This is a genomic window from Spirosoma sp. (assembly GCF_026391055.1).
Lineage (GTDB): Bacteria > Bacteroidota > Bacteroidia > Cytophagales > Spirosomataceae > Spirosoma.
In genome coordinates this window covers 230687-288357 of the sequence record NZ_JAPLET010000020.1, presented here as the reverse complement: position 1 = coordinate 288357, position 57671 = coordinate 230687, and the positions used below count along the sequence as shown (strand labels likewise).

At 48.9% G+C, this 57671-nt stretch carries 47 protein-coding genes and 1 tRNA gene (2 of these 48 running past the window's edge); 21 read left to right on the top strand and 27 right to left on the bottom strand.

Going from position 1 to position 57671, the window contains the following annotated elements:
* Positions 1–1473 carry the 5' portion of a T9SS type A sorting domain-containing protein gene (locus tag NT073_RS14075; RefSeq protein ID WP_297374499.1) on the bottom strand. The gene continues 807 nt to the left of window position 1, outside the view, so the window shows 1473 of its 2280 coding nt (coding positions 1–1473); its start codon is at positions 1471–1473; its stop codon lies off the left edge, out of view.
* A gap of 155 nt (positions 1474–1628) precedes the next feature.
* Entirely contained in the window at positions 1629–2123 is a 495-nt protein-coding gene (locus NT073_RS14070; RefSeq protein WP_041617138.1) for a hypothetical protein, read from the bottom strand.
* A gap of 177 nt (positions 2124–2300) precedes the next feature.
* Between NT073_RS14070 and NT073_RS14065 the strand changes: the two genes are divergently transcribed.
* The 4 genes from NT073_RS14065 (at position 2301) to glmM (ending at position 5730) form a co-directional block, all read left to right on the top strand.
* The gene (locus NT073_RS14065; RefSeq protein ID WP_297374495.1) at positions 2301–2462 is read left to right on the top strand and encodes a hypothetical protein; all 162 of its coding nucleotides are present in this window, start codon (positions 2301–2303) and stop codon (positions 2460–2462) included.
* Between the two features lie 81 nt (positions 2463–2543).
* Positions 2544–3281 carry a peptidase gene (locus NT073_RS14060; RefSeq protein WP_297374492.1) on the top strand — a complete coding sequence of 246 codons (738 nt, stop codon included), beginning with the start codon at positions 2544–2546 and terminating at the stop codon, positions 3279–3281.
* A gap of 100 nt (positions 3282–3381) precedes the next feature.
* A complete protein-coding gene (locus tag NT073_RS14055; protein ID WP_297374489.1) occupies positions 3382–4212 on the top strand; it encodes a transglutaminase family protein in 831 nt (276 codons plus the stop codon).
* 111 nt (positions 4213–4323) lie between these two features.
* Positions 4324–5730, top strand: a complete 1407-nt coding sequence (gene glmM, locus NT073_RS14050; RefSeq protein WP_297374485.1) for a phosphoglucosamine mutase — start codon at positions 4324–4326, stop codon at positions 5728–5730.
* A gap of 77 nt (positions 5731–5807) precedes the next feature.
* Here the strand turns inward: glmM and NT073_RS14045 are convergent, their stop codons facing one another.
* Both NT073_RS14045 and NT073_RS14040 read right to left on the bottom strand, forming a co-directional pair.
* Positions 5808–6746: a YsnF/AvaK domain-containing protein gene (locus tag NT073_RS14045; protein WP_297374482.1), complete on the bottom strand. Its 939-nt coding sequence runs from the start codon at positions 6744–6746 to the stop codon at positions 5808–5810.
* A 65-nt stretch (positions 6747–6811) separates the two neighbouring features.
* Entirely contained in the window at positions 6812–7276 is a 465-nt protein-coding gene (locus NT073_RS14040; protein ID WP_297374480.1) for a YsnF/AvaK domain-containing protein, read from the bottom strand.
* A 352-nt stretch (positions 7277–7628) separates the two neighbouring features.
* Between NT073_RS14040 and NT073_RS14035 the strand changes: the two genes are divergently transcribed.
* Positions 7629–7985 carry a YtxH domain-containing protein gene (locus NT073_RS14035; protein WP_297374478.1) on the top strand — a complete coding sequence of 119 codons (357 nt, stop codon included), beginning with the start codon at positions 7629–7631 and terminating at the stop codon, positions 7983–7985.
* 66 nt (positions 7986–8051) lie between these two features.
* Here NT073_RS14035 and NT073_RS14030 read toward each other — a convergent pair whose 3' ends face one another.
* The 3 genes from NT073_RS14030 to NT073_RS14020 form a co-directional block, all read right to left on the bottom strand.
* Positions 8052–8585 (bottom strand): DUF2911 domain-containing protein, encoded by a 534-nt coding sequence (locus NT073_RS14030; RefSeq protein ID WP_297374475.1) that lies wholly within the window; start codon positions 8583–8585, stop codon positions 8052–8054.
* Between the two features lie 265 nt (positions 8586–8850).
* The gene (guaA, locus tag NT073_RS14025; protein WP_297374472.1) at positions 8851–10383 is read right to left on the bottom strand and encodes a glutamine-hydrolyzing GMP synthase; all 1533 of its coding nucleotides are present in this window, start codon (positions 10381–10383) and stop codon (positions 8851–8853) included.
* 71 nt (positions 10384–10454) lie between these two features.
* Positions 10455–12509 (bottom strand): sialate O-acetylesterase, encoded by a 2055-nt coding sequence (locus NT073_RS14020; protein ID WP_297374470.1) that lies wholly within the window; start codon positions 12507–12509, stop codon positions 10455–10457.
* A 273-nt stretch (positions 12510–12782) separates the two neighbouring features.
* Between NT073_RS14020 and NT073_RS14015 the strand changes: the two genes are divergently transcribed.
* Complete coding sequence (locus tag NT073_RS14015) at positions 12783–14009, top strand: FtsX-like permease family protein (RefSeq protein ID WP_297374467.1); 1227 nt, start codon at positions 12783–12785, stop codon at positions 14007–14009.
* A 90-nt stretch (positions 14010–14099) separates the two neighbouring features.
* Here the strand turns inward: NT073_RS14015 and NT073_RS14010 are convergent, their stop codons facing one another.
* A complete protein-coding gene (locus NT073_RS14010) occupies positions 14100–14939 on the bottom strand; it encodes an SdiA-regulated domain-containing protein (protein WP_297374464.1) in 840 nt (279 codons plus the stop codon).
* A gap of 190 nt (positions 14940–15129) precedes the next feature.
* Here NT073_RS14010 and NT073_RS14005 point away from each other — a divergent pair, with 190 nt between their 5' ends.
* The 3 genes from NT073_RS14005 to NT073_RS13995 all read left to right on the top strand — a co-directional run bounded on the left by NT073_RS14005 (position 15130) and on the right by NT073_RS13995 (position 18239).
* Complete coding sequence (locus NT073_RS14005; protein ID WP_297374460.1) at positions 15130–16329, top strand: histidine kinase; 1200 nt, start codon at positions 15130–15132, stop codon at positions 16327–16329.
* A 63-nt stretch (positions 16330–16392) separates the two neighbouring features.
* On the top strand, positions 16393–17172 hold the full coding sequence (locus NT073_RS14000) for a LytTR family DNA-binding domain-containing protein (RefSeq protein WP_297374458.1): 780 nt from the start codon (positions 16393–16395) through the stop codon (positions 17170–17172).
* A 140-nt stretch (positions 17173–17312) separates the two neighbouring features.
* Positions 17313–18239, top strand: a complete 927-nt coding sequence (locus NT073_RS13995; protein ID WP_297374455.1) for an RluA family pseudouridine synthase — start codon at positions 17313–17315, stop codon at positions 18237–18239.
* Between the two features lie 140 nt (positions 18240–18379).
* Here NT073_RS13995 and NT073_RS13990 read toward each other — a convergent pair whose 3' ends face one another.
* Positions 18380–19063 carry a glycosyltransferase family 2 protein gene (locus NT073_RS13990; RefSeq protein ID WP_297374452.1) on the bottom strand — a complete coding sequence of 228 codons (684 nt, stop codon included), beginning with the start codon at positions 19061–19063 and terminating at the stop codon, positions 18380–18382.
* 40 nt (positions 19064–19103) lie between these two features.
* A complete protein-coding gene (locus tag NT073_RS13985) occupies positions 19104–20567 on the bottom strand; it encodes a glycosyltransferase family 39 protein (RefSeq protein WP_297374449.1) in 1464 nt (487 codons plus the stop codon).
* Between the two features lie 270 nt (positions 20568–20837).
* Between NT073_RS13985 and NT073_RS13980 the strand changes: the two genes are divergently transcribed.
* The 4 genes from NT073_RS13980 to NT073_RS13965 all read left to right on the top strand — a co-directional run bounded on the left by NT073_RS13980 (position 20838) and on the right by NT073_RS13965 (position 27781).
* The gene (locus tag NT073_RS13980; protein WP_297374446.1) at positions 20838–23645 is read left to right on the top strand and encodes a TonB-dependent receptor; all 2808 of its coding nucleotides are present in this window, start codon (positions 20838–20840) and stop codon (positions 23643–23645) included.
* 153 nt (positions 23646–23798) lie between these two features.
* Positions 23799–24515 (top strand): DUF4405 domain-containing protein, encoded by a 717-nt coding sequence (locus NT073_RS13975; protein WP_297374443.1) that lies wholly within the window; start codon positions 23799–23801, stop codon positions 24513–24515.
* A 155-nt stretch (positions 24516–24670) separates the two neighbouring features.
* Positions 24671–25018 (top strand): DUF3024 domain-containing protein, encoded by a 348-nt coding sequence (locus NT073_RS13970; RefSeq protein WP_297374439.1) that lies wholly within the window; start codon positions 24671–24673, stop codon positions 25016–25018.
* 231 nt (positions 25019–25249) lie between these two features.
* Complete coding sequence (locus NT073_RS13965) at positions 25250–27781, top strand: DUF5686 family protein (RefSeq protein WP_297374436.1); 2532 nt, start codon at positions 25250–25252, stop codon at positions 27779–27781.
* Positions 27782–27796: 15 nt separating this feature from the next.
* Here the strand turns inward: NT073_RS13965 and NT073_RS13960 are convergent, their stop codons facing one another.
* The 6 genes from NT073_RS13960 to NT073_RS13935 form a co-directional block, all read right to left on the bottom strand.
* Positions 27797–28438 carry a carbonic anhydrase gene (locus tag NT073_RS13960; protein WP_297374433.1) on the bottom strand — a complete coding sequence of 214 codons (642 nt, stop codon included), beginning with the start codon at positions 28436–28438 and terminating at the stop codon, positions 27797–27799.
* Entirely contained in the window at positions 28425–30017 is a 1593-nt protein-coding gene (locus tag NT073_RS13955) for a SulP family inorganic anion transporter (protein WP_297374430.1), read from the bottom strand. The genes NT073_RS13960 and NT073_RS13955 overlap by 14 nt, the downstream gene beginning before the upstream one ends.
* 187 nt (positions 30018–30204) lie before the next feature.
* Positions 30205–30861 (bottom strand): beta-phosphoglucomutase, encoded by a 657-nt coding sequence (gene pgmB / locus NT073_RS13950; RefSeq protein WP_297374427.1) that lies wholly within the window; start codon positions 30859–30861, stop codon positions 30205–30207.
* A 63-nt stretch (positions 30862–30924) separates the two neighbouring features.
* The gene (locus NT073_RS13945; protein WP_297374424.1) at positions 30925–32538 is read right to left on the bottom strand and encodes a glycoside hydrolase; all 1614 of its coding nucleotides are present in this window, start codon (positions 32536–32538) and stop codon (positions 30925–30927) included.
* 101 nt (positions 32539–32639) lie between these two features.
* Positions 32640–34247: an ATP-binding protein gene (locus tag NT073_RS13940; RefSeq protein ID WP_297374421.1), complete on the bottom strand. Its 1608-nt coding sequence runs from the start codon at positions 34245–34247 to the stop codon at positions 32640–32642.
* Positions 34248–34393: 146 nt separating this feature from the next.
* Positions 34394–36286 carry a glycoside hydrolase family 13 protein gene (locus NT073_RS13935; protein WP_297374418.1) on the bottom strand — a complete coding sequence of 631 codons (1893 nt, stop codon included), beginning with the start codon at positions 36284–36286 and terminating at the stop codon, positions 34394–34396.
* Positions 36287–36422: 136 nt separating this feature from the next.
* Between NT073_RS13935 and NT073_RS13930 the strand changes: the two genes are divergently transcribed.
* The 3 genes from NT073_RS13930 to NT073_RS13920 all read left to right on the top strand — a co-directional run bounded on the left by NT073_RS13930 (position 36423) and on the right by NT073_RS13920 (position 40103).
* On the top strand, positions 36423–38147 hold the full coding sequence (locus NT073_RS13930; protein ID WP_297374414.1) for an alpha-amylase family protein: 1725 nt from the start codon (positions 36423–36425) through the stop codon (positions 38145–38147).
* 63 nt (positions 38148–38210) lie between these two features.
* Positions 38211–39080, top strand: coding sequence for an N-acetylmuramoyl-L-alanine amidase-like domain-containing protein (locus NT073_RS13925; protein WP_297374411.1), 870 nt, complete (start codon positions 38211–38213; stop codon positions 39078–39080).
* Positions 39081–39122: 42 nt separating this feature from the next.
* Positions 39123–40103, top strand: coding sequence for a hypothetical protein (locus NT073_RS13920; RefSeq protein ID WP_297374408.1), 981 nt, complete (start codon positions 39123–39125; stop codon positions 40101–40103).
* Between the two features lie 267 nt (positions 40104–40370).
* Here the strand turns inward: NT073_RS13920 and NT073_RS13915 are convergent, their stop codons facing one another.
* The 7 genes from NT073_RS13915 to NT073_RS13885 form a co-directional block, all read right to left on the bottom strand.
* Positions 40371–40979: a S53 family peptidase gene (locus NT073_RS13915; protein WP_297374405.1), complete on the bottom strand. Its 609-nt coding sequence runs from the start codon at positions 40977–40979 to the stop codon at positions 40371–40373.
* A 2-nt stretch (positions 40980–40981) separates the two neighbouring features.
* The gene (locus NT073_RS13910; protein ID WP_297374403.1) at positions 40982–41965 is read right to left on the bottom strand and encodes a protease pro-enzyme activation domain-containing protein; all 984 of its coding nucleotides are present in this window, start codon (positions 41963–41965) and stop codon (positions 40982–40984) included.
* Positions 41966–42084: 119 nt separating this feature from the next.
* Positions 42085–42498: an EamA family transporter gene (locus NT073_RS13905; protein ID WP_297374400.1), complete on the bottom strand. Its 414-nt coding sequence runs from the start codon at positions 42496–42498 to the stop codon at positions 42085–42087.
* Between the two features lie 361 nt (positions 42499–42859).
* Positions 42860–43075, bottom strand: a complete 216-nt coding sequence (locus tag NT073_RS13900; protein ID WP_297374397.1) for a hypothetical protein — start codon at positions 43073–43075, stop codon at positions 42860–42862.
* Between the two features lie 122 nt (positions 43076–43197).
* Complete coding sequence (locus NT073_RS13895) at positions 43198–43815, bottom strand: hypothetical protein (protein WP_297374395.1); 618 nt, start codon at positions 43813–43815, stop codon at positions 43198–43200.
* Positions 43816–43877: 62 nt separating this feature from the next.
* Positions 43878–43961: transfer RNA gene (locus NT073_RS13890), tRNA-Thr, on the bottom strand.
* A gap of 137 nt (positions 43962–44098) precedes the next feature.
* Positions 44099–46369, bottom strand: a complete 2271-nt coding sequence (locus tag NT073_RS13885; protein WP_297374392.1) for a DUF349 domain-containing protein — start codon at positions 46367–46369, stop codon at positions 44099–44101.
* 93 nt (positions 46370–46462) lie between these two features.
* Here NT073_RS13885 and pdxH point away from each other — a divergent pair, with 93 nt between their 5' ends.
* The 3 genes from pdxH (at position 46463) to NT073_RS13870 (ending at position 50794) form a co-directional block, all read left to right on the top strand.
* A complete protein-coding gene (gene pdxH / locus NT073_RS13880) occupies positions 46463–47104 on the top strand; it encodes a pyridoxamine 5'-phosphate oxidase (protein WP_297374389.1) in 642 nt (213 codons plus the stop codon).
* A gap of 222 nt (positions 47105–47326) precedes the next feature.
* Positions 47327–49222, top strand: a complete 1896-nt coding sequence (gene acs / locus NT073_RS13875; RefSeq protein WP_297374386.1) for an acetate--CoA ligase — start codon at positions 47327–47329, stop codon at positions 49220–49222.
* A 171-nt stretch (positions 49223–49393) separates the two neighbouring features.
* The gene (locus NT073_RS13870; RefSeq protein WP_297374383.1) at positions 49394–50794 is read left to right on the top strand and encodes a PQQ-dependent sugar dehydrogenase; all 1401 of its coding nucleotides are present in this window, start codon (positions 49394–49396) and stop codon (positions 50792–50794) included.
* 350 nt (positions 50795–51144) lie between these two features.
* Here NT073_RS13870 and NT073_RS13865 read toward each other — a convergent pair whose 3' ends face one another.
* The 3 genes from NT073_RS13865 to NT073_RS13855 all read right to left on the bottom strand — a co-directional run bounded on the left by NT073_RS13865 (position 51145) and on the right by NT073_RS13855 (position 54241).
* Positions 51145–52317 (bottom strand): heparan-alpha-glucosaminide N-acetyltransferase domain-containing protein, encoded by a 1173-nt coding sequence (locus NT073_RS13865; protein ID WP_297374380.1) that lies wholly within the window; start codon positions 52315–52317, stop codon positions 51145–51147.
* The gene (locus NT073_RS13860; RefSeq protein ID WP_297374377.1) at positions 52314–53213 is read right to left on the bottom strand and encodes a DUF1080 domain-containing protein; all 900 of its coding nucleotides are present in this window, start codon (positions 53211–53213) and stop codon (positions 52314–52316) included. Before NT073_RS13860 ends, NT073_RS13865 begins: the two co-directional genes overlap by 4 nt.
* A gap of 62 nt (positions 53214–53275) precedes the next feature.
* Positions 53276–54241 carry a kelch-like protein gene (locus NT073_RS13855; protein WP_297374374.1) on the bottom strand — a complete coding sequence of 322 codons (966 nt, stop codon included), beginning with the start codon at positions 54239–54241 and terminating at the stop codon, positions 53276–53278.
* A 138-nt stretch (positions 54242–54379) separates the two neighbouring features.
* Here NT073_RS13855 and NT073_RS13850 point away from each other — a divergent pair, with 138 nt between their 5' ends.
* Positions 54380–56032: a catalase gene (locus NT073_RS13850; protein WP_297374370.1), complete on the top strand. Its 1653-nt coding sequence runs from the start codon at positions 54380–54382 to the stop codon at positions 56030–56032.
* Positions 56033–56181: 149 nt separating this feature from the next.
* Here NT073_RS13850 and NT073_RS13845 read toward each other — a convergent pair whose 3' ends face one another.
* Positions 56182–56646 carry an Lrp/AsnC family transcriptional regulator gene (locus tag NT073_RS13845; RefSeq protein WP_012927444.1) on the bottom strand — a complete coding sequence of 155 codons (465 nt, stop codon included), beginning with the start codon at positions 56644–56646 and terminating at the stop codon, positions 56182–56184.
* A 176-nt stretch (positions 56647–56822) separates the two neighbouring features.
* On the opposite strand from NT073_RS13845, the gene ald reads away from it, so the two are divergent.
* Positions 56823–57671: the 5' portion of an alanine dehydrogenase gene (ald, locus tag NT073_RS13840; protein WP_297374365.1), read on the top strand. 282 nt of this gene lie beyond the right edge of the window; the window shows 849 of its 1131 coding nt (coding positions 1–849); it begins with the start codon at positions 56823–56825; the stop codon falls past the right edge of the window.

Below are 57671 nucleotides of genomic sequence, written 5' to 3'. Positions count from 1 at the left end.
CCGCAGCTGGTACGAGTTGGGGCGTAGTCCAGTAATTGTGTTGCCTGCCTGAGACGGTTGGCCGATAACCTGATATTGCCGGGCCGTACCACTGCCACCTGTTGTACTAAGCCTGAAACCACCCGTTGCGCACACACAACAGGTGGCGGCAATAGACACCGCCTGGATTTTCAACGGGTCGGCTCTGCCAACCGTAACAGACGCAATACCTGAACAGCCGTTTGCATCTACACCAACGACGGTGTACTCACCTACACCAATACCCGTAAACACAGGGTTACTCTGTAGTGCACTTCCCGTACTAAGCTGATACCTTACTGCGCCGGTACCGCCAGTCGGTGTAATTCGAATGCCCCCGCTGTTTGGGCCCTGACAGCTTACGGGAATGGCCGTAAGTGTCAATTGTACCGGTGCGGGCTGCCCGACAACTACCGTTTGCCGACCCTCACAGTTATACCCGTCTACCACCGTAACCTCGTACGAACTGGCGGCCAGCCCTGTAAATTGTGAGCCATTCTGTAACGATCCGGCCCCTATTCGGTACTGAAAATTTCCGCCCCCACCCGAGGCCGAGACCGTCACGATTCCGTCGGCAGAACCGGAGCAACGGGTGGGCGTTGATGTCAGTTTTATTGAGAAAGGAACTGTTGGAGCAATTTTTACATCCCGAAATAGTACGCAGTTATTCTTATCGGCAACGATGAGCGAGTAGGTTGTATCGGCCTTGAGATTAATAAATGTACCACTTATCTGGGGTGCGCTTCCGTTGAGCAGATAGCGGTAATCGCCCACCCCACCCGATGCAAAAGCGATAAAACCACCATCTGCCCGGCCAAGGCAACTTGGCGAAACAGTAGTGATCGTTGCGGCCAATGCAGGTGGCTCCTTTACCTCCACCGTTCCCTGAACCTGGCACCCCAGCGCATCCTTCACACCAACAGTGTAGGTGCCAGCCGGCAAATTTCCGAACGTACTGTTTATCAACTGGAACGGTTGACCATTAAACTGATACTGCAATATACCCGTACCGCCACTGGCATTAATAGCCACCTGACCATCTTTTCCGCCATTACACAATACAGACAGAGAAGCGATTGGACTTATCTTAATGGGTGGGTATACCTGAACGGTAGCCGTGGCCGTTGTTGTCGTTGCTGATGGACTGGTTTCTGCGCAGGTAGCCGTGTAGGAAGTCGTTTGCGCAGGAGCGACAACGATGCTACTCCCTTCCTGTGTCGTTGACCATCGAACAAGTCCGGTTACCGGGCAACCCGCAGCCGTCAGGGTAGTGCTGGTTCCGGCACAGACGGAAGCCGAACTCACCGATATTGTAAGTACCGCTGGTGCCTGGGGAGGTCTAGCTCCGATCGCCCAACCCGATACCGTCAGCCCAATAATCAGACTCAGGCAAATCAGGGTAGTCGTTATGCAGCGAAAAGGGTATTGGCACTGTATCCGTAAACGATCGTCCATAGGGTCTATTTTTAGCGAAACCAATATACTTGTTGAACGTCAAATACTCATTCTACAGGGATGGTCAGATGACGCTTTTATTTTTATACCCAGGGGAGTATATAAAAAGCCGCTCAGATTAAACCGAGCGGCTCTCAAATTCAATTACCTTTTGCTTAGTAAAAAAGGCCCCAGTCGTCGGGGGCGTCGTTATCTTTATCAAATCCATTAACCCATTCAACGAACAGCAACCGAAACTGCTCTATCTCTTCACGCAACACGTTCAGGTAAGCGGTTTGAGCCAGTTTTTCGGCTTTGCAATAAGACGTCTGGGCCAGGAGTTCACGGGCATGCATTTTAATAATTACGGCATTTTCCATCCGCAATGTGTACAAATCGCCCCCCTCTGCACCAACAATTTTTGGCGCCAGCATCATAGCATTAGCCAGCATCTGTTCGTGCATCATCAGTACATCCTCTTCCTTATTGATCGTCTCAACAATGGCTTGCGTCAACTCCATCAATTCGTTCGCCTTCCGGAGGATAGGCAGATTCTTGATACGCCGGTTCTCGGCTTCCATCTCGGCGCGAGTTTCTTCGGGGTCGTAGTCCTCATCGAAGCCATCCCAGTCCATGAAGCTATCGTCGTCGTCTTCGTCGTCAAAGTTCATTGCAAAATGGGCAGAGGGAATAAAAACCATCTGTTTGCCAAAGTAACACAATCGTTTACCAAAATCAAACCTTTCTCAGCCAAACCTATCAGTTGTCAACGATAATAATTTATTGATCAGATTTTGGACTATCAGTTTATACTTCACCTAAAAAGTTACCTCCCGGTGCACAGCCGTATGATTATCAGCAGTCTATTTAACATCCGCAGTATTTCTTCCCAGGCCAGTCGGGGTTGCTCCGTGTCTATTCGCCGGGCGCAGAAGTTGCCCGTTTCCACCAGCACAAATGATACGTTAACGGTATCAGCTGTCAGCATTTTCGATAAATCGACCGGGTAGACCAAACAAAAACGTGGGCATCCTGTATATTTGTTGGGTTTATGTTCGGGAGTAGATGCTCCCGTTTTCCCACTGTATCGAATGACATATTGTTTAGGAATAAAAGTTGCCTCGGGTCTGGTTGCCATTGCTGACAGACGGTTAACCTCGGGTTCTGAAGTATCATCGAACCGGAAGATTTCGGTTCATGAGGTCGAGAACCACTCGCTGTTTATCATGACATCGGGCTTACGTTCTGTACGCGACAAAGCGATTACTTACTTCAAAGAAGTACTTTCTGAACAGGACCGCTCCTTCAATAAACTGTACAAAGCTGTCAATGCATTTGGCGAGCAGGTAAAACGGGTAGCCCTTGAAGATAAAACATCTATCGTCGCCAGCGGGTTAAACTTTAACCTGAATGCGATTGTGGGTGGTCAACTGGAAGACGACGAAGAGCATAAACTGTTTATGCTTTATCCGGAAGGCAACTGGGTAGAAGTTGATCAGGGGTCGCCATTTAAGATAATCGGTAATTCAGGCTATGGCAAACCCCTGCTTTTCAGAAACCTGTCGTACGAATCGTCGATGGCCGACGCGCTGAAAATCGGATTTCTGGCTTTCGACGCCACCCGTGTCAGTGCCAACGACGTTGATTATCCGCTCGATGTGGTGATCTATCCTAAAAACAGCTTTCACATGACCGAATACCGGCTTGAGAAAGAAGACATGGACGAAATTTCGCATCAGTGGAGCGCTCTCCTGGGCAACTCAGTCCGTAAAGTGCCAACCTATTGGATGGACCCTATTTTTGAGAAGGTAAAAGCTGCTCATAAATGATATAGGATGTATGATATAGGATGTATTTAGCCTTGGGGTAATAGCATTGCACGGATGGCATAAACGTATATTTTATAACATACATCATACATTTCAACCTATGCACCTTCACGTTCGGCATACATCCGAATATACGTACGATATCCCCGTTGCACTTGGTCCGCAATATCTTTACCTGTATCCGCGAACGTATCCTTACCAGCGACTGCTGACGTACGAACTGACCATTGATCCTCAGCCATCCCGAATTGTGCGTAACATCGATGTGGAAGGGAACGTGCAGCAGGTGGTTTATTTTAATCATCCGACTTCCCATCTGCACGTAACGGCAGAAATGGAACTTCAGTCCGACGAATTTAACTCATTCGATTTCGTGCTATTTCCTTTCGAAACCCAGCGAGTTCCTTTTCAGTACCCAAAAGCAGTGGAAGACTTGCTGCAACCGTATCTGAGACAGGTGGGTGTATCCGAAAAAGTGGAAAGCTGGGCCAGGCAACTAGCCGCCGATGCCAACGGACAAACAACTGCTTTCCTGATGCTGCTGAATCAAACCATTCGGCAGTTCACTTATGAAATCCGCGAGTTGGGGGCTCCTCTTCCGCCGGAACAAACCCTGACCCTGCGGAAAGGATCGTGCCGGGACTATACAACGCTGTTTATGGCTGCCTGCCGCAGTATGGGGCTGGCCGCACGCTTTGTGAGTGGCTATTTATTTGGCAATCCGCAGCAGGAACATCAGCTTCATGCCTGGGTAGAGGTGTATCTGCCCGGCGCTGGCTGGCGCGGCTTCGACCCTACACAGGGTTCGCTGGTCGTTAACCGACACATATTTCTGACGTCGACTGCTAAACCCGAGTTAGCCGCTCCCATTAGCGGTACTTTTCAGGGACATGCCAACTCTGTACTCCGCTCGGAGCTTCAATTTATCTGAATGAACCAATATTGATAGAACTTCCGGTACGCTTGTTAACTATTTCGTGACAACTATCCGCTATCGACTATCTTTGCATACTTATCCAAAAATTACTTACAAACCCAACACGTGACATTAATTAAGTCTATTTCCGGGATTAGAGGAACGATTGGGGGGCGCAGCGGAAACGGACTGACGCCCCTGGATGTAGTCAAATTTACGGCTGCATTTGGCCAATGGCTTCGGCAACGTAACCCAGACCAACTAACGGTAGTTATTGGCCGGGATGGCCGGTTGTCGGGTGAGATGGTATCAAAACTGGTAGCCGCTACATTGCAAGGGCTTGGGCTGAGCGTTATTGACCTTGGCCTGTCTACCACCCCAACAGTAGAAATGGCCGTACCGGGCGAAAACGCAGCGGGTGGTATTATCCTGACCGCTAGCCATAACCCGATCCAATGGAATGCGCTCAAACTCCTTAACGAAGCCGGCGAATTTATTTCGGCACAGGATGGAGCTGACGTGCTTGCTATTGCCGAAAATGAATCGTTCGATTTTGCCGAAGTTCGCAAGTTAGGCAAGTACCATGCCGATGAAACCTGGCTCCGGAAACACATTGACCAGATCCTGACACTTCCTCTGGTTGACCGGGATGCTGTAGCCTCCCGAAATTTCAAGCTTGTTGTGGATGCCGTTAACTCAACGGGTGGTATTGCGGTACCCATGCTGCTGGAAGCACTGGGCGTTGAACATATTACAAAACTACATTGCGAACCAACCGGAAACTTTGCCCATAATCCCGAGCCTCTACCCGAAAATCTACGCGACATCATCAAGGAAATGGAAAAAGGCAATGCCGACCTAGGCATTGTTGTTGACCCTGATGTTGACCGGCTGGCACTTATCTGTGAAGATGGATCAGCCTTTGGCGAAGAATACACACTGGTAGCGGTTGCCGACTATGTGCTAAAAAACCGGCCGGAAGGAAGTTCGGGGAATACCGTTTCCAATATGTCGAGTACCGTCGCCCTGCGTGATGTAACCCGAAAATATGGAGGAGAACATTTTGCCTCTGCCGTGGGCGAAGTGAATGTAGTGGAAATGATGCGCGAAAAAGGCGCGCTGATTGGCGGTGAAGGTAACGGGGGTATCATCTACCCCGAATTGCACCACGGCCGTGATGCACTGGTGGGTATTGCTCTTTTTCTGACCCATTTAGCTAAGTCCGGCAAATCGGCTTCAATGCTTCGCCGGACATACCCGAACTACTATATCTCCAAAAATAAAATAGAACTGACCCCCGATATTGACGTAGACGCGGTGCTGGAACGCATCCAAACCAAGTACGCCCGGAATCCGATCAACACTATCGACGGCGTCAAAATTGAGTTTGATAAAGAGTGGGTTCATCTGCGTAAGTCGAATACAGAACCCATTATCCGGATTTATTCTGAATCGGATACACTGGCCACCGCCGACCATCTGGCCGGAAAAATCATCAGCGATATCCGGGAAGTGCTGGCGGAGAAGCGTTAAATCCGCTACGGTCCTAATAAAGAAAAGGGGGCTAACGCAAATTGCGTTAGCCCCCTTTGTGTATGCTAATCTGCCACCTATCGGTTGAGCGACGTGGTGTTCAGATCGTCGTCATAATCTATACCCGTGCGGTTTGTCGTAACACCCTGATCGGTTGTTATTGGCGCGTCGATGTTTTCAACTTCGACATCCGTACTGCGAACGGTGTCACGAATGGTTTCTACTCGCTCGTTGACCTCTTTTCCGACTGAAATTTCCTCAACGACGTTGGCCGTTTTGGATACCACCGGAACTTCAGCATGTTCGGTCATTTCAATCTGACCTTCCTGAAATGCATTCAGATCAGCTTCCGTGGCCGGACGGTTGACGGGTGTCCGCTGAACCCGTACACGCTCTTCGCGTAAACGCAGGCTCTCTTCAACCGGCCGTTCGATGATACGGCTCCGTACCCGAACACCACCCCGCTCTACTTCGCGCTTACCTACTTCCAGATTTTCCTGAATAACCTTGATCGTTTGATCGTTGTCGGTTATCAGGTCACGGGTTGTGGTATCGCCATAGTTTACTCCGGTAACATCAGTACCGAGCCCAGTAGTGCCCAGCGTGGTATCCGTTGTACCAAAACTTGTGCCGGTAGTACCCATTGTTGTTTGGGTTCCAGTATTTCCGTATCCGTATGCAGAAGCCCGCTCGTCTACATCTACAGCTCCATTATCGTCAAGAATATCGGCGGCTTGTTCTGCCTCATCGTCCGTTTGAGCATGTACCGTTACTACAGATCCACGGGTGGCAACGCGTGTATGGCGTTTGGCATTGTCATCATCGTTACCAAATAATGAACTAAAAAAGCCGCCCACGCTTGAATCATCATCGTCATCCAGGTCGCTATTGGAGTAGTCGCCCGTTTGCGCTGACAAATCAATACTGCTGCGCGAAAATCCCTTGTCTACTAACTCATCTACTGCCTTTTGGGCCTCTGTGGCGTTGTCGAATACACCAACTACTGTATGTGCCATGCTGTTTTAGGGTTTGTTTATACGTTGAGAATTCTCTTTATTGTTATCTATAACGAAAGCTTTCTTTACAAAGCAGAACGTTCAAGTTCATCGGAAATCCGTTCTACACTGACTTCCTCTTTTCTGACAATCACTCGTTGTGGCTCATTTACCGTTACCAGCTTCCTGGTTACGCGTACTTCCTCAACCAGTACTAGCTTTTTTTCAATAACCAAAACTTCCTTCAGTACTGGATACACCGTTGTGTCACCTTCATACCGAACGGCTGGTGGCGTATCAACGTACTCATTGATGGCAACATGTTCTACATTAAACTCTTCACGAGACAAGGGTAAGTCGATCACTTGCTCCTCTTCATGAATCCGCTTAACAATCCGAAGCTTGCCCGTTTCTACAAGTTGTTTATCAACATGCAGACTCTCTTCAATAACCGGAATCATCACTACCTTACTATCGGCAGGTAATTCCAGCTGCTGAGAAGCCTTCCTGTAGGATGATTGATTGTTACTTTCTGTATCGTTGCTCATCATATTCAAATTGCAGGAGAAACCGAGCATCAGCCTATCGTTCTTACCTAGGATACTAGTATAATATGGTTAAATGTCTATTTGTTCTATATTTTATATATTATTTATTATAAAGTTCACTCACAACATCTTCACAACTACATCATATTTCGCACAGTTTAGTAGCAAAAGACGCAACGATTGCCCATCCTAAACCCCTATCCTGTGGAATTAACTACTCAGGAGCACTTAAGCCCTTACCTCATAATTTTAATTAAGCAACTGATACACAAGCGCCTGCCAGACACATAACGGATATGGCACAATTTTTAGTCCTTGTCAGGTATCCAACAATGATATTCAAACAAACATAATTATGAGCTTTCTGAGAGGAGTACTAACGGGCCTGGCCATCGGTTATTTGACAGCCCCACGCAGCGGGAAAGAAACCCGCGATAAGCTAACAAAGAATGTTAATGACTTACAAAGCCAGTGGGAAGAGGGTGTTGCTCAGGTGAAATCGCAAGTCGATAAGCTGGTAGGTAACGCCGAAGCGCAAGCCAATCAATTTGCCAATAAGGCGGAGAATAAATTCGACCAGTACAAAAAAGATGCCCAATCGACCTACAATAAAGAACAGGCGAAGGCTGATTATAATAACACGATTGATAATGCAGCCGACTCGGCGAAGGCGGGGGTTAACAACGTGGAAGACGCATTAAAACTTTACTAGGCAAGTTGTTAAGTAGAGTTTTAAGTGAGGACAAAGCTGGTTTGAAAATCAGCTTTGTCCTCACTTTTACTTTATAGCAACAGGCAATTCAATATGTTCCCACTTTAATACAATGCCCTTACCAGTCACATCATAAACAAGTCGCTCGTTCATTTGAGCAGATCTAATGGGCTTGGCCATCACCCGGAGTGCATCCTGGGCTTGGTCGTATTTAAACGCTCCCCACTGATTGGCTACTTTATTAAAGATAACGGTCCATTCATTCTCACCGGGGATGGTAAAGAAGGCGTATTTACCAGCGGGCAGCGCTTTCCCTTCTACCATAATATCCTTATCCGTCTCGAATATTGTAGCCTCATTGGCTCCCGATCGCCATACTTTTCCATAAGGGGCCAATGTGCTCCCTGCATCCCAAACAGGACGTCCTTTCACGGAGGGGCTGCCATAACTGATAACAATTGAAGCACCATTTACTTTACCACTCGCCATAGCAGGTGGACTAGGGCGGTTGGCTTTGTCTCCCTGCGCCCAGGTTACTACGCTAAATAATACACCAAGCAGGGTTAAGGCCATCGATCGATTTATGCGTGTCATTTTCATTACTTCGATTAATTAGTTTGTGGTTAATGCTTATTTGTTAGTAGTTAACAGTTGGTGTTTGGACTCCCATTAGCGGCTTCTGATAGTGATTAATAACGAATTACTAATAACCAACGACTAAAGTAGACAAAAGAAGAACAGAATAACCGCCAACCGGTCTGATTATTTATAAAGACTCTCTTCAGCATCTCGATGGTTAGGAAGCATAAAAAATGCCCGATACGAATTACCGTATCGGGCATTTTTTATAAAGTTATACTTGCCATTATTCCCACTCGATGGTTGCAGGGGGCTTGGAGGAGATGTCATACACAACCCGGTTAACCCCTTTCACGCGATTGATGATTTCGTTGGATACATCGGCCAGAAATTCGTAAGGAAGATGCGCCCAGTCGGCGGTCATACCATCAACGCTTGTAACCGCCCGAAGCGCAACGACCCGCTCGTACGTACGCTCATCGCCCATTACGCCGACCGATTGCACCGGCAATAGCATAGCGCCTGCTTGCCATACCTTATCGTATAAGCCTTCACGCTTTAGTCCGTCAATGAACAATGCGTCGACCTGTTGAAGAATATCAACTTTTTCGGGAGTAATATCGCCCAAAATACGAATTGCCAGTCCAGGACCGGGGAAAGGGTGCCTTCCCAAAATTGCGTCGGGTAAGCCCAGCGTACGGCCTACAGCACGTACTTCATCTTTAAACAGGGTATTAAGCGGCTCGACAACTTTCAGTTTCATAAAGTCAGGAAGGCCACCCACATTATGGTGCGACTTGATGGTTGCCGACGGGCCCTTTACCGAAACGGATTCGATGACGTCGGGGTAGATTGTTCCCTGCCCCAGCCAGGATACACCTTCTATCAGATGAGCCTCATGATCGAATACGTCGATGAACGTTTTTCCAATTGCTTTACGCTTTGCTTCCGGATCGGTCAGACCTGCCAGAGCAGTGTAGAACTGTTCTTTCGCATCGACTCCTTTCACATTAAGTCCCAGCGTTTTGTAAGAATCCAGCACGCCCAGGAACTCATCTTTTCGAAGCAGTCCATTATCAACAAAAATACAGTATAGATTTTTACCGATAGCCTGGTGAATAAGCATAGCTGCCACTGACGAATCGACACCACCCGACAGTCCTAGTACGACTTTATCATCGCCCAGTTTCTGTTTTAACTGCGCTATGGTGGTTTCGGCGAATGATTCGGCCGTCCAGTTTTGCGAACAACCACAAATGTCGACCACAAAATTATGCAGCAACATTTTACCCTGGAGTGAGTGTGTTACCTCCGGGTGAAACTGTATACCATATGTAGGCTCATTATCGACCTGGAAGGCCGCTACATGAACGGTGTCCGTTGAGGCAATTATGCTGAAGTTTTCCGGTACGCTCGTGATGGTATCTGCGTGTGACATCCATACCTGAGAGTGCGGGTCTATTCCCTTCAGAAGTGGGCTTTCGCCGTCTACGGTGCCCAGCTTAGCCCGGCCATACTCGCGTATAGCCGATGCTTTTACCTCACCGCCACTGGTATGTGCCAGCAGTTGAGCCCCATAACAAATACCCAGCAGAGGCATTTTATGCCGAAAAGCAGCCAAGTGAACGTCAGGTGCGTCGGCATCGCGAACGGACGATGGACTACCGGAGAGGATGATACCCTTAACGTCGGGCGTAATAGTTGGTAGATGATTGTAAGGATGGATTTCGCAGTAAACATTCAGTTCGCGCACCCGGCGGGCAATGAGTTGAGTATACTGCGAACCGAAATCCAGGATCAGAATCTGTTCGGTGGCCATGAATAGGTCTCTAAAATGCAAAGTTAGGGCATTTTTGTGAAAACGCCCTACTTGCTTTTACAACCAATACCTTAATGGGCCACAACCAGACGACCCTTGACGCCCCCTGTGCCATAACCCAGCGAGAAAATATAAACACCTGAAGGCAGAGCAGCAACTGAAAACGTCAGGGATGTTGCACCCAATGACATCTGGTAACTACGCTGCAAAACGACCTTCCCTGCCTCGTTTGTAAGCGTAAGCCAGATCATATCCCCACTCCACTCCAAAGGAAGTCGGACGGTTACCTGGGTGTCGGCAGGATTAGGATATAATAACGTTCCGGAACCAATGCCAGCCGGTGCACTTTCGACTTCCACCTGAGGCAACAGTCTTATATCCTGCACGCTGGCCTTAACAACAGGCGAATAATCGGATGCAGACCGTAGAGATACCGAGCGGATACGATACTGATATACTTTCCCGGCCTTAATTGAATTCACCAAGTTACGGTCTCTCAGATCCTGATACGTTTGCCTAGAGCCGGGCAATAGCGCTATTTGCGTAAAAATGCTGCTTGTGTCGGCCCGTTCAATAGCCCACGTAGCAAGACTGTCTGTTTTATTGTCCCAACTAAGTTTGATCGCACTTGTATCGACAGCAACAGCCCGCAAATTCATAGCTGCCGGTAAGGGCGCGGCAATGGCCACCTGGTAAAAACTTAGTGCCCGCATACCCAATTTATTACGAATAACCGGACCCACGTAAAAGCCAACCTGACTATCCTGGTACGAAGAGGGTAAGTAGGTCAGGTGTTTGGCATTGACAGGTTTTGTCAATTTTAAGATCAATGTGTTTCCCCGTTCGGTAACTGATTTTATCAAACCGGTTTCGCCCGCTGGATAGTCGGTATAAATAAAATTCGACATGCGCTGTTTGTACTCCTCGCCAGTACGGATGATAGTTGTATCAGCAGGCCAGTACATTTTGTGAATGGGTTCGAACTCAAGGGTTATTTCATCCTGTTCCGGCTTGCTGTAATAAAGCTTTTGCAGGTTTGGCGACCCGATACCAGTGGTATCAACTACGCCATAAAAATCACGTGCGATGAGCCGGTATAATTCCAGGCCGAATTGATAGTGGCCTGCTTCATTGTAATGTAAGCCCTCGTAGCCGGATAAACCAACGGTAGCAATGGGCTCATTGTCGGAGAAAATGTATTTTGAACGGCGTTGAAAATCCCGTAGAACGCCCGCATTGACTACGTTGTCGGTCAATATATTTATCTGCGAATGATAGATTTTTTTCAGGCCGGGGTAGTCCTGCTTCCAATAGGTATACAGTTGCGGAAAGGTGCGGACATAAACGTCAGGATTATTGGCAGCTTCGGCTTCACCTTGCCGCCAGATCATAGCTTTTGCCTGACGGGCCACACCTGCCTTACTTGCTCTGTACAGTAAGCGCCCGTAAAGTGTACTTAACGACGTGGGCTGACTGGCATCCCGATTGGCATGACTGGTAATTGTGGTCCCGCCAACGGCACCGTTTATAACAGCCGTTGGAATGCCCTGATTTTCCTTGATCATCCGTTGCAATTCCATGCCCCACAGGCAGGTAAGCTCCTCTTTTGTGTTTGTCAGACACCAGGCCGTATCAGCCGGATTATAGCTATTGTTGAAGTTGTGTATGCCAAACGTGCGACAGAACGTGCTCCGAAAGGTGTAGTCTCCATATTGTCCAACCGCATTCGACTGCCCCATTATCAGGAAAACATCACCACAAACAATGCTGTCCCGAAAAGCTACCCGTACAGAATCTCCGCCTGAGGCTCTATGCACGAACACCTGAAAGCTGTACTGATTTAGTTCTGCTTTGATAACTGGGCTAAAGGCAAAGCGCCCGGTCAGCGAATCGGGAGTGGTTTTACTATACTGATACGGCTTATTATCTCTGGCGACCACCAGAGAAATGGCCTTCACGTCGTCAGCGGTAGTTCGTCCGGAGATAGCGACGGTACATTGGCTTAATTGATTACGGGGGTACAGCTGTAGTCTGGCGGGCCATTGATCGAGCTTTAACGCTGGCTGCGCCCATGCACCGGCGTACGCCACTACAACATAAGCCAGCGCTATTACTATTATTTTCACGGAGTTACGGTATAAAAATAAGCACAAACATACCACTTAGTAAGCAGATCTTGTCAGTTAAACGACTAAATCAACAGCCAGCCGATGGCAATAATCCGGAACAGCTAAAGCCATTCATGAAACTACATTCTTTAAAAGCCTTACTTTTACGAACGATAATAAAACAGTTGTTGGCCAGTGGTCGTTAGTTTTCCGTCTGTTGCCAGTCATTGACCGGGACTTTCTTTCACACTCCTGCCTAACAGCTACTGACCGATAATCAACGACTTCATTTTGAACGTTCCTGTTTTTCTGGCCCGAAAAGTCCGTCATGCTCCGGAAGGAAGCTTTTCGGCTACCGTTACGCGCGTTGGCATCGCCAGTATTGCGCTTGGATTGACGATTTTGATTGTCGCCTTTGCAGTTTTGTTCGGCTACAAACGCACCATTGAGCAGAAAATCTTTTTGTTCGGAGCCCACTTACAGGTCAGTAAATTCACCAACAATGCATCCTACGAAGAAACAGCCCTCTCACTCAAAACTACACTTTACCAGGATAGCACCAAAATTCCCGGCGTACGCCATATTCAGGCTGTTGCTCTGAAAGCGGGGATTTTAAAAACACCCGAGGAATTAACGGGCGTTATTCTCAAAGGCGTTGGCAAAGACTATGACTGGAATCTGTTTAAAGAGTCACTGGTGGCTGGCACCGTACCCGTGGTGGGAGCTGATACGGGCTCCGGCTCTACACAACTACTGCTCAGCCAGCTCATGGCCAACCAGTTGAAGGTAAAAGTGGGCGATGCCGTACCGCTTTACTTTCTGGGAAACCCACCCCGCGCCCGAAAAATGACCGTAGTAGGCATTTACGAAACCGGCCTCGAAGAAGTCGATAAGACCATTGCCCTGGGCGATATTCGGCTGGTACAGAAGCTTAACCGCTGGGGTCCCGATTCGGTGGGAAGCTACGAGATTTATGTGAACGATTTCAATCAGTTGAATTTGACCGCCAATAATGTATTCCAGGCCATGGCACCCGATATGCGCTTAACGAGGGTGACTGATCAGTACCGCCCCCTGTTTGACTGGATGCTGCTGCTCGACCGGAATATGATTATTCTACTGGCGCTGATTACGTTCGTGGCCTCGTTCAATATGGTTTCTGTGCTGCTCGTCTTAATGATGGAGCGTACTCCCATGATTGGACTACTCAAAGCGCTTGGAAGCAACAATGCCCTTATTCGAAGGATGTTTGTCTTTGTAGGGCTTAACATGGTTAGCTGGGGACTACTTATCGGCAACCTGGCTGGAATTGGTCTATGCTTTGCACAGGAACGCTTCAAACTCATTCCCCTAGACCCCAAGAATTACTTTGTGAGCTACGTCCCCATTGCCTGGGACTGGAAAACGATTCTGGCCCTGAATGGTGCCACAGTTATTATGATTGGCCTTGTCCTTTGGCTATCGACCATTCTCATCAATCGCATTCAGCCCGTGAAAGCGCTGGCGTTTAAAAAATAGGGCCAAGATTTTAGGAAGATCTAAAGGATTAAGCAGGATTGCAGCCGAGGCTGAGACAGTCAGAAATCTTGTTTAATTCTTCAGATCTTCCTAAAATCTCGATTGGTACATAAACTTCAATATGTATCCTTTCTTGCCGTCGCCTTCACTGGCAATGTACAGATCGCCGTTGGGGGCAAAGCAGATGCCTTCGGGCTGACGAAAAGCTTTGGGATCGAGCGGCTCAGAGTAAATGATTTTACCCTTTCGACTTGTGATCAGGAGTCGCTTACCGGCCGAAGTCAGCATGTACCACTCTCCCGTTATCGGATGTACGGCAATACCCGAGGGCTTATAAGTCTTGGGGTCAATGCCCGCCCCTTTGAGTTGGTCGTCATTTAAACTCATATCTTTAAAGACAGCCCGATTCAGCAAATCGAATGAATATACGGCTTTATCACTCGACCCTTCACCACTTTTCACAGCAATGAGCAAGCGCTTTGTTTTAGGATCATAACCAAGCCCTTCGACCTCGGTTTTTTTAGGCAAATCAGTTTTGGTTTTTCCAATCTGGGTTGATTCAGGCGCAAAGCGGGAAAGCGTACCGTTACTCTCAAGTACATAAACCTGCCCATTCACGTATTCGATCCCCTCAAAATCACCGTATCCACCAAAACCAAAATCCTTGACGACCTTTCCTTTTTTTGTGTCGAACACATACACAACGGCCTCTTCGTCCTGCACACATAGAAGCTGGTCATCTTTGTAATAGGTCAAGCCGGATATTTCCTTCAGTTCTTTGGGGAGGCTATAGTTGTGATCAGGGGCATTCAGCCGATACGGAAGTTTAAACGCAGTAGCCAGGGTTCCGGCTTCGGGTTGCTCATTTGTTTTCGGTGAAGTGCCGCAGCCCGACAGTAGGATCACAAAGCCAATAAAAAGACGATTCATAACAGTCCGATTTTGAGCAAATGTATGGATTTCAACCTACCCTGCTCAGGATACAGGAGCATTTACTGAAATATCTACCTTACTTCGAAATCAGAATGGCGTCATTCAGATTCCTGAAACGGGCATTCCGCCGGTTTCTTTTTTGCTATCTACCGTATATACTTAGTTTTGTTTATAAACCGTACGCATTATGTCCAATCGTCTGACGACGTCGCAAAAGTGGCAACTAGCCCTTAGCGTATTCGTTATCTACTTTCCAATTCGGCTGTACGTTAATGTGCCCACGCTGAACTGGTTACTGATGGCACGCAATGTGCCCTTCTGGATAGTAGAAACGATCCTGACGGTTCTGTTTTTTTATGCCTGGCTCACCGTTACGGAATGGCTGCAGCAGGTGCTGTTCAAGCGTTTCGGAGAAGGGTTCCTTATCGAATTTAAAATTCCTGCTCAGCTGGCTACCCTGGTTATTGCCAGTGCGCTGGCGTTGGTCTTTAACTTTGCCTTCTCTATGACCTGGCGTGGCCTCGATACTGCGCTTGAACGAAACTTCGGTGTTTATCACGACCAGGAAATACGTCCACAGCGTCCGGTCCCAACACCGGCACTGCTGGAAGAACGACGAAAGCGGAGTGAACAACGCCGACGCGTCAACAACGGCTTAACGGTTATGGCCATGCTGTCTGCTTTCTATCTGGCCGCCAACCGGCGGGCTTATCGCGAGCTGGAGGTTGTTCAGGTACGCGCCGAACGATTGGAGAAAGAAAATGTACAAGCTCAGTTTGCCGCTCTGAAAAGCCAGGTAAATCCGCACTTTCTGTTCAACAGCCTGAGCATACTATCCTCGCTGGTCCATGCCGATGCCGAACTTTCGGAGAAATTCATCGACCAGCTATCGAGGGCCTACCGCTACATTCTGGAGCAGAAGGATAACGAACGAGTCTTGCTGAGAACCGAACTGGATTTTATTCAGGCCTACCGATTTCTACTGAACATACGCTTTGAGAACAAATTCGATGTTCTCATCAGCGTTCCTGAAGCCGACCAGACCCGGTACAGCATTGCCCCGCTGACACTCCAGTTACTGGTCGAGAACGCCGTTAAACACAACCGCATGTCGGCCAAAGAGCCGTTGAAGGTGCATATTCTGCTGGAAGGCGACTGTCTGGTTGTCAAGAACAATTTGCAACCCCGCCCCCAGTCCGAAACATCGACCGGCATGGGTCTGCAAAATATCATCACCCGCTACGCACTCCTTACCGACCGGCCCGTTCGGGTTAGTGATAGTGAAGGTAGCTTTGTTATAAAAATTCCCTTGTTACTCAATGAACGAATGAATGAATCAGTGAGTGAGCGTACCAGTGTAACAACCGATTTACGCACACATGCTTGAACCATAAAGAAGCTTACTTTTTATAAATAGAGCTTATTATTCGGCCATTCGTTCTATACGCCTATGAACGTCACTATTATTGAAGACGAAAATCTGACAGCTAAACGGCTCGAAAGTTTGCTTCACAAATATGATCCAACCATAAAAGTACTGGCTCGTATTCCTTCGGTAGCCGAAGCCGTAGCGTGGTTCGACGAAACACCTGCGCCCATCGACCTGGTATTTATGGATATACATCTGGAAGACGATCTTGGCTTTCGGATTTTCGAACAAACGCAGCTAACAACGCCCGTCATTTTTACAACCGCTTACGATGAGTATATGATTCAGGCATTTAAAGTCAACAGCATCGACTACTTGCTTAAACCTATTAATTATGACGAACTGGTAGCGGCTATCGAAAAGTATAAAGCCCTGAAGAAACAGTTTGGAGAGCCAGCCTCAACGTCGGCTCATGACATCGAAACGTTGCTGAAACTGATTGGCAAATCAAAACAGACCGATTATAAAGAGCGGTTTATGATAACCATCGGCACGAAGATAAGAAGCATCGAAACCGGCGATATTGCCTATTTTTATCTGGAAGAAAAAGTCGTTTTTCTGGTTACCAAAGATGGGTTGACCCTTCCTGTCGATTACAGTTTAGATAAGTTAACGCAGATATTAAACCCACGCCAGTTTTTTCGGATCAGCCGTCAGTTTCTAGTTTCGCTACCTGCCATTCAGACCATTCATACCTTTTCGGCGGGTAAACTTAAGCTTGATCTGGCCCCTAAATCCCGTCAGGAAGTCTTCGTCAGTGGCGACCGAATGACCGAATTTAAAGAGTGGCTGGGCAAATAAATCAAGATACTCCCCGTCTTCTTGTCTTTACCTGATTACTATCTCTAAACCCTCCCTTTGGCCTGCGTTGACGCAGGCCTTTTTTATGACAGTCGAAATGAATACAAGCAAGATCGGCGCCGAAGCCGTACCTTTGCCGTATGGAGAATACCGACGACAAGCCCCGCAAACAACGCGGCCAGCGTACCGATGTCATACTGCCCGTTTCGGAGCCTGCCGAACTAATGGCATTTTTAATTGCCCAGTTGCCGCACAAGAACCGAAACAACATTAAGTCACTGCTCAGTAACAAGCAGATTTTGGTTGATGGAAAAGTGTATACTCAGTTCAACCACCCACTAAAGCCTGGTCAGTCCGTTACGGTAGCGGCCAATCGGGCGCCACAAACATCGCAGTACCGCGGACTCACCATTCTGTACGAAGATCAGTTCCTGATTGTCATTAACAAACAGGCCGGGTTGCTTTCAATGGCAACCAATAAAGAGCGAGACCGGACGGCCTATGGTATTCTGAGCGAATACACGAAAAAGGAAAACCCCAAGAATAAGATATTTATCATTCACCGTCTCGACCGCGAAACTTCGGGCGTAATGATGTTTGCCAAAAGCGAAAAAGTGCAGAGACTGATGCAGGAATCCTGGAACGCAACAACCAAAGAGCGAACCTACGTGGCGTTGGTAGAGGGTATTCCGGAACCTCCTCAGGGCACTATCACATCATACCTTCGCGAGAGCAAAGCATTGATCGTGTATTCCAGCCAAAATCCTGATACGGGCCAGCTTTCAATTACTAACTATACGGTTACAAAAACCGGAAATGGTTATGCCTTGCTGGAACTGGAGCTGGAAACGGGGCGTAAAAACCAGATTCGGGTGCACATGCAGGACATTGGTCACCCGGTGGCTGGCGATGCCAAATACGGTGCTGAAACCGACCCCATTGGTCGACTGGGCCTGCACGCCGAAGTACTGGCGTTTGAGCACCCAATAACAGGCGTTTCCATGCGCTTTAACGCCCCCATTCCCAAATCGTTTTTGGCAATGGTCAGAGAACGCGAAGAGGAGTAAAGATTATCAGTCTACAGGTTTTCCATTATAGTTAAACCCGCTTACTTACCCTGTAAGAACACATAACTGTCGGCTAAGCTTGTCGTGTAGCTGTGTGGTCAGTTTTAAGAGACTGACCACACAGCTACACGACTAAAACATCATTTTATTAGCCGGTATTTGAGCAGTACCCAGATAGCCTCTACCCCATCCAGCCAGGAAATCTTTTTCCCTTCAGCAATGGAGCGGGGATAATAGTTAATCGGCAGCTCTTTAATCCGAATTCCCCGCTTGGCCACTTTGGCCGTTACTTCCGGACAAAATTCAAAACGGGTACAGTCGAGAGGAATGGACCGTAATAAGTTGGCGTCGAATACTTTATAACATGTTGGCTCATCCGTAAGCCGCTGATTAAACAAAATATTTGTCAGCAGCGTAACCACCTGACCACCCACGTAGAAGCTAAAATACGAATGCCGGTTTTCGGGATTCAGAAAGCGCGACCCATAAATTACTTTCTCTTTTCCGTCGGCGATGGGTTTAACGAGTGCCAGGTAATCCTGCGGTTCGTATTCCAGATCGGCATCCTGGACAATGGCAATGTCGCCGGTCATGTGCTGAATGGCAGTCCGGATAGCCGCTCCCTTGCCCTGGTTCTTTTCATGGAAGATTACCCGGACGTTGGGGATATCGCTAAACGTTAACAGCCGCTCGCGGGTACCATCCGTTGAGCCATCGTCGACAATGATAATTTCTTTATTTATTGGAACAGCCTGAATTTTTTCGAGAAGGATATCAATTGATGTAATCTCGTTATACGCAGGGATAAGAACTGATAGCAGCATAAAAACAAAAGTAATCGAAAACAGGCGAACAATGGTGAGGTTACTTACGAACCCAGTAAAGCAACGGGAAGCGTGGGTTTTTGACTTGCACAAAGTTTTTTTGTAGCCCTGCCCGCAACTGCCGGATAGCATAGGCATTGGCAGGGTTATTCAGAGCAGTACTATCGTCGATAACGCTCGACCGATTTCCAAACACCACCATCTTTAAACTTGTATCGGCTAAAGCGTGCTTGTAGGTGTCCGGATGCGACTTTATATAGTGTGTCGTCTGCATCTCCGTAAAAAAGAAAGGGACATTTGGCTCCCGGTCCGACAGGTAATACAGGCTCAGTGCATTGTCAAATAGCAAGACTTTTCCGTTGGGTCCGGCCTGTTCACGAATGAAGTCACCGGCCTCTTTTTCTCCCGAATAATCGGCAACCGTCACGAATCGTTTGATAGCATCGGGCCGGTACAAAAACGCACTGATCAGGACCAGTATACCCACAGCCCCAACGCCCATAAATATAGATCGGTACGGCACATAGGTATACCGCCGTTCGTACTGTCCTAACCACTTATCAGCCATAAAGCCCAGATGAACCGAAAAGAAAACAGCTGCCGGAAAGAAATAATGGCTTGCCTGCGTTTTCAGCATAGCGATACAGGAGAAACCTGCCAGTAGCAACGCCAGCCAAAGGGCCGGTGTTCGCTGGTAGGCGGCCCGGTAAGGCTGTCGTACCATCAAAACGATCGACACTGCCAGCAGGAGCAAAAACCAGCTTAATTTGATCAGGAACTTAACCAGAAAAATTGTGTGAGATGGATAGCCGCCAAACGGATAAATATACGTCCATTCCAGGTGAGCGTCCAATCGGTTCGTCACGTAAAAATACAAAGCGGAGAGCGACAGCGGCAGCAGAAAGCCCAGCAGCACCAGCATCCCTCTGGCTACCATCGGCCAGAATGAAAGCCGTCCGGCAAGCCATAAAAGCAGGATGAAAGCGCCGAATCCGACGACGTAAAAAGCAGCTACACTCTTAAAACACATGGCAATGCCGAGCAGGACACCGGCTCCCAGCCATCGCCAGCCCGACTGTTCTTTGCCGTCGGTAGCCAGCAAAAACGCGTTAAGACCGAAAATACCAATCCAGCTTTCGGGTTCTAGGAAATTCATTTCCATAAAAAAACAGCAGGCAGCCGTCAGCGCAGCTGTAATAAGGGCAGCCCGCTCTCCAAACTGACGAGCAGCCCGCCAGGCCGACAGCACACAACCCATGGCCAGCAACATGATCAAACCCGAAACACTGGCGTGATTATAGCCCCCCAGCAGCGATAGCAGCACATTGGTCGATGCATAAATCAGGTATGACTTGGACGGAATGAAATCATATAACGAGTATCCTTCGTTGAGCGAACGCGCTATCACCAGATATTCCAGCGCGTCGTAGCCATACGTTGAATTATAGGTAAACAAGAAGAAAACAGGGCAAAATAGGATAAGTAATAAAAAAAGTCGTGTCATGGCACTCGAATATTGCTCGCGGGAAGCCTTCAATGAACCGACAAATGTACTGGATTACCAATAAGTCACCAGATTAAACAAATGTTTTTGTTGGCCGTTTGCTTCGTATCAGGGCTGTGTACCGATGCCTTTCTCGTCCAAACAGCTTTTGTACTTTTTTTCTTCACCACGCTATTTGTTGCTTTCGGCATGTAAAAAACGTCATTCAGCCAAATAGTTTTTATCCTATAAATATAGCGTCTCACTTTTGAGCCGTTAATCTACAACCTCATGAAAGCCCTGTTATTTTCTTTACTCATCGTTAGTGCAACCGTCTCCCTTGCCCAAACAACGGAGACCCCTGCCAGTGGAAGGCCGACAACACCTTCTACGGATACCACGATTACACCATCGCCTGCACCAGACCCTTTCGGCACAACGCCAGCCAATACCCGTCCGGATAATTTTACCGCACCGGCGGGCTCCCGGCCATCCCGCATTGGTAGTCCGGCAGGTGTACCGCCCCAGGTAGGCGCCACTCCGTCAGAAGCGGAGCCAATCGTTCGGGGGACGGGTAAGATCACCGGTATCCTGATGGATTCAACAACGAACAAACCAGTCGAATTTGCAACAATCGCTTTACTCAACACCGCTACCAACAAACCTATTGACGGTACTACCGCCGATGCTAAAGGTAAATTTACCCTCGGCAAAGTAGCACCGGGCCGCTACCGGCTACAGTATTCGTTTATCGGCTATAAGGATAAACGAAGCAGCCTGCTCACCATTGACAAAAACAGTGACATTAATCTGGGCACCATAAAACTATCTGCCGATGTTCGAACGCTGAACGAGGTGAATGTGGTAGGACAGGCCGCCATGATCGAAGAGAAAGTCGACCGGCTGGTGTACAACGCCGACAAGGATATTGCCGCCAAAGGTGGCGACGCCGGTGACATTCTGCGCAAAGTGCCTATGCTGTCGGTCGATCTGGACGGTAACGTCAGTTTACGGGGTAGTGCCAATGTTACGGTACTTATCAACAACAAACCCTCTACCATTGTCGCCAGCAGCGTGGCCGATGCCTTGAAGCAGATTCCGGCCGACATGATTAAGACGGTTGAAGTGATCACTTCCCCCTCGGCCAAATACGATGCCGAAGGATCAGCGGGTATCATCAATATCGTAACCAAGAAAACGACCCTGCAGGGCGCTACCCTCGATGTGAATGGGGGCGCAGGAAACCGGGGCAGTAACCTGGGCCTGAGCGGCAACTACCGTACGGGCAAAATGGGATTTTCACTCAGCGGATTTGGCAGGGCTGAATACAATGTAAAAGGCGCTTTTACCAACGACCAGACAACCCGCAGTTACGACGCAACGACGAACACGTTCTCAGCAAGCACCCGTACCCTTCAGACAGCCACTACGCTTAGCCAACGGCTGTTTGGCAACTACCAGCTAGGGTGGGATTACGACATCGACAAACGGACATCTCTTACCGCCAGTCTCCGTTATGGAGCCCGGAATGGCACAGCAAACCAATACAATCTGCTGACTCAAACAACCGGTCCCAACAGTTATTTCCCGACGATCAACGACCGGAACGTTCAGACTAAAGACCTGTCAGGTACGGTAGATGCGAACGTAACCTATACCAAGATTTACAAGCCCCAGCAGGAGTTCAGCATTCTGGCGTTATTCAGCCGGAACAACCGGACAAACAATTTTGTCGCAGACATTTTGAGCGGCACTGATTTTCAAACGATTACGGCTCGACAAAAGAACGACAACCTGAGTTACAACCAGGAGTCCACGCTGCAAATTGACTACCAGACGCCCATCAAAACCAATCAATTGCTTGAATTCGGGGCTAAAGGTATTTTCCGGAAAGTAAACAGCGACTACACTTACTACCTGGCTACCGGCGATACCGGCGACTACATCGTTGACCAGAGCCGCCCATCCAATACACTGTTCTACAACCAGGACATTGCAGCCACGTATCTGTCCTACACGCTGTCGACCAAAAACAAATATACCATCAAAGCGGGGGCTCGTTATGAGTACACGTTTATTGATGCCCGGTTCAGCAAAGAAGTGAGCGGCCAGTCAACCGCTATCCCGGATTATGGTACGCTGGTTCCCAGCATCAATATCTCGAAGAGCCTGAAAGGCGGCAAGATTATTAAACTGGCCTATAACCGTCGTATTCAACGCCCCGGCATCCAGTTTCTTAACCCGAACGTTAACTCGGCAAACCCAACGAACATCACTCAGGGTAATCCGCTGCTATCGCCCGAGTTTACAGACAATGTCGAGTTCAGCACCAGCGGCAATATCAAAGGGCTTTACCTGAACGCTTCGCTTTTTGCCCGGCGTACAGCCAATGAAATCACCGCCGTTCGTGACGTATCGGTCCAGTCGTTCGGTGATGTGACCAGCCAGGTTTTTCAGCAGGTGATCCGGACTACCTATCAGAACGTTGGTCGGCAGGACGCCGTTGGCCTGAACCTGTTCGGTAACGGGACACTCTTCCGCAAACTGCAACTGGGCGGTGGCCTCGATCTATACCACGTTAGCCTGACAAACAATAACGCTAACCCAGTCTATTCGGCCTCTAACTCCGGCTGGGTAATAGGTGGCCGGATTCAAAGCAGCGTAACCCTCAGCAATGGCTGGGCATTCCAGCTCTTTGGCGGTGGACGTGGCAAGCAGGTACAATTGCAGGGCTATCAGACTCCGATGTACTTCTACAGCATTGGTATGCGGAAAGAATTCAATAATAAGAAAGCCAGCCTGGGTCTGGCGGGAGAGAACATCTTCAACCACCCATTCACGCAGCGTTCCGAACTGGCCTCGCCAATTCTGACACAGAACTCTCAAACGAGCTTTTACAACGCCGGTGTTCGGTTGACGTTCAGCTACAAATTGGGTAAGATGAGCTTCGACGCGCCACAGAAACGCCGGAAATCGGTGAATAACGACGACGTGAAAGATGGCGAAGGTGGTGGCGGTGGCGACAACCAGCAACAGGCCGCTCCGGCAACTCCAGCCGGTGGTGGTGGCCGGCCAGGCGGTGGTGGCCGTCCGCGCTAATAGTAGAAACTACATGCCCCGCCAAACGCGTTTGGCGGGGCTCAAGATAATTAGATTAGGTTGGTGATCAATCCCTCTCGCCCTGCGGGAGGGGTTTCTTGTTTATTACGAGTTGATTTTCGATTTTGCCGACGCATTCCCTATACATACATCATGAAGTCAAAAAATCTGGTTAGTCTCTCCGTTTCGGCGGTGTTTTTCGTTTTGTCCATCACAGGCCTCTTAATTTATTTCGGGCAGGGGGGCTACGTTGTCGACCATACCCACGCCTGGTTTGGTGTGCTGTTTTTTATCGCTGCGGTCTTTCACATTGTCAATAACTGGTCGTCGATCGTTGGGTATTCCAAAAGCCGCCGAACGGGCAGTATTCAAAAAGAACTGATTATTCCGGTCATCATTGTTGCCATTTTTGCTGCGGGTATCGGGTTCGACGTCCCTGTTTTTAAAAAGCTCGGCAACGCCGGCAAAGATCTGGTGCGTGGCAGTCGGCCTAAAGGTGGTCCATTGTCGCAAAACGCGGTCGATTCTATTGCAAACGCCGTTGAGACTGCTTATGCAGCAGCTTACAGCAAAGGAGACACGGGGGCTTTAGCGGCCGTAATGCCCGTCAAAACGGCCTTACTAACCGAAGCAGGAACGATCCTGAGCGGCTCAGATATTCAAAAGAATCTGCTGGCCCGTACAACACCGGAAGTTATCAAAACAAAAGTTGACCGCGCTGAAGCACTCGACGACCGGACTATTCTGGTTTATGGCACATCAACAAATTCAATCGCCACATCTCCTTCAGTATACTCACACATTTTGAAGGAGCAAGATAAAAAGTGGAAAATCATTGCCGCCCAGCGGGCATTTCCATCGGTACAGTAGCATGTATTCAGGTACTGATCTGCCTAGCTGAAAGTGCCATCGACGTGTAGAAATCCATTTAATTAACGGTAGCTAATGCTTTAATTAAATGGATTTTGTCATTCTATAATCCACATTTTTTTACAGTTTACCTCTTTTAAACCGTATTCAATCAAATGAGTCTTGATATACTCTTAACGCTGAATACAATAGAAGTGCTGGAAAACTACATTGATAAAATTCGCCCCAGCGAAGAGCTGAGGGATCAGCTCGATATAGGGTATAAGATAGAAAAGCAGAGTATTATCATCTTCGAGAGCAGACCGTACTTTCATCGCCCGAACGAACGGTTCGAATCGGCGGTAGCAAAGGCTACGTTTATAAAAATGCAGAATCATTGGAAAGTCTTTTGGCAACGCTCAGATTCAAAGTGGCACGTTTATGAACCACACCCATTTGTGAGAACCATTAACCAGTTTGTTACTCTGGTTGAACAGGATGATTATCACTGTTTCTGGGGCTAATCGATCGTTATTTTTTGCCATTTTTCTGCAACATTACCTCTACACAAGACGTACAGACTAACACGGCCAATAGATGCGTATTAGTTTAGGTCAATTTTTTATTTCTTACCTACCTTATTACTAACAGCTTATCAACTAATTAGCTCAGATTAGTCAATTTACACCTATATAGTAAACTCTATTGACTAAAATCAGGTTAATTGAACTAATACCCGCTTGCCTGACCATTGAATGAAGCAATTTTTACAGATTTTCACTGCGTGTAGCTTACTCATATCCGGCTTGTCGTTCTCGACCTCAGCCCAAAGCACTTATGTAGTGATAGGGCGGATAACGGACGCAGCAACGGGCGAGGGAATTCCGTTTGCCAGTATTGCCCTGAAGGGAAAAACGTCTGGCACCACTTCCGACGTAGACGGTCGCTATTCCCTTCGGCTTACTCAGTTATCTGACTCACTCGTCTTTTTAAGCCTAGGATATCGAACTACCGCTTATCCGCTTTTGCAGCAGACATCCCAAACGATCAATGCACGGCTTACCGCAACGGCTACAAAACTGAAAGAAGTTAAAGTCTACGCCAAAGGGGGTGACCCGGCTTATCGTATTATGCGGGAAGCCCTTCTAAGGCGGGATGAGTACAACCCGGCGAAAATGCTGGCTTACCAGTACGAGAGTTATACCAAGGTTGAAGGGTATATTAACAACTTCGCCCAGAAGCGCAAAAACAATAAAAAACCGGGCCCTATTGGTCGGTTGTTAGGTAAGCTACCCGCTATTACGGATGAAAACGGGCAACCGGCCGTACCCGTTTTTATCTCGGAAACGGTGTCCAGCTTTTACGCCCGTTCCCAACCGGAAAAAATGAAGGAGTACGTGCTGAAATCGCATGTGACGGGGGTAGGTGTTAGCGATGGCGGCCTCATTTCCCAGCTAACGGGTGCCTCGTTTCAGCAGTATAATTTCTACCGGAACTCCCTCAATATCCTACAGAAAGACATCCCCTCGCCTATTGGTAGCCAGTGGGAAACGATTTACCGGTTCCGGCTGAAAGACACGATCGTTCTGAACAACGCCGTGTGCTTTGCCATTGAGTTTACCCCCAAACGGGCAAGCGATCTGGCATTCAATGGAACTCTTCTGATCGACACGCTTCATTTCTCGCTGGCACAGATGGACGCCCGAGTCGACAAGCGGGCGAACATCAACTTTGTCGATGTACTTCACATCGAGCAGGATTGGGAGACTACCCCTTCGGGACTACGCTTCCCGACCCAGACGCAGGTGATGATCGATACTGACGAACCCACCCCACGCGCACCGGGTGCCCTGATCCGTTTTTTCACCTCAGCCACGAACATCATTGAAAACCAGCCGAAAGAGGTTGGCTTTTACGACCCGTCCATTGAACTTTCAGACGATTATAAAGATACCGATGCCGCTTTCTGGCAGCGCGTCAGGCCAGCCTCTCTCTCCCCTCGCGAATACCGGGCTATGGAAGTTGTTGACTCGGTTCGGAATGTACCGTTTATGAGAGTGGCCGGTGAGATTATCAAGCTGGGTGTGATCGGATATAAACCGCTTGGGAAATTAAATGTCGAGCTTGGCCCGCTTCTGTACTCTTACGCCAGCAATACGATTGAAGGGCAGCGGTTCCGGTTTGGGTTGCGAACAAATACCGGATTCAGTCGAAAATGGCTGCTCAGCGGCTATGTTGCCTACGGCACGCAGGATGAAAAGCTGAAGTACAGTGCCAATATCGAGTATATCCTCAGCCGAAAGCCCTGGACAGTCATCGGGGTTCGGCAAAGTTATGATCTGGAGCGCATTGGCGTATCGGCCGATAACATTGGCAATAACTCTTTATTTGGGGCGTATTCGCGTTTCGGCACCATTCGGCGGGCGTATTTCCAGGAAGAAAAACTGGCCTATTTCAGACGTGAAATGGGTCGTGGCTTCACGCAGACGGTGGCCGTGCGCAACCGTAGCTTTGAGCCGTTGTTTCCGTTTGCTTTTCAACCCCAGCTGCATGATCAGGACCAGACGGTTCGGAGCAGCTACCAGATCACGGAACTGATTTCGGAAACCCGTTTTGCTCCTGACGAGGTTATTCTGCAAAACGACAATGTACGGGTGAGCACCGGCGCCATCCGAAAGCCTATTTTCACTCTGCGATATACGCTTGGCTTACGGAATGTTCTGGGTAGTGATTTTACGTACCAGCGCATTGCCCTTACCATGAAGCATTCCTTCCGCATGGGCGTTCTGGGTCGGTCTTATTACACGATTGGTGCCGGCATTATCCCTTCAACAGTTCCGTATCCGTTGTTATACACACCCCTGGGCAATGAATCGTCGTTTTACGTTGGGAATGCCTACAACCTCATGAACTACTTCGAGTTCATCTGCGACCGATGGGCCACGGTCCAGTACGAGCATAACTTTGGCGGACTGCTATTCAATCGGCTTCCGCTGCTTCGTCAGCTTAAATGGCGCGAATTGGTTACCGCAAAAGTGCTTGTGGGGGGCGTATCTTCCAGCAATCTGGCCGTTATTCCCTCCGTAGATGGAAACGGACAGTCGGTTGAAAGTTTTAGTTCGTTAACCCGAACGCCTTATATTGAAGTAGGCTACGGCATCGACAACATCTTTAAAGTACTCCGTGTTGATGCAATCCATCGGCTTACCTACCGCGACAATATTGGTCGTACAGGCATTCCTGTTACCCCATTTGCCCTTAAGGTATCGGGCTGGCTGGCTTTCTAGCTCAACTCACGCTACTTACTGATTGATGGCGTCGTCTGCCCGTTCATTTTCCATCGCTAAAACGGGTGGCTCCAGATTGATCACTTCATTGAGCAAGCCGGTTCGAAGGTTAAAAACCCAACCGTGTAAACTTGGTATCTGACTACTCGCCCACATTTTACGAACGCTATCGGTTTCAGCCAGATGATAGATCTGCTCCTGTACATTTAACTCGACAAAGCGATCGAACCGAGCATGGTCATCGGCAATCTGGTCCAATTCGGCCTGGTGTTTCTCCTGCGCCTGCTTAATGTTCACGAGCCACTCATCAATAAGACCTAATTTTTTGCCCGCCATGGCTGCCTTTACACCCCCGCATTCATAATGCCCGCACACGATAACGTGCTTTACCTGAAGCACTTCAACGGCATACTGAACAACACTCAGAACATTCAGATCACCCGGCACAACTAAATTGGCAATGTTGCGATGCACGAACATTTCGCCAGGGTCGGTACCTGTTATTTCGTTTGCCGGAACGCGGCTGTCAGAACATCCAATCCACAGAAAATCAGGGTTTTGGTCGGCAGCAAGCGTCGCGAAATAGTTATCATCGAGTTCTAGTTTATCCTGAACCCAAGCTTTATTATAGAGCAATAACTTTTCAGACGGTTGCATGGCTTGATACGTTTCGTTTATGTTGAGTCACTTCGCGGAGTTCGTAATTTATTCCCAGCGTTCGGGCTGTTAGTGCGTAATCAACAAGCAGAGCGTAAATGTCTCGATCGATAAAGTTTGCGTATCGGCCATCGACCAGTATAGAATCACCGGGTTTGAATGAACGAAGGGTATCTTTCAACTCTGGCTTGCTCAGGAAGTAAACATCTTTTTGAAATTTGATCAGCACATTTTTACCATCCCGAATAACGCGGTACGAGGATTGCGAATTGGTGCGGAGTACAAAAAGGTAGCCGACCACCAACCCAACCAAAATACCAATCAGGAGATTGGTGAAGAGAATACCCAGCACGGTGACGATAAACGGAATGAACTGGCTTACTCCTTCTTGGTACATCGCAATGAAAATACGGGGGCGAGCTAGACGGTAGCCAATAACGATAAGAAACGCAGCCAGACTAGCCAACGGAATATGATTAATGACAGTCCCCGCAATCAGTACCGACACCATCAGCAGAACACCCTGAATAATGGTTGACAGACGTGTTTTACCAGAGCTATACACATTTGTAGACGTTCTGATCACGACGGATGTCATGGGTAAACCACCCAAAAACCCGGACAGAATATTTCCTACGCCCTGTGCCAGCAATTCCCTACTGCCCGAAGATACCCGACGAAGCGGGTCGATTCGGTCAATGGCTTCGAGATTAATAAGTGTTTCGAGGCTGGCAACGAGCGCAATTGTAACGGCAATAACATAAATGCGGGTATCGCCGAAGATACTGAAGTCAGTAAAATCGAGAACAGATGACAGACTGTTTCCCGTGGCGAGCACCGGTATCCGAACCAGATGGTCGCTGGAATCGCCCAGATACCAGCCCGGCAGGTACTGGCCAAAAATTTCATTTAATCCTACGCCTACAAGCACGACTACCAGCGCAGCAGGTACAATCTGAAAAAAGCGAATCTCTTTTCTGGACAGGCGGTCCCAGCCAATAAGAATGAGCAAGGCGGTCAGGCTAATGGCTACTGCACCTGGGCTGGCGGAGACCGTAGCCCGATATAGTTCAGAGAGCGTATTTTCCTGATCGGCCAGTTGGCTGAACTCATATTCGCCTTCGTAATCATTATCCCGACCGAACGCATGTGGAATCTGCTTCAGGATAATGACCAGACCAATTCCTACCAACATACCCTTAATGACCGAGTCCGGGAAGTAGCTGCTGAATCGACCTGCTTTCAACAGCCCCATAATCAACTGAATGACACCTGCCAGAATAACAGCTACCAGAAATGCTTCGAAGGTGCCTAACGCCGTAATGGATTCGGCTACAATAACAGCCAGACCAGCCGCCGGGCCACTCACACTAACTTCAGAATCGGAAAGCAGACCAACAACAATACCCCCGATAATGCCAGCTATCAGCCCGGCAAAGAGAGGAGCACCAGAAGCCAGGGCAATACCCAGACATAAGGGCAAGCCTGCCAGAAAAACTGACAGGCCCGCGGTTAGATCATTAGGAAGATAAGTCGTCCGATAATACTGAAATGTTCGAAGAGAATTAGTAAATGGCATTTGTTGAGTATGTATTTAATCCTGGTCCAACCTGTTGTATCCTTACTGCCAAGATCATGGGATATCATGATTGATTGACAGCATCATTACGGGTGGAGTTTCTTTTTTTGATCTCAGCGTCAATCGAAGCTTAATTTAGCAATAAAGCTGCTAACAGATTAAAAAAGGATTAAAAAACATATATAACTTATTCAGCTCTCGCTAAAACCTCCGCTACGGTAAGGTTTTCTAATGAAGAAGCGACCAGATCGGCCTGTGTCAGTACATCGGCAGAGCCTAATCCAACCACAAACATACCGGCCTGTTTGCCGGCTTCAACACCCGCCACGGCATCTTCAAAAACTACGCACTCGTTATAGTTTACCTCAAGTTCATCGGCTCCTTTTGTAAATACCTCCGGGTCTGGTTTACCCTTACTGATCTTCGTCCCGTCGATAATGGCATCGAAAGCCTGCGTCATTCCAATTCGTTCGAGAATAAGGGGAGCATTTTTACTAACCGATCCGAGCGCCGTTTGTAAACCGGCTTTACGAACCTGCGAGAAAAAGGTGGCTACACCCGGCAGTATATCGTCGGAGTTCATCCGGCTGACGAGTTCGAGGTACCATTCATTCTTCTGCGCGGCCAGTTCTGCTTTTTTTTCATCGGGCAATGTCAATCCACCGTGAGCGAGTATAAGATCGAGTGATTCCGTTCGACTAACTCCTTTAAGGCGCTCATTGAACTCTTCGGAAATATCGAAACCGAGTTCATTGGCCAGCCGTTTCCAGGCCTGATAATGGTAAATGGCAGTATCAACGATGACCCCGTCGAGGTCGAAAAGAAAGGCTTTTATCTGACTCATTTTGGGCTTTATCTGCTTAATAAAGCGCAAAGGTAGGCAGATTTAGCCAAGTGCGGCCAATACTTACTTGTACGTGCCAACCAAGGTTACGACCGATCTGGGTTCCAGTTGAATCAGGTTAGACGAAACGATAGATTTGGCCAGTGTTTTCGTTTCGCTGGTGGTGTAACTGGCGAACCGGTTGTTTCGGATGGCCGGGCCTTTGAACGGCAGAGCTCTGGTGCTGGATGTCATGTTGATACAAACCAAAACAAGCTGCTTACGCCGTTCGTCTTTGTAGGCCGATACCATACATTGACTAGCTTCTTCTACAGGGTTACTATCGGCCATACGAACAGCTATACGCTTCATACCGGGCCGGACAAAGCGAGCATAATTGCCAAACGCCCACAGTTGTTTAGAGTCGACTACTTGCCCGTCATTCCGGGCATTATCATGGTTTTTGTAGGCACCGTCAGGACCGTTTACGTACACCAACCCATCGCTGTAATTATAGGGATTAATGGCCAGCCACCATTGCCAGGAGGTGACATTAGCCACCGTCAGGTCATTGTGAATGACCTTGGCGACGTACAGGCCGTAATCCATGTTAGTATGGCGCGGCCCACCATTGTATTGCCCGCAGATGTCGCCCAATACCCCAAATTCGCTTTGCCACAACATCGGGCTACCAACTGCTTTTGCTCGCTGAGCTGCCTTCCGGCGCACATCAACCAGTAACGAATCCCGGCAGGTAGTAAAGTAACTATGATAGGCCCAGACTGGCTCAACATTCGGCAACTTCATAACAGGCTGGGTTTCTTTGCTCCCAAAGAAGTAATCTAACTGCTGACCACGGCCACTTTCCGCTTTTGCGTACAGGTAATCGAGCTGAGCCGTCTCGCCCGTTACAATTTTCGCTTTTGAGCGAGTCCGGTCCAGCCTGCCCGAAAGCGCCTGGGTCATGGTTGCAATATCTGTATTTTCGGCTGGGGAGCCTTCCTGTTTTGCCCACCCGTTTTTTTCGGCTGTCCAGTCCCACTGCGGTTCGTTAATGGGGCTCAGGTAGTCGAGTTTGAAATGATCGGCTACCGTTGCGAGGAAGTCGGCGAAGGGGACCACGGCAGTAGGTTTAAGGTTGAATGAACGCCCTCCCGGCGAAAAAGCTTTGCCATTCCGGGTCATTTGAACAGGTGCGGAGTTGGTAAAACCCAACGTATAACGCACGCCCCGTTGTCTGGCCGCTTGTAAAAACCACTGGCTTCCTGCCTGTTTGGTCCAGTCGTACCGGCCATCCGGATTTAAAAAACACTCCTCCCTACGCCAGTTGTCCCGAATAGAACTGCTATCGCCCTGCTCATAGCTTCCGGCTCCGATATTTATTCGCCACAAAGACAGCCCGATACCCTTAGGCTGCCCATCGAACAGGGTATCCAGGCTGAACAGTAAATCCGCAATGCGGTTTTTCTTTTTTTCGTCCTTCCACTTGCCGATGTACTTTGCCGACCAGCAGTCAGACGCCCCAAAGCTGTGAATGGTTTGAAATTCTTCCTCTAGATTAATTGCCACGGGTTCACCAGACACCACCAGATGCCGGTTCAACAATTCAGTTGGTTGAGCCGGTGGCTCAGTAACCATAATGGTTCCGCTTACGCAGGCTAGTAATGTAAGCAGGGCAATGGTGCGTATCAGGTGCATGAAGCAATTGAAGTTTCAGTAAAAATCTACTATCTAAATTTAGCCACCGTCTAAATTCTACTCTGTGACAAAACTTATTTGAGACAAATTGCTAATCAGCATCAGGCAACTGAAGCGGGTAGATAGATTGTAAAGACAGTACCTTTCCCGGGCTCGCTCTGCACCCGAATGGCACCACCATGCTGTTCTACAACTTTTTTGACCACGGCCAGACCAACTCCGGTTCCATCAAACTCCTGTCGGGTATGCAATCGTTTGAAAACTTCGAAAACAAGGTCTGCATGTTTTTGATCAAATCCAATACCATTGTCTACTACGCTGATTACCCAGTACGACTGATTATGGGCTATATCCGACTGCACATCAATGGGCAACTCTGCCGCTATTATCTCCTGCGCCGAAACGGTTATAACGGGTGGTACCGGCCGACCATCCTTATTGGTGCGGTAAAACTTAAGGGCATTGGACAGTAAATTTTGAAATAACTGCCGTAACTGAAACCGGTCGCCGATCAGATCAGGTAATGGCTGACCACCACCCAGTTCGATTCGTGCATGGGTGTGCTGAATAGGATGCCATAAATCTTCTATGATGTCCTCCAGCAGTCGGGTCAGCGAAAATGAGTGAAACCTATCCCGCTGAGATGCAATCCGGGAGTAATCGAGCAAATCCCGGATCAGGGAAGACATTCGCTCGGCTGCCGACTGCATCCGGTCAATCATGTACTGCCCCTCGGCGTCCAGTAAAGACGAATACTGTTCTTTCAGAATGTCGCCGAAGGCCTGAATTTTGCGCAGTGGCTCCTGTAAGTCGTGCGAAGCGATATAGGCAAAAGACTGAAGGTCTTCGTTCGACCGTTTAAGTTCTGTGTTGGCAGCTTCAAGCTGCTGCCGATAGTGCCGATTTTCGGAGATGTTCATGTTCGAAATCACAACCCCATCGCCCGACCGCGCCGTCATTCGGAGCCACCACTGTTCACCTATGTTAAACTCGGTCAGGTCTGGCTCGCCCGTTTCGACTACCCGAATGTATTTAATGAAATCCTGCTTCAGCTGCTCCGTTGAAGCCACCTCCGTAAACGTTTGATTCATGATTGGCTCTGCCAGATCACCCCACATCATTTTGGCGCGTCGGTTGGCCATCACCGTCCGAAAATCAACAATTTCATTATTCGAATCCCGAATAACTTCGTGCAGCGATATGGCAGCCTGAACGTGGTCGAGCACCGTCTGAAACAAGTCTGCCTGTCTTTTCAATGCCAGTTCGGCTTGTTTGTTGTCGGTCACGTTCATGAATGTTACCACCACGGTCTCCGGCTCCTGAAGTACGGCAGACACCGTAAACCAAGCCTCCAACCCCTTATCGTCTTTGTAGTACTGGGTTGTCTGCTTCGGCTTTCCGGTCGTTACAACCTGTACGTAGGTATCGAACAGGCCCGATTCAAGATTGCCGGGAAACGTTTCCAACAGCCGCGTACCAATAATCTTGTCGGGAGTCATAAATAAACTCTGCTCAACGGATTTATTGGCTGTTTGCATTCGAAAATCCACGATCTGGCCGTTGGCATCCCGAATTGCGGTCATAGAAACTATACTATTCAACGACGCATCGAAGGCAGCCAGTGCCAGACGAACCGCTTCGGGCGATCGATTCAACACACCATCGGAAGACCATTGATCGTGCATCTCAGGGACAGATGATGGACTCATTATTTTACCAGTTTATGTATTCAAAAAATAACCTGTGGGGGTTATAAAAGGCTGGATTAATAACAATTGTTTCTAAAAAATACATGTTCCTACGAAATAACCTGCCCAGTTCCAGGAAACAGGGCGGGTCAAGACAATATTCCTGCTTATTTTATCAACTCCAGCACGAGCGCCGATTTAGCCGGAAGCTTTATCATTTTCAAGTCTGTGAACAGGGCGTCGGTTTGTACGTTTCGCGCCGATGTAAATCCGTTCATCCGTTCGGCAAATCGTGATGTATCGAGCGATATTTCTTTATCGCCGGTGTTCGAAGCAATCATTACCGTTTTGGTGGCGTCGTGCCGGAAATAGACGTATGTCCCCTCCTGGGGTACAAATTGTGTGAGTTTCCCGGATTGCAGAACTGGATTATTGCGTCGGTATGTAGCCAGTTTACGAACGAACTGAACAGCTTCATTTTCGCGATCAGTACGTCCGGCGGATTCGAACTTGTTTTCTTTATCGCCCGAAAAACCACCCGGAAAATCTTTCCTGACTTCGGCATCACTTGGATTTTTGGTGCCTTTCATCAGAATTTCCGTGCCATAATACCAGTGTGGAATACCGCGTGTAGTCAGGAGCCAGGTAACGCCCAGCTTGTATTTATCGAAATCCTCACCAATCACCGACAGATAGCGGTCGGTATCATGGTTTTCCAGAAACGTGACCAGCTTGTTCGGATCGGCATAGACATCATCCTGGGCGAGCACTTGATGGATGCGGTTTACGCCGGAGTCCCAATCGAATCGCTGATTCAGGGCGTCGTTGAAGGCATTATACAGCACGAAGTCCAGAGCGCCCGGCTGGTTGCTTTTAAAGGGGAAGCCAACGGTGTTTTTTACAAAAAAAGCCTGCCCAACCGGGTTATTGACCACCGATTCGCCAAAGAGGTGAATTTTCGGGTATTCGTCCATAAGCGCTTTGTTGCAGCGATTCAGGAAATCGAGGTCGTTGTACTTATAAGTATCAATGCGCCAGGCATCCAGACTGAACATTTCTGTCGACCAGATGGCGTGCTGGATCAGGAAGTTCGCTACGTAGGGGTTCCGCTGGTTCAGGTCGGGCAGGAATGGCGTAAACCAGCCATCCAGAAGCGTTTTTTTGTCAGCCGCTGAGCCGTGCGGGTCGTAAAGAGACTGTTCTTTATGGGTAGAGCCCGTATAGGTTGGCCATACATTGACCCAATCCTTCATGGGTTTATCTTTGAAAAACCAGTGGTCATCGCTAATATGGTTATAGACCGCATCCTGCACCAGTTTCATCCCCCGCTTGTGTAAAGCCGACGCCAGTTCAATGTAGCCTGCAATGCCGCCAAATCGCTTATCGATCTGGTAATGATCAGTAAAATGATAGCCGTGATACCCGGCCTGGTTACGGTCTGGTCCTTCTTTCTTCAAAGTTTCGTCGTTATCAATTACGGGTGTAAGCCAGAGAGCCGTAACGCCAAGGTCTTTTAAATAATCGAGGTGGTTAATAATTCCCTTAAAATCGCCCCCGTGCCGCAGATACGGATTTTTGGTATCGGCCTGGGTGTCCAGCATATCCGGGAATTTGTCGTTGGCCGGGTCGCCATTGGCAAATCGGTCGGGCATGATCAGGTAGATAAAATCGGCCGCCGTCACCCCTTGCCCTTTCGGCGATCTGTCGCGGGCTTTTAACTCAAACGGCTGAGTAAGCGTCTGTCCTCCGCGCTTTCCAACAATGGTTAGGGTTCCGGCTTTGGCTGTTGGAGCAATCGTTAAATCCAGAAACGCATAATTTGAATTCTCGACCGTATGCGCCTTTACCAGTTTCACTCCGGCATAATTGATGGTATAGGTCAAGCTCCCGGCATTAGGGCCATAAATAAGCAGTTGGAGGTTTGGATTCTTCATGCCAACCCACCAGTTTGTTGGATTGATCCGCTGAATTCGGGCACTCTGCGCCATCGCGGCTGACAGGCCCGCGAAAAACACAACTACCGCTGCTATTTTTATTCGTGTAGTAAACTGTGTATACATAAGCGTATTGATTTCTAATTCTGACTAAAAATAATACAACAATAACGCAAAAATAAGCCAGGATTTTCGTCAAAAAAGGCCATAGTTTTGCGTCTGTATCCTGAAAGGTCGTTGTACCCTGATTAACGCTGAGCTTATGCATACATCCTCTGTTGTCCCGGTAATGGATAAACTGATTATCTATCAGATTTTTACCCGTCTGTTTGGCAATCAAAAAACCACCAACATACATGATGGCACGTATGCAGAAAACGGTGCCGGCAAATTCAACGATATTAACGAAGCAGCCTTACAGTCGATCCGTCAGTTTGGCGTTTCACACGTCTGGTTTACCGGAATAGTGGAGCACGCTACGCAAACCGACTACTCCGCGTTCGGTATTAAACCCGACGACCCGGCAGTTGTAAAAGGTCGGGCAGGCTCCCCCTATGCCGTTAAAGATTATTACGACGTCGACCCCGACCTGGCTGTTGACGTCCTAAATCGGATGGCCGAATTTGAGGCCCTTGTTCAACGTACCCACGCCCACGGCCTGAAGGTTATCATCGACTTTGTCCCCAACCATGTAGCCCGGCAGTATGCGTCAGATGCCAGATCCGGGGACGTTGTCGACCTGGGTGAGACCGATGACACTTCGGTCCATTTTTCACCAAACAACAATTTTTATTACCTACCGGGTGAGCCCTTTGTTGGTCCGGAAGCCGGGAACGTCTCTTCCGCTGGTTCACCTATTCACGAATACCCGGCCAAAGTGACCGGCAGCGGCTCCATAACGGCCCGGCCCGACATCAACGACTGGTACGAAACCGTAAAGCTTAATTACGGCATCAATATATTCGACGGGAGCCGTCATTTTGACCCCATTCCGGATACCTGGCACAAGATGCTCGATATTCTGTTTTTCTGGGCGGGTAAAGGAATTGACGGGTTTCGATGTGATATGGCGCACATGGTTCCGGTCGAGTTTTGGCACTGGGCCATTGGCCGGGTCAAACAACGATATCCCCGGCTGATTTTCGTCGCTGAAATTTATGATCCCGGCCTTTATCGCTCCTTCATTTTTGAAGGAGGGTTTGATTATCTCTACGATAAAGTAGGGCTATATGATGCGCTCCGGCGGCTTATGGAGGGCCATGGCTCTTGCTACGAGCTAACCCGTGTGTGGCAGCAGGAATCGGGCGATTTTGCCCAGCATATGCTACGATTCCTGGAAACACATGACGAACAACGCATTGCGTCACGTTTTTTTGCCAACGACCCCTGGGCCGCCGTACCTGCCATGACGCTGACAGCCACCATGCACACGGGTCCAACGCTGCTTTATTTCGGACAGGAAGTAGGGGTCCGGGCCGAAGGGTCCGAAGGCTTCAGTGGCGATGACGGCCGGACAACCATATTTGACTACTGGGGGCTGCCCGACTGGCAGGGTTGGCTTAACGAAGGCCGCTATGATGGAGCAGGGCTAACCGACGACCAGCGGGATCTACGCTCTTTCTACCAACGGTTAAACCACCTCGTCAACGGGTCCGATGCCATTCAGAACGGCTATTTCTATGACCTTCAATATGTAAACGACAATGGCCAGAGCGCTGGTTACGATGCCCATCGTGTTTACAGTTATCTACGGTACACGGATCGGCAGAAACTGCTGATCGTCTGTAATTTTTCTCAGCACATAACGTACGAAACCAACATCATAATTCCACAGGCAGCGTTCGATGCCATGGGTATAAACCCTTCCAGAACGCTGCGGCTGAGCGATATTTTCCTGACAGATATGCAGCTTGAAGCGGTTGGACGTAGCGGCATCCCCTTGGAGCTTCCTCCTCGTAGTGTGCGGGTGCTGGAAATAAAATTGTAAATTTGTGGTACTTTTTAGCTGTAACTGCGTCCACAGCCTACAGCCGAAAATTTCTGCTCTTCTATGATAAAACTGTCTACTACACTTTTCCTGTTATTTCTATCACTTGTCGTTGTTCAGGCACAGGATACCACAGCCAGCGAGTTCCGTTCGTTGACATTGACAACGGGCAAAACCCCCGCCGAAACCGCTATACTGACCGGGAAACAATTTTTGGGGAGACCCTATGTTCCCTATACTCTCGATCAGACTCCTACAGAACAGTTGGTTGTCAATTTTCGCGAGTTTGATTGTACAACTTATTTGGAGAGCGTTCTGGCACTTACGCTTGCCCTGCATGATGCCGGCAGCAAGCCCGGCCCTTCGGAGCAAGCCTTCCGGAATTACCTGACCCGATTCCGGTATCGAAACGGTCGAATTGATGGGTACGCCAGCCGATTGCATTATTTCTCCGACTGGCTGCGCGACAATGAGCGTAAAGGACTGATCACCGATGTCAGCAACGAACTACCCGGTAGCATTACGGTTGCCAAACCCGTTTCGTACATGACCTCGGCCATGTACAAATACCCACAGTTGCGTGACCCGAATACCTTTAAACAGGTAGCACTTACCGAAGCTTCTTTGAGCCAGCAATCATTCTCCTTTATTCCAGTAAAGAATATCCGGCAGGCAGAGGCTCAGTTGCAGGACGGTGATATTGTGATGCTGCTTGCGGCACGACCAGGTCTTGATATGCGACACGTTGGGTTCGCCGTTAGACAACCCAACGGGCGAATGCATCTCATGCACGCTTCCTCTGATCAAAGTGCAGTCGTCATTTCGCCTTATCCGATCAGCGATTATGTCCAATTGCATAAACGGCTATCGGGCGTACGGGTAGCCCGGTTGCGATCCAATACAACGCCTGCCGTGGCGGTGGGCGGCAAGTAACGGCTGGTCGACAACAGGCACCTGACGTCTTACACCACACGAATGAAATTAACTCATTTATGGCCTGTCGTAGGCATCGGGCTTATCATCGCCTGTAATCAGATCAGCCACAACGCGCTGTTCACCAGGCTGGGTTTACTAATGAACCTACAGCCAGCGCCACCTAATGAGAGTACGGTTCGTTATGGCGTTGACGCGTTAAAAGTTGATACAACGCTTTTCGGAAAACCCAGACTTATCAACACTCTGACGGACCCATCACTGATTGAGGCTTCCGGGCTGGCCCCAAGTCTCACAAATCCTGGCTACCTCTGGACACAGGAGGATTCCGGGAATCCCAATCAAATTCAGTTGCTGACAAAAACCGGCGACATAGCTGGCCGGTACATCCTGGATGGACTGACCAATCACGATTGGGAAGATATAGCCACCGGACCAGGCCCTCTGACAGGCAAAACGTATATCTACCTGGCTGAAATTGGCGACAACGATTTCAAATACCCCGAAAAAATCATTTACCGGTTTTCCGAACCCACAATAACCGGCAATAAACTGCCGGTCAAAGAACATATTGCAAAGGTTGATGCGCTTCGATTCAAGCTGCCGGATGGCGCGCAAAACGCCGAAGCGATGCTGCTGGACCCCATAAAAAAAGACCTCTTTATCCTGTCGAAAGGCCGTTATTCAACAGTGTATCTGGCTCCTTACCCGCAACGCGTAAACCAGCCTACCCTAATGACCCGGATGCTAACGCTGCCTTTCGAAAAAGTTACGGCAGCGGCTGTATCCGGAGATGGCAGTGAGATTCTGATCCGTACCTATAAACGTTTATTCTATTACAAACGGCAGCCGCACGAATCAGTCATCGACGCCCTTAAACGTGAACCCCGGTTGATACCACTTGCCGACGAGCCGCAGGGTGAGGCCGTTTGCTGGGCAAGCGATAGGTCGGGTTATTATACGACATCAGAAAGAACATTTTTCTCCACCCAGAAACTGTATTTCTATCCACGTAAACAGTAAGCGCCCGCGTAACAATTTGATAATGTGCGTTCAGTCAGCTACCGCTTAATTTTGCAGCAACTAAGCGATAACCGACTAAATGGTACGACACTGGATAAATGAGTTAATGAACCTGATGGCCGGAAATAGCCGTTATGTCAACTATCCGGTTTTTTGGCAGTATCTTTTTATCCTGCTCCTACTCGTGCTACTCTTAACTCCAGTTCTGCTGCACTTTCTGGCTTAATGCCATTCGTTACTAGATTATCAGAATCGATTAGAAAGCGGTTAAGCCACAGGTGTAGCTGTTAACACACTGACAAGCTTCTTTCCATCGGCAACACCAAGACCGGTACAGGCATCCCAGCCGGTGGTTGCTGCATAGCCTTTGTTTCCTGTCGTTGTATTGTTGTTTCCCTGAGTAATATCCCTGAAAGCAACCGGATTGGCATAAATAAGCGGATGTATAAAGCCAACGGCTTTACCCCGCTGCTGGTTAATAAGGGCAATCAGCCCCGCCATTAGTGGAGCCACCGCACTTGTCCCGCCAAACACAAGGTTACTACCGTCAACCCGCACGGCATAACCCGTTACGGGGTCGGCTACGGCGGCTACATCGGGAACACCCCGGCCCATTCGGGTTTTATCATTGACGGAGGGGGGCACATGACTTTTATGCTGGTAATCCGGCAGATCAAATACATCACTAACCCCGCCCCCTGTTGCACTGGTCTTACTTTCATGCCAGACCACTTCCGACGCAATAGTATTGTCGGTGGCGGTGAGTTTTGTGCCGCCACAGGCCAGCACGAACGGGCTCGAAGCCGGGAAATCAACGTGCGCGCTCCCATCACCCACACTATCATCGGACCCGGTATCGCCCGCAGCGGCACACACGGTTATGCCCAAAGCCGCAGCCGCCTGAAAGGCCTGATTGAACGACGTGAGCGCTGGGGTGTCCAGTTACTTTCTGCAGCTCCCCAACTGATGGAAATGACCGACGGCTTGTTTTTCGTGTCGTGCATGGCCGTGGTGATCGCATCCAGAAACCCCTGGTCCGTATTTGGGGCGAAATAGACCACAATTTTTGCCCCCGGTGCCACCCCACCGGCAACGTCGATGTCGAGCATGACCTCACCGTCGGCACTGTCGGCCGTACTAGGCGCGTTATGCCCCCCATCGACCGAAACAGCCACAACCGTTGGTGGTTTAAGTCCGAGGTTACCGAAATAAGTTTTAATATCAGCGGTGCGGAAGCCGCCCCCTAATTCGATTATGGCAATGCATTGCCCTTTTCCCGTTACCCCGGTCGGGAAATTATAAAGTCGGGCCAGTTGGGGTGGTGTATAGGAGAGACCACCCGCCCGGGGAGCCACTTTTGTTCCTTTTTCCGGCTTATAGATCTGAAAATGGGCTAGTGCCTGTGGCCGGTTGTCAAGTCCAAACACACCTTCTATTTGCTCGACCAATTCGGAAGGGACACTGATAACACCTGTCCGGCCCCGAAACACGCTTCCATCGGCCAGTTGGTAATTGGCAAGCGACACGCCGAATGCCTGTTCCATTTGCGCTACTGTTCCTCGCAGTAGAACACTGCGCCGGGCAAGACTCTGTTCGACCAAACTTAAGTCATAGGCCGTAGCAAAAGCTTCCACCTGTCTGACAATGGCCGGGTCGGCACCGAATCGGCTGGCATACTCACTTCGGCTCATAACCTCTGTTACCGGGGCGGTTGTACTTACCAGCGACGCCAGTGTTCGTTTGCGACGAATGCGTATGGTGACGGTCAACACCTCATTTGGATCAAGCGTTTGTAAAGGGGCAGCGTTGGGAACGGTCTTTTCGCTACCGGGTAGCGGAACGAGTTGATCAAAAGCGCTCATAACGGAGAAGTAATTGGAGTTGGCCTATACAGGATGATTCTTTACTAACGAATTCCAGCCGCTTTTGTCGGATTAAAATTCAGTAAAAAGGCCCCTAAAATACGCTCTAAAGGCCTATTCTACCAGATAAGTATCAATGTGCCGCCAATAATCAGCGTTGCGCCCAAAGCCGATTTCCAGGTCAACACTTCGCCCAGAAATAAAACCGACAGTAAAATCGCTATGGCTACACTTAATTTGTCGACCGGCGCTACCTGCGACACTTTTCCCAGTTGTAGTGCTTTAAAGTAAAAAACCCAGGATAGCCCCGTTGCCGCGCCGGAGAGTATTAGAAAAACCCAATTCTGACGGGTAAGGCCGGGCAAGGAATCTACCCCACCCCGGTAAAAGACAATGCCCCAGGCTACCAGTAGGATAACAACAGTACGAATAGCTGTTGCCAGGTTTGTATCGACTCCTTTAATGCCAATTTTTGCCAGTACGGCCGTTAGGGCAGCGAAAAAGGCCGAAAGCAATGCATAGATCCACCACATAAGGAAGTGTAAGATTTACGGTTAGCCGGAAGATTGGCAAACTGGCAACATTTCTATTTAAAAAGAAACAATCAATGCGTAATAATGATGTAAATGAGTAGATGGAGTGGTGTTAAAGTAGACGGGGCCGTTCGTACATATTGGGGTTAATGAGCTGTGACCTGAGCGCTATTCTCAGGGTCTAAACAGCATCTACCAACCTATTGATACATGCCCGGCCTACCTGTTGTAGGTAGGGCATTTTCACATTACATAGTGGTTACAGAATTAACAACAGGAGTGCATCAGTGATTCGATTATAAGCACTTTAAGCGCCGTGGGAACGAGGTGTTTATTAACCAGCCGGAGATGGGTGCTCGGCCTACGGTTCTGTTTTTGTACTGGGTTCTAACTTCTGCTTAATCCGCAGCAATGTTTCTCTGCTGGCATTGTCTCCCGCCCGAAGGCCGTTAATAGCCAGATCGACGGTATTTTTTATATTGAATGTTGATTCCCAGCTAGATATTTGAAAATAGCCTTTGGGTGGCAGTTTTCGACCGGTAAAGAAGGCAATTAATTTCTCGTCAGCACTATTCATACGGTAAAAATACGCGTCGTAGTACTCCTATATTGCCTAAAAAGCCACTATTTGATTCTGTGGAAGCATCCCTGACAGGCTTAGGGGAGCTAAGCTGCTAGCGCACAGCCTATAGCTTTTTCTCAGTTTTTTTCTGGATGTATAGTCGAGTGCTGTTTTTCAAATCGATCGAATTCAATTAGGACCTGATCAACATTTCTCAGTTCGCAGTCTGAAGACAAGGCGAGTAATCGCTGACTGGCAATATCCAGCCTGCGCTTATTCTCCCGTTCGCAATTGCTGGTGTACCCCGTTGACTGAACCGCAAGAGCCACCACATCGTCCTGTAGCCAAACCTCCCCTTCAATCAGCATTGGTTTTCCGGGTTCGCCGGAACATAACCTAGTTGTATAAGGTGTTCGGGTAAGCCCCTGACCATGTTTCGCCGTAAATACCTTTTTCAGCGCATCACTATAATCGCAGGATATCCTAAATAATCGATCGTCGTAAAAGTATATCGAGATCGCTGTTACCCGTACGCCCTCAATCAGCACATTCGATGCTGTAAACGAACGGATGTGTGTACAGGGCAGGGCTATAGTTCCTTTGACATATGATTGATCATCTTCTAGAAATACATGCTTGTTGAGCGAATCCGTTGGTGTTAATGCTATTGTAAGGCTTCCCAATCCACGTAGCTTGGTTTGGGCAAGGAGCGGATAATGCAGACATAGCGCAACAAATAGTATAAAGTGTTTCATATGGGAAGTATACAAAAAAAATCAGCCACTTAACATTTCTGCTAAGTGGCTGATTTTAACTGAGCCAGTGGAGGGATTCGAACCCCCGACGCGCTTGCGCATCCTGATTACAAATCAGGCGGAATCGACCGCTATCCGACACTGGCGACTCCTTATTTAATCCGTTTCCGAATCGTGATGCAAAAGTAGGCTTTTTCGCTGTCCTATGCAAGCAGAGGCCTTAAAAGTAAAAAAGTTTTTTTTGACAGGAGAACAATCAGACTGATGTTCTCCTGTCAAAAGCTTATGCCTGTGCTACCCGCAGTTGGTGGCGCAGATCGTCCAACTGCTTTTCAGCATCGGCGATTTTCTTGTCAATTTCAGCGCGAAGTTTATCGGCATTCTTAGAGCGGGCGAAGAACTCGATGTTGTTGCGGTACGTAGCAATATCGTTCTCGATAGACGTGATACGCCGACGGATATCGCTTTCCCGTTTGTTGTCACCACCGTCGCGGTTTCCGCGGCCGAAGTCACGGTCACGATCACGGCCGCCCGAACGGGTTGCTTCTGCTTCACTTTGCAGCATGATCCGCTCTTTGTCTTTCGCCGGGATTTTACCGGTTGAGCCAACTAAAGCATTCACTGCGTTGATGTAGCGCTTCTGAATCGACTGCATATCTTTCTTCGGTACAAAACCAATGCTGTTCCATTCTTTCTTGAACTCATTCAATTCAGAAAGATCAGCGTTGGCACTTGCAGCCGCTTCGATCCGTTCGATCAGGGCAACCTTCTGTGCCAGGTTGTTTTCAAACTCGCGCTCGGTTTCCTGATTCTTGGACCGTTTCTTGTTGAAGAACGCATCACAAGCAGCTTTAAATCGATCGAAGATGGTGTTCTTCTGCTTCTCGGGCACTTGACCAATGTTTTTCCACTGGCGCTGTAGTTCGATAACCGTTTGGGTAATTTCGGGCGACTCTTCCCCAGCTGCCAGAATGGCCTCAACCTGCTCGCAGAGTTCGGTTTTAGCTCGTAGGTTTTCTTCCCGCTTGCTTTCAAGCTGCCGGAAGAACTCGCCTTTGTTATGAAAGAACGTCTTTAAGGCAGCCCAGAATTTCTTACTCAGCTCTTTACCTTCTTCGCGGGGCATTGGGCCTTTGATGGCATTCCAACGATCCTGCAAAGCCATTACCGCTTTCGTTTTGTCGTTCCAGTCGTTAATGCTGTTCGACGTAAATGAGGTAATGGGCACTAACTCTTCGTAAATAGCCGACTTTTCTTCGTACAACTGGGCCGACTCTTTCCGCTGTTCGTTGGTTTGGCCGCGACGTTTGTCGTACAGCACGTCCAAGGCAGCTTTCATCCGGCCCCAAAGTACTTCCTGCTCCGCTTTAGGAGCCGGACCGATATGTTTATATTCTTCGAACAGCGCATTGGCTTCATCAATGGTTTGACGCGTTACCGGCGTCTCTTCCGCTGCTTTCGCCATTGCTTCGACCTTTTCGATCACCTCTGTCTTCAGGCTGGTGTTCCGTTTGCGGTCGAGTTCTTTTAATTCAAAATAAATGTTCCGGTTGCTGTAATACCGGTCAACCAGCGCGTGGTAAGTTGCCCAGAGCGTAGCATTGTGCGGAGAGTTCATATTCCCGGCCGCTTTCCACTCGTCCTGGATTTTCTTAAACTCGTTCCAGCTAACTTTAGGGTCGCCAGCGTTATTTTCGTCCGTTTCGACAAGCTCACGCAGGCGGGTCAGCAACTCCGTTTTAGAAGCGAAGTTTGTATCCTTTGCTTTATCCAGATTCTGAAAGTACGTATTCTTCTGGCTCTTGATGAGTTTATATAACTCATCGAACCGTTGTACCGAATCGTCGTATTTATAGTCGAAACCTTCTTCAGCACCCGTTTCAGCAACGTATGCCTGCAAAGCAGCTTCGCGCTCAGCCCGCTTCATCTGATCGAAAAGCGGCTTCACTTCCTTTAGTACCTGATCTGCTTTTTTGAAATCACCCGGCGTAACCGACGCAATGCTGATAGCCGCCATCTGTGTTTCGAGCAGATTCACAAAATCCTGCTTTGTAAACTGGCTGTAATCGACAGCTGCCTGTGGAGCGGTGTCATCTTCAGCATCCTCCAATTCAGCATATTGCGCCGTAATCTCTTCACTAACAGAGACTTCATCCGGCGCAGACTGACTTTCCTGAACGTCATCGGCAGATGGCGACGTTGTCGTATCAGTTGCCGCGTCGGACGCCGTTTCAGCAACCGGTGCAACGGCATCCGATGACGTAGCCACCGGCGTCTCGGCCGATAGATCCTCATCTGTAGCGTCGGCACTGGTGGCCTGAGGCTGTGTCTCTTCAGTTTCAGCAGAAAGCGTTTCTGTTTGTTCGGATACAGCGGTGCCATCCTCGACTACAGATTCTGGAGCCGGGACTTCTTCCGAAACAGCCGAATCTTCCGACACGGAACTATCTGCCGCTGCGGGTGTGGTATCTTCGGGCGTATTGACTGCCAGCACATCGGTTGCCTGAATTGGGGTTTCCGGCTGCTGGTTAATTTCCTGTTCTTCGTTTGCCATGTTGGGAACGTACCGATTACTTTTGCAAAAGTACGACAATATGCGGATTTTCTTGTAGTACAGTCATTGAAAAGCCACTAACGAACATATAAGATGCCTTCATCTATCAGCAAGTTACGGAACGAGTACACTTTAAACGGGTTGGATACGGCCGATGTTTTACCAGATCCGGTTGCCCAGTTCAAGGAGTGGTTTGACGCTGCCCTTAGTGCGGCCGTTCCAGAACCAAATGCCATGCACGTAAGCACCGTTTCGAAGGATGGTCGCCCGGATGGGCGGATTGTACTACTTAAAGATGTGTCAGATGCCGGTTTTGTTTTCTATACAAATTACGAAAGCCGTAAAGGACGTGAACTTACCGAACATCCGTTCGCTACGCTTACTTTTTTTTATCCCGAACTCGAACGGCAGATTCGGATTGAAGGCCGGGTAGAGAAGGTCGACCCCTCAGAATCAGACGATTATTTCAATAGCCGTCCCCGAGGGAGCCAGATTGGAGCCTGGGTATCAAATCAGAGTACCGTCATTGAGAATCGTGAAGTGCTGGAGAATCGACAGCGTGAACTCATCGCACACTTTGACGGTCAGCCTATTCCACGCCCACCTCACTGGGGCGGCTTCCGGGTTGTTCCCGATGTGGTTGAGTTCTGGCAGGGCCGTCCCAGCCGACTCCATGATCGTATCCGATACCGAAAAGAAGCAGAGAACTGGTTGATCGAACGGTTGTCGCCTTAACCGTTTCCTTTCGATTTCTACTTTTTTCTCCCTGCCCTTGTTTCATGAGTAGCCTGCTCTTTCTGGCTGATAAAAAACGAGTAAAAGGTAGGCAGTTGACCGTCGGGCACCCGGCATAGTATACAATTCTGAGGAGTGCATTAGCGATTCATTGAATGAGTGAATAGTTTTGCCCCCTACTTTTATTCTTATCTTACTTAGTCGCTCAATCACTCCTTGATTATGCGTATCCGAACCTTTGACGAGTACCAGGAAGCCTACAAGCACAGTGTAGAAGACCCCGAATCTTTCTGGGCCGAAATTGCTCAGGAATTTCAATGGCGTAAACCCTGGACCAAAACCCTGCAATGGAACTTCGATGAACCCAACGTGAAGTGGTTCACCGGAGGTAAACTCAACATTACGGAAAACTGCCTCGATCGTCACCTGCTTACTCAGGGCGATCAACCTGCTATTATTTGGGAACCCAATGACCCGAATGAAGCGAGTATTACCCTAACCTACCGGATGCTCCACGACCAAGTGTGTCGATTCGCCAATGTGCTGAAGCGCAATGGCGTGGTTAAAGGCGACCGGGTCTGTATCTATATGCCGATGGTACCCGAACTGGCTATTGCTGTTCTGGCCTGCGCCCGTATTGGGGCCGTTCATTCGGTGGTTTTTGGTGGTTTTTCGGCACAAAGTATTGCCGACCGGATTAATGACGCCCAGTGCAAGGTGGTCGTCACGGCCGACGGAGCTTACAGGGGTAACAAAGAAATTCCGCTCAAAAGCACGGTTGACGATGCCCTGATCGGTTGCCCAAGCGTACGAAAAGTGATTGTTCTGACGCGTACCCGTACCCCGGTATCGATGCTTAAAGGCCGCGACATCTGGTGGGAACAGGAACTAAAGCAGGTCACTGCCGATTGCCCCGCCGAGGAAATGGACGCCGAAGATATGCTCTTTATCCTTTACACCTCCGGCTCAACGGGCAAGCCCAAAGGCGTTGTGCATACCTGTGGGGGGTATATGGTCTATGCGGCTTATACCTTCCAGAATGTGTTCCAGTATGAGCCTGGCGATATACACTTCTGCACGGCCGATATTGGCTGGATTACCGGGCATAGCTACATTGTATACGGCCCGCTGGCCTGTGGAGCTACGTCAATTATTTTTGAAGGAACACCGACCTTTCCGGATTACGGCCGCTTCTGGGACATAACAGACAAGCACAAAGTCAACATTCTGTACACGGCACCAACCGCTATTCGGTCGTTGATGGGTTTCGGTCTGGATAAAGTGGAGAACCACGATCTGAGCAGTCTACGGGTACTCGGCTCTGTGGGCGAGCCCATCAACGAAGAAGCCTGGCACTGGTACGACGATCATATCGGTAAAAACCGCTGCCCCATTGTTGATACCTGGTGGCAAACCGAGACGGGTGGTATTCTGATTTCACCTTTGGCCGGTATTACCAAAACGAAACCAACTTACGCAACCCTTCCCCTGCCGGGTATTCAGCCGATTTTGGTCGATGAAAACGGCAAGGAGATCGAAGGAAACGGCGTGAGCGGCAATCTGTGTATGAAGTTTCCATGGCCGGGCATTTTACGGACAACTTATGGCGACCACGAACGTTGCCGCCAAACGTATTTTGCGACTTATCCGGGTTTATATTTTACGGGCGATGGCTGTCTGCGCGATGAAGATGGGTATTACCGGATTACGGGCCGTGTGGATGATGTATTGAACGTATCCGGGCACCGTATTGGTACGGCCGAAGTCGAAAACGCCATCAACATGCACACGGGCGTGGTTGAAAGCGCAGTCGTTGGTTACCCGCACGACATCAAAGGACAGGGTATATACGCTTACGTTATCACTGATCAGCAACCGTCCGACCATGACGCTGACCTGACCAAACGGGATATTCTGGCCACGGTAACGCGGGTTATTGGACCTATTGCCAAGCCCGATAAGATTCAGTTTGTGACGGGCTTGCCCAAAACACGCTCCGGCAAAATAATGCGCCGTATCCTCCGCAAAATTGCCGAAGGGGACACCAGCAATTTAGGCGATACGACTACTTTGCTCGACCCGGCGGTAGTTGACGAGATCAAGGAGGGGGCGCTGTAACCGCCAACTTTTGCTATTATTTTTACTAACGCCGGATGGAAACGTTCGGCGTTAGTATATTCATAGGAATGACTTCGGGAAATACTACGCGTTAGTTTGCTCAAAATCAGTAGAAACACCCGAAGCCCGGTGTTTTACAGGATGATACATTACAAGCCCACATAGAGAACTATGCTTAAATCTACCATCAGTGCTGCTTTTGCCGCTGTCTTTTTGCTCAGTAGCTTTCTTATTGAACAAAGACCCGCTGCGAAAACCGCCCGTGAGAACTACACTACCTACTGCTCCTCCTGCCACGGCGAAAAAGTCGAAGCGTTTGTCGACCGCAAGTGGAAACACGGCAACGCGAAAATTGACCTTATCAAAAGTATTTCGGAAGGATATCCCGATCTGGGCATGCCGACCTGGAAAGCCACGCTTAGTGCATCCGAAATCGACGCCTTAGCTGAACTGATCACGCAGAGTCTGAAAACCGTCGACCAGTACAAGTTTACCAGCAAGCCTACCTCCAATTTATTTGCCTCTGAGGGGCAAACAGTTAAGCTGGACACAATTGCCGAAGGACTGAATTCAGCTTGGGGGCTGGCGTTCCTGCCCAACGATGAACTGCTGATTACCGACCGTTCCGGCGATATTTACCGGGTCGACAAAAACCGGCAGAAGGTAAAAGTAACGGGTGGCCCAACGGTGCTGGCAGAAGGCCAGGGTGGTTTGCTGGATGTAGTCCTGCACCCGGATTATGCCAAAAACCAGCTTGTCTACTTCTCGTATTCGGCTGTAAAAAATGAAGGTGACCAGAAATTATCGACCACCGCTGTTATGTGTGCCAAGTTAACAGGCGCTGCCTTAACTGACCAGAAGGTTATTTTCGAGGCTCTCCCCTATTCAAAAACCCGGCACCATTACGGCTCCCGAATGGCATTCGATAACAAAGGCTTCCTGTTTGTTTCGGTGGGTGAGCGGGGTAATGAAAAAGAGAATCCGCAAACCATCACGAACGATCTGGGTAAAGTACATCGCCTGCACGACGACGGGCGTATACCGGCAGACAACCCGTTTGTGAACGACAAAACCGCTCGGGCGTCCATCTATTCGTATGGCCACCGGAATCCGCAGGGTATGATGAAGCACCCCGTTACGGGCGAAATCTGGACGAATGAGCACGGTCCACGCGGTGGCGATGAGCTAAACATTGTCAAAAAAGGCAGTAATTACGGCTGGCCGGTCATTTCGTACGGTATTAATTACGACGGTAAACCCATCACGGCCCTGTCGGCTAAAGAAGGCATGGAGCAGCCCCTCACCTATTGGCTTCCATCCATTGCTCCCTCGGGTATGGCGTTCGTTAACAGTGCGAAGTACCCCGGCTGGAAAGATAATGTACTCATTGGCTCATTGCGGTTCCAGTACCTGAATCGTTGCGTAATGAAGGGCAGCAAAGTGGTTAAGCAGGAAAAGCTACTACCAAACATCGGTCGTGTCCGAAACATCAAGCAGGGACCCGATGGGTATTTGTATGTGTCGGTTGAAGACCCCGGCTACGTATTTCGGTTAATGCCCGTATCCATGTAATTTGCCACTGGTCCTTATCTATATAAGCGCTTAAAGCAGCAAAGCCGGACTATGTTGTCCGGCTTTGCTGCTTTAAAGAATGAAATTTGTCGCTTGTTGTTATACCGAACCGCATGGCTCCGGTACAGTAACAATAAACTTAGCTTATCGTGTATTTAGCTACTCCTCCGAAATATCCGCCAGCACCATTTTAAAGCCAACCATCACCTCCTCGCCAGACAAAACCGAACTAATTCATCATCCATAAAACGTCAAGTTGGGGTATGTATAACAGTAGTTGCATAAGACATCGGTTTTCAACTTTAAAAAATCTACTAAAGTTGGTAAAGCAGTCAAAGCTGTACCCAGTATCACACATAGCGTAACCACCCAATCTCAGTGTGAGCGGCTTTATACTTTCCATACCACTTGCATAGTGGGTACAGCAGGACGACCAACCCAAGCCAGACGACGTACACAAGTTCGAGAGAAACACCCGCACCCGGCGGACGACCGAAGTTCAACGGTCCCGAAGGGAGGTCCGCCAGCGAATACCCTTGTAGCAGACTCATCCCGATCATGGACAGATGCACCAGATACCAGTGTAGAATGTAGTAGAACATCGGCACTTTACCGTACACTGTAAGCCAGCCGGTAAAGCGGTTATTAGCTCCATCAATGGCGGCTAAAAAGACCAGCATCAGGCTGAGCATAAGCAAGGCATAGAGCAGAGATGGCGGGTATTTGGTAACGTTGATAAACGACAGAAACGTAAACAGGCCACTTTTCTGAGGTGTCCAGGGAGCCGGATCGCCGTATAAATTCAGGAAACGCAACAGCACAAACAAAGCAAGCGCCCCTACGCCAATTCGCAGCAGAAGCGGTTTTCGTTGCTCCATTGACCGTTCCATCAACTGACCGCAGGCATAGCCAACCAGCATAATGCCCAACCACGGGATCAGCGGATAGGCTACCAGCAGGGCGAAAGTTGGGCTTACCGAAAAGAAATCTGTTCGAAAAAACAGTGCCCACAACAGTTTAGCCGTCGGGTTTGTGAATGCTGGTACAAGCTGGAGAATGTTATGTCCGAACACAATCATTAAACCAATCAGACCAACCTGCTTTGCCGGTAACTTCGACACGACCGAGAGGATAACCAGCCCACCACCAATGGCGTAAATAACCTGTAACATCAGCGACTGAAATCGGATGTCGAACCAGAAGGCAAAATTAATAACCGTCAGTTCGAGCAGAATCAGCACCAGTCCCCGTTTCAGCAAAAAGCGTCGCGCTGTCTTGTTTGTTTCAGCCGTCGCGTTTTGCTTTCTCAACGACAGATACGCTGATGTTCCCGACAGAAAAACGAAGGTTGGGGCACACAAGTGCGTGATCCACCGCGTCATGAAAATAGCCGGTGTGGTTGTCGCCAGATCGGTTGGATTCTGGGTGAGTGCGGGCGTATGGAGCAGATCACGAACATGATCGAGCGCCATGATAACCATCACCAGCCCACGGGTAATATCGATGGCTGTTACCCGTTTCATTTCTTGTAGCGGCATTTGGTATTATCTGCCTTCACGTAATACGACTTATAGTTTAGTGCCCTAGGGTTCATACAACCCTTAAGCTCAAGCACTTCTATATTTTTAAAATCAATGGGATGGCTTTCAGCCTGTAAAGCAAGGTACCCACTGCCAAGAGGGGTGTTAGCCTGACTTACCCAGTGCTTCTCGGCATTGGCACCAAATCGTCCGGCATTCCAGTCGTGGTCTTTACTAACGAAACCGCCACCCACCTGCGGCCGTTGATACGTTAACACCGTGTCTCCGTTGATCAGGTGGTGTACAATGGAATCGCCCAGTACGATCGCTTCAGCCGTAACCCACTGATCTCCATCGTAAGTTTTTGAATCGGAGTCTGTACAATGCTCGGGGCGGAGATTATTCCCGATAAACACCTGCGTGCCCGGCGTACAGAGATTGCCCGTATGGCGCGTTCCTTTCCCCAGGCCACCTAGTAACTGCATCTCCAGCGAAACAGGAAACGTTTGATTGAGCGACAGACTCTCTGCCGACTGCGAGTGCAGCATAATACCGCTATTCCGTACGTTCCAGGAATCACCACCGGGCGTTTGATTGCCTAAAAACCGGTATTGAAACCGCACCCGATAGTATGCAAAGGGCTTTTTGTAATAGATATGCCCGTATTTAAAATCAAACGTTTTGTACTGGTCATAGACAACACGCAGGATACCCTTCTCGACCCGGAAGGTATTCTGATAATTGTCGTTAAGTGGCCGTCCGGCAATTTTAATATCCCAGTCTTTCAGATCTTTCCCATTAAAAATCTGAACCCATTCCTCTCGATCGGCCGCCTTCTGGGCAAACGATACGGGAAGAACAAACAAGCCAATCAGGAGCAGGAGTAATAGGTTTCTCATATAGGGTAAATGATAAGGGAAGGGAATTGACTCGATAAGAACATGGATGGGACGGATTAAGCTTATTTCATTACTTCAACAGTGTTCAGTTCGGGTCCACCGCCATGATTAGCCGAGCCAGCAACAATATAGATTTTATCCTTGTAAACAACCGCCTGCGTACCATGACGGCCCTGCTTTAGGGTTGGACCAGCGGTCCATTTATTTGTTTTTGGGTCGAGCGCTTCGGCTTCATTATGGGCTAGCAGTTGTACTGTTTCGCCACCTATGATCCAGACCTTACCGCCCAGCGTCACGGCCGTAGCGCCCGCCCGCTGGGTTGGAATATTAGCTGTGGCGGGTAATGTCTCCCAGCGTCCCGTTTTAAAATCGTATACATCAACTTCGGCAATGGTCGTTTCCAGTACTTTATTGATCCGCGCCGTCGAATTACGGCCACCGGCCAGATACAACTTATCGCCTACAACAGCGGCCGTGATGTGATCGCGGGTACGGGGGGCATCGGGCAGCCGTTTCCATATATTGGTTTTGGGGTCATACTCATCCAGCCAAGCTACATGACCATCATAGTGCCCGTCGATAATGCCGCAGGCCATGTATATTTTGTTTTTGTACACGACTACGCCTGCCGAGCCCCGGAGCCGCTCCTTTGGTAGTTCAGGGCCGGTACGCCATTTCCCTGTTTTGGGGCTGTATATATATATGTTTGGCAAGGGAGTTTCGTGCGGGTATTTCCCCTGAAAAGCGCCCATTACGTACAGTTCACCCTGATAAGTGATGGCCTGAAAGTGGTTCATTTCAACGGGTGGAGTAGGAAGCGTTTGCCAGACAAGCGTTTTCAGGTTAAGTGCTTCGAGCGGTTTCATACCCCGGCCACCCACAGCATATAGACTATCCCCAATCAACGTGGCTGCGTTTTCGTGCCGAACGGAGCACGTGTTTTGTGTGGTAACGGGTTGCCAGGTTTGCGCGTGAACGCCCATACTGATGCTGGCAAAGCCCAGAAAATAGCGAAAATAGCCCTTCATAGAGGTTTATACAGAGAGGAAAAAGTAATTGATCAGTAAATCATGTTTCAGGCCGATACTACTCTAATTTATGGGTCATTTGGCAAACCATTTATCTATCCATTGGTTAAACCATAGAGTTAATATACAAATGTTGTTATGGAAACGAACCAAAACGGTAATGGTCAAAACGGGCATACACCCGGACCAGAATTCGGTGCCACCGGACTTCAGCCACAAGACCAGCCCACTGACCAGACCTTAACGACCAGGCAGGGTCACCCGCTTACCAACAACCAGAATGTTCGCACAGTGGGTAATCGTGGGCCAACCACGCTGGAAAACTACCCTTTCCTAGAAAAAATCAGTCATTTTGACCGCGAGCGCATCCCAGAACGCGTTGTTCACGCCCGTGGGGCCGGTGCACACGGTGTTTTTGAGGCCTACGGAATCGTTGGCGACGAGCCTGTTTCGAAATACACCCGTGCCAAATTGTTTCAGGAAAAAGGAAAGCAGACACCGGTTTTTGTCCGTTTCTCGTCCGTTATTCACGGTGGTCACTCGCCCGAAACACTCCGTGACCCGCGTGGTTTTGCCGTGAAATTTTACACTGAAGAGGGTAACTGGGATTTGGTAGGCAACAACCTCAAAGTGTTCTTCATTCGCGATGCGATGAAGTTCCCCGACATGGTACACGCCCTGAAGCCAGACCCAATAACAAACCGGCAGGATGGCGGACGCATATTCGATTTTATGAGCAATACGCCCGAGTCGGTCCATATGCTCACCTTCCTGTTTTCGCCCTGGGGCATTCCGGCCAACTACCGGCAGATGCAGGGTTCAGGTGTGAACACATATAAATGGGTGAATGAGCAGGGCGAGGGCGTACTAATCAAGTACCATTGGGAACCTAAGCAGGGAATCAAGAATTTGACCCAGCCCGAAGCCGAGCAGATTCAGGCCAAAAACTTTAACCATGCTACTCAGGATTTGTATGACGCCATTGAAGCCGGAAATTTCCCCCAATGGGAGCTTCTCGTTCAGATTATGAGCGACGACGAGCACCCTGAACTCGACTTCGATCCGCTCGACGATACGAAGCTGTGGCCGCAGGATCAGTTCCCGTGGTTGCCGGTGGGTATGATGACGCTCAACAAAAACCCGGAGAATTATTTCCACGAGGTGGAGCAGGTCGCTTTTGGCACAGGGGTGTTGGTCGATGGGCTGGATTTCTCCGACGACAAAATGCTTCAGGGCCGTACCTTCTCTTACTCGGATACGCAACGTTACCGCGTGGGCACCAATTACCTGCAACTGCCCATCAATGCCCCGAAAAAACATGTTGCAACAAACCAGCGCGATGGTCAGATGCAATACCGTGTTGACACCGCACCGGGTCAGAATAAGCATGTCAATTACGAGCCGTCGTCCATGAACGGTCTAAAAGAGGCACCCCGGACGTATCCTGATCACAAACCCTACATTTCGGGCAACCTGATGCGCCAGCCAATTGACCGGACCAATAACTTCAAACAGGCTGGCGAACGCTACCGGACGTTTGAAGATTGGGAACGCGACGATCTGATCAATAACCTGGTTGCCAATCTATCGGGTGCTCAGAAAAATGTGCAGGATAAGATGGTTGAGCTGTTTAGCCAGTGCGACGAGGATTATGGTCGGCGCGTGAAGGAAGGGTTACAAAAAGTGGCCGATGGCACAAGCGAGCAACTACACGGCCAGGCAAACACGCAGGTTGGTCAGGAAGCAGCCCAGCAGGCCGAAGCACTGGCCCACGATGCTAAGCCCTACTGAACAAATGGAAAACGGATAATGATAAACTGATTGTCCGTTTATCATTATCCGTTTTCCATTTGCTGAAGTCTGGAGGATGCTCATAACTTATCTGAAATCGGATTCATAAAATTCAGTAAAAAAGCCTCTCCTGCACAGGAGGGGCTTTTTTATTCAAGCGGAACAATGGTTGAGCTTTTAACATCAGCCATCACAAAAAAGCTGCTGATGTGCAGTGTGCCGGGAATGACGGACAACTGCTCCTGATAAAAATAGTTGTACGTTTCCATATCGCGGCTTACGATTTTAAGCAAATAATCGAATGTTCCTGACACGCGGTTACATTCCAGAACATCGGGTAAAAGACGAATAGCGCCTTCAAAATCTGCGAACGCATCGCGGGTTTGACGATCTAGCGTTACCTGACAATATACCATCAGCAGGTTCCCCAATTTTTTTTTGTTGAGTATTGTCACATACCGCTCAATGATCCCCTCCCGTTCGAGTCGTTTTATGCGCTCATGTACGGGTGTTTTCGACAGATTAATCCGCTGTCCTATTTCCTGTATCGTCAATCGGGCGTTCTGCTGAAGCAGGGTGAGAATTTTGCGATCAGTGTTGTCCAGGTTTTCCATACCGGCATTTTTACGGCTTACATTCGTATAACAGACTATAGGCAGACCTATTTCCTTCCAGAAAGGCAACTAACAGAATATTTTCCTAAAAAAAAACTTCCTGTTAGAAAACTAGTGTATCACATTTTACATTTGTGCTACGCAATTGAATTACTTCACCAACGCAAGTACACGTTATGGTTATTGGTGTCCCAAAAGAAATTAAGAACAACGAAAACCGCGTTGCATTGACTCCTGCCGGTGTAACCGAACTCCGTAAGGCTGGTCATACCGTATATGTCCAGGTAAACGCGGGCGAGGGCAGCGGTTTTGAGGACGAAGAATACATTGCCGCCGGGGCTGTCATGCTGCCTACTATTGAAGAGGTGTATGGCATTGCCGAAATGATCATGAAGGTTAAGGAACCAATTGCGTCTGAGTACGACCTGATTAAGCAGGACCAGTTGCTCTTTACCTATTTCCACTTCGCGTCTTCGGAAGAACTGACACAAGCTATGCTTGCTAAAGGAGCTGTTTGTCTGGCGTACGAAACCGTTGAACGTCCTGACCGCAGCTTGCCTTTGCTGGTTCCTATGTCGGAAGTAGCAGGCCGGATGGCGATTCAGGAGGGGGCCAAGTATCTTGAAAAACCACTGAAAGGCCGTGGTATTCTGCTGGGGGGCGTTCCGGGTGTTAAACCGGCTAACGTACTTATCCTGGGTGGGGGTATTGTCGGCACACAGGCAGCTAAAATGGCGGCTGGATTGGGGGCACATGTCACCATTATGGATGTTAGTCTGGCTCGCTTGCGTTACCTGTCCGACATTATGCCGCCAAACGTGCAGACCATGATGTCGAACGAATACAACATTCGGGAGATGATCAAAGTCTGTGACCTGATTGTTGGTGCCGTTCTTATTCCCGGTGCGAAAGCTCCTCACCTCATCACCCGTGAGATGCTGAAGCAGATGCGTAACGGTACGGTTCTGGTAGATGTAGCGGTTGATCAGGGCGGTTGCATTGAAACCTGCAGCCCTACTACTCAT

Bases quoted from the DNA above. Each gene is read 5' to 3' on its own strand.
- NT073_RS13910 (WP_297374403.1), bottom strand. From the start codon at position 41,965: ATGAGCGCTTTTGATCAACTCGTTCCGCTACCCGGTAGCGAAAAGACC.
- NT073_RS14055 (WP_297374489.1), top strand. From the start codon at position 3,382: ATGCACCTTCACGTTCGGCATACATCCGAATATACGTACGATATCCCC.
- NT073_RS13850 (WP_297374370.1), top strand. From the start codon at position 54,380: ATGGAAACGAACCAAAACGGTAATGGTCAAAACGGGCATACACCCGGA.
- NT073_RS14035 (WP_297374478.1), top strand. From the start codon at position 7,629: ATGAGCTTTCTGAGAGGAGTACTAACGGGCCTGGCCATCGGTTATTTG.
- NT073_RS13990 (WP_297374452.1), bottom strand. From the start codon at position 19,063: ATGCTGCTATCAGTTCTTATCCCTGCGTATAACGAGATTACATCAATT.
- NT073_RS13995 (WP_297374455.1), top strand. From the start codon at position 17,313: ATGGAGAATACCGACGACAAGCCCCGCAAACAACGCGGCCAGCGTACC.
- NT073_RS13905 (WP_297374400.1), bottom strand. From the start codon at position 42,498: ATGTGGTGGATCTATGCATTGCTTTCGGCCTTTTTCGCTGCCCTAACG.
- NT073_RS14030 (WP_297374475.1), bottom strand. From the start codon at position 8,585: ATGAAAATGACACGCATAAATCGATCGATGGCCTTAACCCTGCTTGGT.
- NT073_RS14040 (WP_297374480.1), bottom strand. From the start codon at position 7,276: ATGATGAGCAACGATACAGAAAGTAACAATCAATCATCCTACAGGAAG.
- NT073_RS13970 (WP_297374439.1), top strand. From the start codon at position 24,671: ATGAGTCTTGATATACTCTTAACGCTGAATACAATAGAAGTGCTGGAA.
- NT073_RS13975 (WP_297374443.1), top strand. From the start codon at position 23,799: ATGAAGTCAAAAAATCTGGTTAGTCTCTCCGTTTCGGCGGTGTTTTTC.
- NT073_RS13935 (WP_297374418.1), bottom strand. From the start codon at position 36,286: ATGTATACACAGTTTACTACACGAATAAAAATAGCAGCGGTAGTTGTG.
- NT073_RS14010 (WP_297374464.1), bottom strand. From the start codon at position 14,939: ATGAATCGTCTTTTTATTGGCTTTGTGATCCTACTGTCGGGCTGCGGC.
- NT073_RS13925 (WP_297374411.1), top strand. From the start codon at position 38,211: ATGATAAAACTGTCTACTACACTTTTCCTGTTATTTCTATCACTTGTC.
- NT073_RS13930 (WP_297374414.1), top strand. From the start codon at position 36,423: ATGCATACATCCTCTGTTGTCCCGGTAATGGATAAACTGATTATCTAT.
- NT073_RS13845 (WP_012927444.1), bottom strand. From the start codon at position 56,646: ATGGAAAACCTGGACAACACTGATCGCAAAATTCTCACCCTGCTTCAG.
- NT073_RS14060 (WP_297374492.1), top strand. From the start codon at position 2,544: ATGACATATTGTTTAGGAATAAAAGTTGCCTCGGGTCTGGTTGCCATT.
- NT073_RS13860 (WP_297374377.1), bottom strand. From the start codon at position 53,213: ATGAGAAACCTATTACTCCTGCTCCTGATTGGCTTGTTTGTTCTTCCC.
- NT073_RS13945 (WP_297374424.1), bottom strand. From the start codon at position 32,538: ATGCACCTGATACGCACCATTGCCCTGCTTACATTACTAGCCTGCGTA.
- NT073_RS13955 (WP_297374430.1), bottom strand. From the start codon at position 30,017: ATGCCATTTACTAATTCTCTTCGAACATTTCAGTATTATCGGACGACT.
- NT073_RS14005 (WP_297374460.1), top strand. From the start codon at position 15,130: ATGTCCAATCGTCTGACGACGTCGCAAAAGTGGCAACTAGCCCTTAGC.
- NT073_RS13980 (WP_297374446.1), top strand. From the start codon at position 20,838: ATGAAAGCCCTGTTATTTTCTTTACTCATCGTTAGTGCAACCGTCTCC.
- pgmB (WP_297374427.1), bottom strand. From the start codon at position 30,861: ATGAGTCAGATAAAAGCCTTTCTTTTCGACCTCGACGGGGTCATCGTT.
- NT073_RS14045 (WP_297374482.1), bottom strand. From the start codon at position 6,746: ATGGCACATACAGTAGTTGGTGTATTCGACAACGCCACAGAGGCCCAA.
- NT073_RS13855 (WP_297374374.1), bottom strand. From the start codon at position 54,241: ATGAAGGGCTATTTTCGCTATTTTCTGGGCTTTGCCAGCATCAGTATG.
- NT073_RS13895 (WP_297374395.1), bottom strand. From the start codon at position 43,815: ATGAAACACTTTATACTATTTGTTGCGCTATGTCTGCATTATCCGCTC.
- NT073_RS13885 (WP_297374392.1), bottom strand. From the start codon at position 46,369: ATGGCAAACGAAGAACAGGAAATTAACCAGCAGCCGGAAACCCCAATT.
- NT073_RS13920 (WP_297374408.1), top strand. From the start codon at position 39,123: ATGAAATTAACTCATTTATGGCCTGTCGTAGGCATCGGGCTTATCATC.
- NT073_RS13960 (WP_297374433.1), bottom strand. From the start codon at position 28,438: ATGCAACCGTCTGAAAAGTTATTGCTCTATAATAAAGCTTGGGTTCAG.
- NT073_RS13940 (WP_297374421.1), bottom strand. From the start codon at position 34,247: ATGAGTCCATCATCTGTCCCTGAGATGCACGATCAATGGTCTTCCGAT.
- NT073_RS14065 (WP_297374495.1), top strand. From the start codon at position 2,301: ATGATTATCAGCAGTCTATTTAACATCCGCAGTATTTCTTCCCAGGCC.
- pdxH (WP_297374389.1), top strand. From the start codon at position 46,463: ATGCCTTCATCTATCAGCAAGTTACGGAACGAGTACACTTTAAACGGG.
- NT073_RS13870 (WP_297374383.1), top strand. From the start codon at position 49,394: ATGCTTAAATCTACCATCAGTGCTGCTTTTGCCGCTGTCTTTTTGCTC.
- guaA (WP_297374472.1), bottom strand. From the start codon at position 10,383: ATGGCCACCGAACAGATTCTGATCCTGGATTTCGGTTCGCAGTATACT.
- NT073_RS13865 (WP_297374380.1), bottom strand. From the start codon at position 52,317: ATGAAACGGGTAACAGCCATCGATATTACCCGTGGGCTGGTGATGGTT.
- NT073_RS14000 (WP_297374458.1), top strand. From the start codon at position 16,393: ATGAACGTCACTATTATTGAAGACGAAAATCTGACAGCTAAACGGCTC.
- NT073_RS13900 (WP_297374397.1), bottom strand. From the start codon at position 43,075: ATGAATAGTGCTGACGAGAAATTAATTGCCTTCTTTACCGGTCGAAAA.
- acs (WP_297374386.1), top strand. From the start codon at position 47,327: ATGCGTATCCGAACCTTTGACGAGTACCAGGAAGCCTACAAGCACAGT.
- NT073_RS14070 (WP_041617138.1), bottom strand. From the start codon at position 2,123: ATGAACTTTGACGACGAAGACGACGACGATAGCTTCATGGACTGGGAT.
- NT073_RS13965 (WP_297374436.1), top strand. From the start codon at position 25,250: ATGAAGCAATTTTTACAGATTTTCACTGCGTGTAGCTTACTCATATCC.
- NT073_RS13985 (WP_297374449.1), bottom strand. From the start codon at position 20,567: ATGACACGACTTTTTTTATTACTTATCCTATTTTGCCCTGTTTTCTTC.